This window comes from Proteus hauseri (genome assembly GCF_040139125.1).
Classification (GTDB): Bacteria; Pseudomonadota; Gammaproteobacteria; order Enterobacterales; family Enterobacteriaceae; genus Proteus; species Proteus hauseri_B.
This window is the reverse complement of the sequence record NZ_JBEEUB010000002.1, coordinates 519,044-576,714: the sequence shown is the minus strand read 5'-3', so window position 1 is coordinate 576,714 and position 57,671 is coordinate 519,044. Positions and strand designations below refer to the sequence as shown.

General features: G+C 38.0%; 56 protein-coding genes, 1 tRNA gene and 1 pseudogene (1 of these 58 cut by a window edge). 24 read left to right on the top strand and 34 right to left on the bottom strand.

Features of this window, described 5'->3' with window-relative positions:
* Window positions 1-680: 680 nt before the first annotated feature.
* The 10 genes from recA to gpt all read right to left on the bottom strand — a co-directional run bounded on the left by recA (window position 681) and on the right by gpt (window position 11,435).
* Complete coding sequence (gene recA, locus ABN099_RS05615) at window positions 681-1,751, bottom strand: recombinase RecA (RefSeq protein ID WP_349462694.1); 1,071 nt, start codon at window positions 1,749-1,751, stop codon at window positions 681-683.
* A 109-nt stretch (window positions 1,752-1,860) separates the two neighbouring features.
* Window positions 1,861-2,367: a nicotinamide-nucleotide amidase gene (gene pncC, locus ABN099_RS05610; RefSeq protein ID WP_349462693.1), complete on the bottom strand. Its 507-nt coding sequence runs from the start codon at window positions 2,365-2,367 to the stop codon at window positions 1,861-1,863.
* 36 nt (window positions 2,368-2,403) lie between these two features.
* Window positions 2,404-3,603, bottom strand: a complete 1,200-nt coding sequence (gene lplT, locus ABN099_RS05605) for a lysophospholipid transporter LplT (protein ID WP_349462692.1) — start codon at window positions 3,601-3,603, stop codon at window positions 2,404-2,406.
* Window positions 3,603-5,762, bottom strand: a complete 2,160-nt coding sequence (aas, locus tag ABN099_RS05600) for a bifunctional acyl-ACP--phospholipid O-acyltransferase/long-chain-fatty-acid--ACP ligase (RefSeq protein WP_349462691.1) — start codon at window positions 5,760-5,762, stop codon at window positions 3,603-3,605. The genes lplT and aas overlap by 1 nt, the downstream gene beginning before the upstream one ends.
* 102 nt (window positions 5,763-5,864) lie before the next feature.
* Window positions 5,865-6,377, bottom strand: coding sequence for a shikimate kinase AroL (aroL, locus tag ABN099_RS05595; protein ID WP_349462690.1), 513 nt, complete (start codon window positions 6,375-6,377; stop codon window positions 5,865-5,867).
* A gap of 147 nt (window positions 6,378-6,524) precedes the next feature.
* The gene (proA, locus tag ABN099_RS05590; protein WP_349462689.1) at window positions 6,525-7,778 is read right to left on the bottom strand and encodes a glutamate-5-semialdehyde dehydrogenase; all 1,254 of its coding nucleotides are present in this window, start codon (window positions 7,776-7,778) and stop codon (window positions 6,525-6,527) included.
* Between the two features lie 12 nt (window positions 7,779-7,790).
* A complete protein-coding gene (proB, locus tag ABN099_RS05585; RefSeq protein ID WP_349462688.1) occupies window positions 7,791-8,894 on the bottom strand; it encodes a glutamate 5-kinase in 1,104 nt (367 codons plus the stop codon).
* 111 nt (window positions 8,895-9,005) lie between these two features.
* Complete coding sequence (gene crl, locus ABN099_RS05580) at window positions 9,006-9,407, bottom strand: sigma factor-binding protein Crl (protein WP_349462687.1); 402 nt, start codon at window positions 9,405-9,407, stop codon at window positions 9,006-9,008.
* A 71-nt stretch (window positions 9,408-9,478) separates the two neighbouring features.
* A complete protein-coding gene (gene frsA / locus ABN099_RS05575) occupies window positions 9,479-10,729 on the bottom strand; it encodes an esterase FrsA (protein WP_349462686.1) in 1,251 nt (416 codons plus the stop codon).
* Window positions 10,730-10,973: 244 nt separating this feature from the next.
* The gene (gene gpt, locus ABN099_RS05570) at window positions 10,974-11,435 is read right to left on the bottom strand and encodes a xanthine phosphoribosyltransferase (protein ID WP_349462685.1); all 462 of its coding nucleotides are present in this window, start codon (window positions 11,433-11,435) and stop codon (window positions 10,974-10,976) included.
* A gap of 352 nt (window positions 11,436-11,787) precedes the next feature.
* On the opposite strand from gpt, the gene pepD reads away from it, so the two are divergent.
* Window positions 11,788-13,245: a beta-Ala-His dipeptidase gene (pepD, locus tag ABN099_RS05565; protein ID WP_349462684.1), complete on the top strand. Its 1,458-nt coding sequence runs from the start codon at window positions 11,788-11,790 to the stop codon at window positions 13,243-13,245.
* 98 nt (window positions 13,246-13,343) lie between these two features.
* Here the strand turns inward: pepD and dinB are convergent, their stop codons facing one another.
* Complete coding sequence (gene dinB / locus ABN099_RS05560) at window positions 13,344-14,399, bottom strand: DNA polymerase IV (RefSeq protein WP_349462683.1); 1,056 nt, start codon at window positions 14,397-14,399, stop codon at window positions 13,344-13,346.
* 237 nt (window positions 14,400-14,636) lie between these two features.
* Between dinB and ABN099_RS05555 the strand changes: the two genes are divergently transcribed.
* Window positions 14,637-15,509 carry a glycerophosphodiester phosphodiesterase family protein gene (locus tag ABN099_RS05555; protein ID WP_349462682.1) on the top strand — a complete coding sequence of 291 codons (873 nt, stop codon included), beginning with the start codon at window positions 14,637-14,639 and terminating at the stop codon, window positions 15,507-15,509.
* 137 nt (window positions 15,510-15,646) lie between these two features.
* Here ABN099_RS05555 and nqrM read toward each other — a convergent pair whose 3' ends face one another.
* The 8 genes from nqrM to ABN099_RS05515 form a co-directional block, all read right to left on the bottom strand.
* Window positions 15,647-15,874: a (Na+)-NQR maturation NqrM gene (gene nqrM, locus ABN099_RS05550; RefSeq protein WP_349462681.1), complete on the bottom strand. Its 228-nt coding sequence runs from the start codon at window positions 15,872-15,874 to the stop codon at window positions 15,647-15,649.
* Between the two features lie 19 nt (window positions 15,875-15,893).
* Window positions 15,894-16,916: an FAD:protein FMN transferase gene (locus tag ABN099_RS05545; protein WP_349462680.1), complete on the bottom strand. Its 1,023-nt coding sequence runs from the start codon at window positions 16,914-16,916 to the stop codon at window positions 15,894-15,896.
* A gap of 76 nt (window positions 16,917-16,992) precedes the next feature.
* On the bottom strand, window positions 16,993-18,219 hold the full coding sequence (nqrF, locus tag ABN099_RS05540; RefSeq protein WP_349462679.1) for an NADH:ubiquinone reductase (Na(+)-transporting) subunit F: 1,227 nt from the start codon (window positions 18,217-18,219) through the stop codon (window positions 16,993-16,995).
* A 16-nt stretch (window positions 18,220-18,235) separates the two neighbouring features.
* Window positions 18,236-18,832: an NADH:ubiquinone reductase (Na(+)-transporting) subunit E gene (gene nqrE / locus ABN099_RS05535; protein ID WP_064719228.1), complete on the bottom strand. Its 597-nt coding sequence runs from the start codon at window positions 18,830-18,832 to the stop codon at window positions 18,236-18,238.
* A gap of 5 nt (window positions 18,833-18,837) precedes the next feature.
* Window positions 18,838-19,467 carry an NADH:ubiquinone reductase (Na(+)-transporting) subunit D gene (locus tag ABN099_RS05530; RefSeq protein WP_349462678.1) on the bottom strand — a complete coding sequence of 210 codons (630 nt, stop codon included), beginning with the start codon at window positions 19,465-19,467 and terminating at the stop codon, window positions 18,838-18,840.
* Window positions 19,460-20,245: a Na(+)-translocating NADH-quinone reductase subunit C gene (locus ABN099_RS05525; RefSeq protein ID WP_349462677.1), complete on the bottom strand. Its 786-nt coding sequence runs from the start codon at window positions 20,243-20,245 to the stop codon at window positions 19,460-19,462. Before ABN099_RS05525 ends, ABN099_RS05530 begins: the two co-directional genes overlap by 8 nt.
* Entirely contained in the window at window positions 20,238-21,476 is a 1,239-nt protein-coding gene (locus ABN099_RS05520) for an NADH:ubiquinone reductase (Na(+)-transporting) subunit B (RefSeq protein WP_349462676.1), read from the bottom strand. The genes ABN099_RS05525 and ABN099_RS05520 overlap by 8 nt, the downstream gene beginning before the upstream one ends.
* 3 nt (window positions 21,477-21,479) lie before the next feature.
* Window positions 21,480-22,820, bottom strand: coding sequence for a Na(+)-translocating NADH-quinone reductase subunit A (locus tag ABN099_RS05515; protein ID WP_349462675.1), 1,341 nt, complete (start codon window positions 22,818-22,820; stop codon window positions 21,480-21,482).
* A gap of 415 nt (window positions 22,821-23,235) precedes the next feature.
* On the opposite strand from ABN099_RS05515, the gene ABN099_RS05510 reads away from it, so the two are divergent.
* Window positions 23,236-23,988: a murein L,D-transpeptidase family protein gene (locus ABN099_RS05510; protein WP_349462674.1), complete on the top strand. Its 753-nt coding sequence runs from the start codon at window positions 23,236-23,238 to the stop codon at window positions 23,986-23,988.
* Here ABN099_RS05510 and ABN099_RS05505 read toward each other — a convergent pair.
* Together ABN099_RS05505 and lpcA are read right to left on the bottom strand one after the other, a co-directional pair.
* Complete coding sequence (locus ABN099_RS05505; protein ID WP_349462673.1) at window positions 23,959-24,726, bottom strand: class II glutamine amidotransferase; 768 nt, start codon at window positions 24,724-24,726, stop codon at window positions 23,959-23,961. The two genes, ABN099_RS05510 and ABN099_RS05505, sit on opposite strands and share 30 nt — an antisense overlap.
* Window positions 24,727-24,783: 57 nt before the next feature.
* Entirely contained in the window at window positions 24,784-25,362 is a 579-nt protein-coding gene (lpcA, locus tag ABN099_RS05500) for a D-sedoheptulose 7-phosphate isomerase (RefSeq protein ID WP_349462672.1), read from the bottom strand.
* 239 nt (window positions 25,363-25,601) lie between these two features.
* On the opposite strand from lpcA, the gene fadE reads away from it, so the two are divergent.
* Window positions 25,602-28,049, top strand: coding sequence for an acyl-CoA dehydrogenase FadE (gene fadE / locus ABN099_RS05495; RefSeq protein WP_349462671.1), 2,448 nt, complete (start codon window positions 25,602-25,604; stop codon window positions 28,047-28,049).
* Window positions 28,050-28,181: 132 nt separating this feature from the next.
* Here the strand turns inward: fadE and lysA are convergent, their stop codons facing one another.
* Complete coding sequence (gene lysA / locus ABN099_RS05490; protein WP_349462670.1) at window positions 28,182-29,423, bottom strand: diaminopimelate decarboxylase; 1,242 nt, start codon at window positions 29,421-29,423, stop codon at window positions 28,182-28,184.
* 113 nt (window positions 29,424-29,536) lie between these two features.
* Here lysA and ABN099_RS05485 point away from each other — a divergent pair, with 113 nt between their 5' ends.
* Window positions 29,537-30,463, top strand: a complete 927-nt coding sequence (locus ABN099_RS05485; RefSeq protein ID WP_349462669.1) for a LysR family transcriptional regulator — start codon at window positions 29,537-29,539, stop codon at window positions 30,461-30,463.
* On the opposite strand, the gene ABN099_RS05480 is transcribed toward ABN099_RS05485, so the two are convergent.
* A complete protein-coding gene (locus ABN099_RS05480; protein WP_349462668.1) occupies window positions 30,440-31,360 on the bottom strand; it encodes a LysR family transcriptional regulator in 921 nt (306 codons plus the stop codon). The two genes, ABN099_RS05485 and ABN099_RS05480, sit on opposite strands and share 24 nt — an antisense overlap.
* A 106-nt stretch (window positions 31,361-31,466) precedes the next feature.
* Here ABN099_RS05480 and ABN099_RS05475 point away from each other — a divergent pair, with 106 nt between their 5' ends.
* Both ABN099_RS05475 and ABN099_RS05470 read left to right on the top strand, forming a co-directional pair.
* Complete coding sequence (locus tag ABN099_RS05475) at window positions 31,467-32,339, top strand: MBL fold metallo-hydrolase (protein WP_349462667.1); 873 nt, start codon at window positions 31,467-31,469, stop codon at window positions 32,337-32,339.
* The gene (locus tag ABN099_RS05470; RefSeq protein WP_349462666.1) at window positions 32,327-32,989 is read left to right on the top strand and encodes a DsbA family protein; all 663 of its coding nucleotides are present in this window, start codon (window positions 32,327-32,329) and stop codon (window positions 32,987-32,989) included. Before ABN099_RS05475 ends, ABN099_RS05470 begins: the two co-directional genes overlap by 13 nt.
* Window positions 32,990-33,063: 74 nt before the next feature.
* On the opposite strand, the gene ABN099_RS05465 is transcribed toward ABN099_RS05470, so the two are convergent.
* The gene (locus tag ABN099_RS05465) at window positions 33,064-33,687 is read right to left on the bottom strand and encodes a prepilin peptidase (RefSeq protein WP_349462665.1); all 624 of its coding nucleotides are present in this window, start codon (window positions 33,685-33,687) and stop codon (window positions 33,064-33,066) included.
* A 250-nt stretch (window positions 33,688-33,937) separates the two neighbouring features.
* Between ABN099_RS05465 and rsmE the strand changes: the two genes are divergently transcribed.
* The 4 genes from rsmE (at window position 33,938) to ruvX (ending at window position 36,748) form a co-directional block, all read left to right on the top strand.
* Entirely contained in the window at window positions 33,938-34,669 is a 732-nt protein-coding gene (rsmE, locus tag ABN099_RS05460) for a 16S rRNA (uracil(1498)-N(3))-methyltransferase (RefSeq protein WP_349462664.1), read from the top strand.
* Between the two features lie 10 nt (window positions 34,670-34,679).
* Window positions 34,680-35,636, top strand: a complete 957-nt coding sequence (gene gshB / locus ABN099_RS05455; protein ID WP_349462663.1) for a glutathione synthase — start codon at window positions 34,680-34,682, stop codon at window positions 35,634-35,636.
* A gap of 129 nt (window positions 35,637-35,765) precedes the next feature.
* Window positions 35,766-36,329, top strand: a complete 564-nt coding sequence (locus ABN099_RS05450; RefSeq protein WP_349462662.1) for a YqgE/AlgH family protein — start codon at window positions 35,766-35,768, stop codon at window positions 36,327-36,329.
* Window positions 36,329-36,748: a Holliday junction resolvase RuvX gene (gene ruvX, locus ABN099_RS05445; RefSeq protein WP_349462661.1), complete on the top strand. Its 420-nt coding sequence runs from the start codon at window positions 36,329-36,331 to the stop codon at window positions 36,746-36,748. The genes ABN099_RS05450 and ruvX overlap by 1 nt, the downstream gene beginning before the upstream one ends.
* A 24-nt stretch (window positions 36,749-36,772) precedes the next feature.
* Here the strand turns inward: ruvX and ABN099_RS05440 are convergent, their stop codons facing one another.
* On the bottom strand, window positions 36,773-37,774 hold the full coding sequence (locus ABN099_RS05440; protein ID WP_349462660.1) for a type IV pilus twitching motility protein PilT: 1,002 nt from the start codon (window positions 37,772-37,774) through the stop codon (window positions 36,773-36,775).
* A 21-nt stretch (window positions 37,775-37,795) separates the two neighbouring features.
* Here ABN099_RS05440 and ABN099_RS05435 point away from each other — a divergent pair, with 21 nt between their 5' ends.
* The 5 genes from ABN099_RS05435 to hemW are packed head-to-tail and all read left to right on the top strand — an operon-like array spanning window position 37,796 to window position 41,645.
* Window positions 37,796-38,494: a YggS family pyridoxal phosphate-dependent enzyme gene (locus ABN099_RS05435; protein ID WP_349462659.1), complete on the top strand. Its 699-nt coding sequence runs from the start codon at window positions 37,796-37,798 to the stop codon at window positions 38,492-38,494.
* A 16-nt stretch (window positions 38,495-38,510) separates the two neighbouring features.
* Complete coding sequence (proC, locus tag ABN099_RS05430) at window positions 38,511-39,329, top strand: pyrroline-5-carboxylate reductase (RefSeq protein WP_349462658.1); 819 nt, start codon at window positions 38,511-38,513, stop codon at window positions 39,327-39,329.
* 18 nt (window positions 39,330-39,347) lie between these two features.
* On the top strand, window positions 39,348-39,911 hold the full coding sequence (locus ABN099_RS05425; protein ID WP_349462657.1) for a YggT family protein: 564 nt from the start codon (window positions 39,348-39,350) through the stop codon (window positions 39,909-39,911).
* 17 nt (window positions 39,912-39,928) lie between these two features.
* A complete protein-coding gene (locus tag ABN099_RS05420; protein ID WP_349462656.1) occupies window positions 39,929-40,522 on the top strand; it encodes an XTP/dITP diphosphatase in 594 nt (197 codons plus the stop codon).
* On the top strand, window positions 40,515-41,645 hold the full coding sequence (gene hemW, locus ABN099_RS05415) for a radical SAM family heme chaperone HemW (RefSeq protein ID WP_349462655.1): 1,131 nt from the start codon (window positions 40,515-40,517) through the stop codon (window positions 41,643-41,645). Before ABN099_RS05420 ends, hemW begins: the two co-directional genes overlap by 8 nt.
* 97 nt (window positions 41,646-41,742) lie before the next feature.
* Here the strand turns inward: hemW and ABN099_RS05410 are convergent, their stop codons facing one another.
* The 5 genes from ABN099_RS05410 to trmB form a co-directional block, all read right to left on the bottom strand.
* Window positions 41,743-42,693, bottom strand: coding sequence for a siderophore ABC transporter substrate-binding protein (locus tag ABN099_RS05410; protein ID WP_349462654.1), 951 nt, complete (start codon window positions 42,691-42,693; stop codon window positions 41,743-41,745).
* A 495-nt stretch (window positions 42,694-43,188) separates the two neighbouring features.
* Entirely contained in the window at window positions 43,189-43,926 is a 738-nt protein-coding gene (locus tag ABN099_RS05405; protein WP_349462653.1) for a DUF2884 family protein, read from the bottom strand.
* A 57-nt stretch (window positions 43,927-43,983) separates the two neighbouring features.
* Window positions 43,984-44,910 carry a glutaminase B gene (glsB, locus tag ABN099_RS05400; RefSeq protein ID WP_349462652.1) on the bottom strand — a complete coding sequence of 309 codons (927 nt, stop codon included), beginning with the start codon at window positions 44,908-44,910 and terminating at the stop codon, window positions 43,984-43,986.
* 74 nt (window positions 44,911-44,984) lie between these two features.
* Window positions 44,985-45,311: a YggL family protein gene (locus ABN099_RS05395; RefSeq protein WP_349462651.1), complete on the bottom strand. Its 327-nt coding sequence runs from the start codon at window positions 45,309-45,311 to the stop codon at window positions 44,985-44,987.
* Window positions 45,311-46,030 (bottom strand): tRNA (guanosine(46)-N7)-methyltransferase TrmB, encoded by a 720-nt coding sequence (gene trmB, locus ABN099_RS05390; RefSeq protein ID WP_349462650.1) that lies wholly within the window; start codon window positions 46,028-46,030, stop codon window positions 45,311-45,313. The genes ABN099_RS05395 and trmB overlap by 1 nt, the downstream gene beginning before the upstream one ends.
* A gap of 219 nt (window positions 46,031-46,249) precedes the next feature.
* On the opposite strand from trmB, the gene mutY reads away from it, so the two are divergent.
* From mutY to ABN099_RS05370, 4 genes are all read left to right on the top strand, one after another.
* On the top strand, window positions 46,250-47,290 hold the full coding sequence (gene mutY, locus ABN099_RS05385) for an A/G-specific adenine glycosylase (protein WP_349462649.1): 1,041 nt from the start codon (window positions 46,250-46,252) through the stop codon (window positions 47,288-47,290).
* 29 nt (window positions 47,291-47,319) lie between these two features.
* Window positions 47,320-47,592, top strand: a complete 273-nt coding sequence (locus tag ABN099_RS05380; protein ID WP_349462648.1) for an oxidative damage protection protein — start codon at window positions 47,320-47,322, stop codon at window positions 47,590-47,592.
* Between the two features lie 63 nt (window positions 47,593-47,655).
* Window positions 47,656-48,726, top strand: a complete 1,071-nt coding sequence (gene mltC / locus ABN099_RS05375) for a membrane-bound lytic murein transglycosylase MltC (RefSeq protein ID WP_349462647.1) — start codon at window positions 47,656-47,658, stop codon at window positions 48,724-48,726.
* Window positions 48,727-48,989: 263 nt separating this feature from the next.
* Window positions 48,990-49,065, top strand: a tRNA-Phe gene (locus ABN099_RS05370).
* Window positions 49,066-49,238: 173 nt separating this feature from the next.
* Here the strand turns inward: ABN099_RS05370 and ABN099_RS05365 are convergent.
* Window positions 49,239-49,454, bottom strand: a pseudogene (locus tag ABN099_RS05365) (phage integrase N-terminal domain-containing protein); the annotation flags it as partial.
* A gap of 52 nt (window positions 49,455-49,506) precedes the next feature.
* On the bottom strand, window positions 49,507-50,649 hold the full coding sequence (locus tag ABN099_RS05360; RefSeq protein WP_349462646.1) for a Fic family protein: 1,143 nt from the start codon (window positions 50,647-50,649) through the stop codon (window positions 49,507-49,509).
* A 488-nt stretch (window positions 50,650-51,137) separates the two neighbouring features.
* Here ABN099_RS05360 and ABN099_RS05355 point away from each other — a divergent pair, with 488 nt between their 5' ends.
* Both ABN099_RS05355 and ABN099_RS05350 read left to right on the top strand, forming a co-directional pair.
* Entirely contained in the window at window positions 51,138-51,341 is a 204-nt protein-coding gene (locus ABN099_RS05355) for a hypothetical protein (RefSeq protein WP_349462645.1), read from the top strand.
* A gap of 446 nt (window positions 51,342-51,787) precedes the next feature.
* Window positions 51,788-53,044, top strand: a complete 1,257-nt coding sequence (locus ABN099_RS05350; RefSeq protein WP_349462644.1) for a M20 family metallo-hydrolase — start codon at window positions 51,788-51,790, stop codon at window positions 53,042-53,044.
* Here ABN099_RS05350 and ABN099_RS05345 read toward each other — a convergent pair.
* Both ABN099_RS05345 and ABN099_RS05340 read right to left on the bottom strand, forming a co-directional pair.
* The gene (locus ABN099_RS05345; protein ID WP_349462643.1) at window positions 53,038-53,922 is read right to left on the bottom strand and encodes a helix-turn-helix domain-containing protein; all 885 of its coding nucleotides are present in this window, start codon (window positions 53,920-53,922) and stop codon (window positions 53,038-53,040) included. The genes ABN099_RS05350 and ABN099_RS05345 overlap by 7 nt on opposite strands.
* A 267-nt stretch (window positions 53,923-54,189) precedes the next feature.
* Complete coding sequence (locus ABN099_RS05340; RefSeq protein ID WP_349462642.1) at window positions 54,190-55,386, bottom strand: ROK family protein; 1,197 nt, start codon at window positions 55,384-55,386, stop codon at window positions 54,190-54,192.
* Window positions 55,387-55,593: 207 nt separating this feature from the next.
* Here ABN099_RS05340 and ABN099_RS05335 point away from each other — a divergent pair, with 207 nt between their 5' ends.
* Both ABN099_RS05335 and ABN099_RS05330 read left to right on the top strand, forming a co-directional pair.
* On the top strand, window positions 55,594-56,412 hold the full coding sequence (locus tag ABN099_RS05335) for a purine-nucleoside phosphorylase (protein WP_349462641.1): 819 nt from the start codon (window positions 55,594-55,596) through the stop codon (window positions 56,410-56,412).
* 83 nt (window positions 56,413-56,495) lie between these two features.
* Window positions 56,496-57,671 carry the 5' portion of a nucleoside permease gene (locus tag ABN099_RS05330; protein WP_349462640.1) on the top strand. The gene runs 60 nt beyond the window's last position, so 1,176 of the gene's 1,236 nt are visible here — the first part of the coding sequence; it begins with the start codon at window positions 56,496-56,498; its stop codon lies beyond the right edge, outside the window.

Sequence of the window (57,671 nt, the reverse complement as noted above, 5' to 3'; positions counted from 1 at the left end):
AGAAGAAATGATGCAGAAGTGGAGAGAGAGATAAAAGTATTTTCATTTTGTAATTATTAAAAACTATTTCTTATTAAGATTCATCTAGTTATTAGCTAGATAGATGTCTTTAATTTTCATTAACTATCTTATGTTACTTATCCGAAGAGAAAAATGTTACTTACCATTATTAACAACAAGATAAAATTAAAAATAACAAACTGATTTAAAACGACTTATTATCACTCTATTATTTTTTTAAAAATACCCCCCAAAATATTAACATGAAAAACATTCAAATATCTTGCTGTTATTAATGCTCATTACATCAAAAAATTTACATCTCTTAGTCTCTCAATACAGTAATAATTATTATTTTCAGTAATAAACAGAGATAATATATCACCGTTGCTTCACTATATATTTACTTACATAACTGCACTTAGAGTAACAGAGAAAAATATCGTTATTAACAGAAAATCAGCAACTATATGTGTGAAAATAAAACAAACCAGAATCAAACCCCAACAAAAAACAAATTAATAGTAATGTAGCGATATGCAAAAACAAAAAAAGCGTATTTTCATACGCTTTTTCCTAAAACAGTGAATATTACGTTAATTCACTAATAAAATGCTGTTATTTTTATAACAATACAGCGTTAACACTATTAACGTAACAATATTTGTTTCATTTAAAGATTATTCGTCAGCTTCGTCGGCATCTTTACCAGCGTCTTCATCACCGGCAAAATCAGCAGCACTTGTGAATTCACCTGCGTGATTCAATAGCATTTCACGTAATTTGGTGTTTAATTCATCGCACATTTCAGGATGTTCTTTTAAATAGTTGGTTGAATTAGCTTTACCTTGACCGATTTTCTCACCATTGTAGCTATACCAAGCACCTGCTTTTTCAACCAATTTATGTTTAACACCTAAATCGATTAATTCACCAAATGTGTTAATGCCTTCACCATACATAATTTGGAATTCAGCTTGTTTAAACGGTGCCGCGATTTTGTTTTTAACTACTTTAACGCGTGTTTCACTACCAACAACTTCATCGCCATTTTTAACTGAACCAATACGACGGATATCTAAACGAACTGACGCATAGAATTTTAATGCGTTACCACCCGTGGTGGTTTCTGGGTTACCAAACATTACACCAATTTTCATACGAATTTGGTTAATGAAAATCAGAAGAGTGTTAGAGTTTTTCAGGTTACCCGCTAATTTACGCATAGCTTGGCTCATCATACGAGCAGCTAAACCAACGTGTGAGTCACCAATTTCACCTTCGATTTCAGCTTTCGGTGTTAATGCAGCAACGGAGTCAACAACAATAACATCAACGGCACCTGAGCGAGATAACGCATCACAAATCTCAAGAGCTTGCTCACCCGTATCTGGCTGTGAACACAGCAGATTATCAATATCAACGCCTAGTTTTTTGGCGTAAATTGGGTCTAACGCATGTTCAGCATCGATAAAGGCACAAATTTTACCCTCACGTTGCGCTGAAGCAATCACTTGGAGTGTTAATGTTGTTTTACCTGAAGATTCTGGCCCATAGATTTCAACAATACGACCACGAGGCAAACCACCAGCACCTAATGCAACGTCTAATGATAAAGAACCTGTAGAGATGGTTTCAACGTTCATGGAACGATCTTCACCCAGACGCATGATAGACCCTTTACCAAATTGTTTTTCAATTTGACCAAGTGCTGCGGCCAGTGCTTTTTGTTTGTTTTCATCAATAGCCATGTTATCTCCCTCTGGGCAGTGAAGCATGAAAGATGGGTTCACTACCATTAAAACGTATGTGATTTTGCTTGTTAAAATTCATTATACTGTATAATCATACAGTATCAAGTTAATTATTGATAATTTCTTTAAGTATTGATTTTAAAGAAAAAACAACTGATTCTGCTCTTACTTGCTCACGTGAGCCCGTAAATATACAGTATTTTGCACTAACATGAATACCCTTTGGTGTTCTTGTTGCAAAACCAAACCAAACTAGCCCAACTGGTTTTTCTGGACTTCCACCACCAGGACCAGCAATGCCACTAACAGAGACGGCAAAATCAGCATTGGCGGCTAATAATGCGCCCTTTGCCATTTGGCAAACAACCTCTTCGCTCACAGCACCATGTTCAAGTAACGTTTGTTCACTCACACCAATCATTTCATGTTTGGCTTCATTACTGTAAGTGACAAAGCCACGGTGATAATAGTCAGAACTCCCTGCTATATCTGTGATGACTTTGGCAATCCATCCACCAGTGCAAGATTCTGCTGTTGTTAATGTACTCTGTTTTTCAATTAATGCTTTACCAACCTCAATACTAAGGTGGGTCATTTCATCATAATTTATCATTAAGGTGTTTTTAACCTCTATTCAAAATTCAAATGCTTAAGATTTCTTTCTTGTGCAATCCCATAACCATAAGCCACCGATAGCCAACGCGAAAATCGCACCAAAACCAATACCAACAGTGACAACAGAAATACCAAAACTTGTCACAAGAGAGAACAGTCCTAACATTAATAGCATGGCAGAATTTTCGCCAAGATTTTGCACCGCAATGGCATTACCAGCACCAACACTGTGCTTTCCTTTGTCTTGCAATAAAGCATTCAATGGAACCACAAAGAAACCACCAAAAATACCGATGATAATTAAAATTAAATAAGATGGGATTATTGTGGTCTGTAGGGAAAAATAGACCACACCAAGACCAATTAACACACCAGCTGGCATACAACGGCGCACTGTTTTTAATGTAACAAACTTAGCAGCTAAACCAGCACCAACGACAATACCAATGGCGACCATCGCATTTAAAACTGTCGGTGTTGTGTTATCCGTCATACCCAATGCAATAGGCACCCACTGTACTAGTAAGAAGCGTAAAGTAACGCCCGCACCCCAAAACATACTTGTGCCGACTAAAGAAAAACGACTCTCTTTATCGCCCCATAATGTTTTACAAGCATCAATAAATTGAGTGAACATTTTTTTAATGTTCCAGCCTCTACCTATTTGAGCCGCTGATAATTTTGGAATGCCAAAGTTAAAAAATACAGCCAGTGCATACATAGCAGCACATACACCCAAGGCAAATATAATGCTCCAATCAGATAACAGTCCACCAATGACTGAACCCAATAAAATTGCAGCAATAGTTGATGCTTCCATTAATCCATTAGCTTTAACTAATCTTGCACCATCCGTTAGCTCACCTAAAATGCCATATTTAGCTGGTGAGTAAACCGCGGCACCAATACCAACTAAGGCATATCCCAAGAAAGGATCAGAACCAACACAAATCAGAAATGCACCAACAAATTTTAAAATATTTCCGCTAAGCATCACCCTACCTTTAGGGTGACGGTCAGCAACTTGTCCAACAAAAGGGGCTAATAAAATAAAAGCCAGCACAAAAACCATTTGTAAGACAGGTTGGCTCCATTCAGGATAAAGAGCCGATTTAAACTGTGCTAATATCGCAAAAAGTAAAGCATTATCAGCAAACGCCGAAAGAAATTGCGATAAAAGTACAGCTTTCATTCCCTTACTCATTAAAGGAGGCTGGCTGATCTTTTCTGACATTAGCTATTTTCCTGTTCAGCACGTTTTTTCAATGAAACAAAATCCGTTTTTCCACTTCCTAGCACAGGAATTTCTTTGATAAAACGGATATCTTTCGGAACAGCAATTTCAGCTACGCCTTCTGATTTTGCAATTGTAGATAGTTGGCTTCTATCGAGCTGTTTGTCTGTGGTAAATAGCACTAGCGATTCACCTCTGCGCACATCGCTAATTGTCACAACAGCGTGTTCTCCTGATGAAGCTTTACGAGCAAGTTGCTCGACACCTTCAAGAGAAACCATTTCACCCGCTATTTTTGCAAAACGTTTTACTCTACCTTTAATAGTACAAAAGCCTTCGCTATCAATTGTGACTATATCGCCAGTATCGTACCAACCTTCTTCTTCAATGCCTTCAGCATTTATCGCCACAGGAACTTCTAATTTTTCTGGTGCTTCAACTCTTAAGTAGCCTTTCATCACATTAGGGCCTCGTAATTGCAAACGTCCCCCTTCTGTAATTCCTGATACCGGGATTAAGCGCCATTCCATAGCTGGTAGCAAACGTCCAACGGTGTGTGCTTTTGCACTCATAGGAACATTAATAGAAACGACAGGAGCACACTCAGTTACGCCATATCCTTCTAAAATACGAATACCAAATTTCTCTTGCCATAATAACCGAGTTGCTTCAGAAAGTTTTTCAGCACCAGCAACAACATATCTCACTCGGGTAAAATCATAAGGATGTGCAAACTTACCGTAGTTACCTAAAAATGTTGAAGTACCAAATAACACTGTACAGTTTTGATCATAAACTAACTCAGGAACCACACGATAATGTAACGGGCTTGGATAAAGGAATACTCTCGCCCCCAAACAAATCGGTGTTAATAAACAAGCTGTTAAACCAAATGCATGGAATAACGGCAATGCAGACATAAAACGATCTCGCGGAGAAAAATCAGCAATAGCGCGAATTTGATCAACGTTGGCAAGTAAACTTGAATGACTATGAACAACACCTTTAGGTGTGCCTTCAGAGCCTGAAGTAAACAAGATAACAGCAGCGTCATCGGCGTTTTGCGGCAACATTGCTTTATGCGGCATTAAAAGATGTTTAGCAATCCAGCGTTTATCTTCACTTGTCATACTATCTTTTAAATCTTCAAGATAGATCCAGTTAGCTTCTGGTGTTTGCTCAGGAATATGTAATAAATTCCCTTTTTCTAAAAATTGGCGAGACGTAAAAATAGTTTTAATTGATGCGGCTTTCATCGCATTTTGTACACCTAAACTTCCTGCGGTGTAATTTAACATTGCAACAATACGTTGACGCATAGTAGCACCAAACAGTGCCGCTGCGGTTACCGTTGTATTTGGCAACAACAACCCGATGCGCTCGTTAGGCTCTGTATAACGCTCAATTAGCCGACTCATACCTAATGATTTTTTCAGCAACCCATTGTAACTATCTTCTTTTAGGTTGATATCAGATATTAGCGGACTAAAGCGTCCATATTGAGACATTGCTCGCAAGAAAGCTTCATAAAGTGTTATTTCCGCACGAGTTTGCATGATAGCGTCCATCATAATGTCGCGCAGCATTTCACCCGCTAATCGACGACGTTCTGAGGATTTCTCAGCTTCTGGCATTGGAAGGTCAAGCGCTGGTAATACTTTAATAGTGAATTGAGGAAAAAATTTCCATTTCATATTGAGGCTTTTGCGCACTCGAGAGAAATAGCTAAATTCCGCGCCTTCAATTCTAACAGGAACAACTTTAGCGCCCGATTTTGCAGCGATAAATGCAGCCCCTTCATAAATTTTCATTAATCCATTGGTTACTGTAATTCGCCCCTCAGGGAAAATGACGACAGGTCGACCTTTCTCAACTTCTTTTACAAGTTGGCGTACAGCCATGGGATTAGCAGGATCTAGGGGAACAATATCAGCATAACGACCTAACCATTTAGTCGTTTTAGCTGTTGCAACTGAGGTATAAACAGCAAATACGGGATTAATCGGTAAGAATAAACGTAATAATATGCCGTCAATATAAGAAGTATGATTCGGCGTGATTATACATTTTTCATATTGTGAAAACTGGTTAACAAGTCCTTCAATTCTTACTCTAAATAAGAATTTAAATAGTGTTTTAAAAAACGCTATCAACATCATATCCATATCTCATTTTGCTATAATTAGCCTTACTATAAATAGGATATGATGAAAATAAAATAGATGTGACCTGTTTTCCCCTTGAATCAGACGACTTCCCAGTTATTTTGGTAATTTTGTGAGAATTATCTTAATAATTTCGCTTATTGATAGTCCCGCATCAACAATAATATCAGAACACTGTAAATAGAGAGGCTCACGCTCTGTAAGCACACCTTGCATTTCGTTTAATAATGTTTTCCCAGTTAAACTTGGTCTTTGAGCGGTATTAGGATCATCAGATAAACGAGTGATTAATGTCTCTAGAGATGCCTGTAAATAAATTATGACACCTGATGATTTCATATAAGCACGGTTTTTATCTGCTAATACCATACCTCCACCTGTAGAAATTACGCGATTTGGCTGACTAACTTGGATTAATGCATCAGATTCTATTTGTCGAAAAAAATCCCAGCCTTTTTGCTCTACCATAGATGATATAGTTTGTTGATATTTATTAGTTATCCAATAATCCGTATCAATAAATTCATGATTTAAAGAGAGAGAAAGCGCTTTACCTACTGTTGTTTTTCCTGCACCCCGAGGACCGATCAGGTAAACGATATTTTCCATAAAATGCACTATCTCCATAGTGTGTGCCCCTTAAGGGGTGTAATAAATAATTTACAATATGTAAAGTGTAAATCATCATACCTAACAATAAAAAAAAATAAAGCCACACTTTATAAAAAAGTATGGCTCAATCAAAGATACGTGCTATCAACGACGTAAAGTATTATCGCCGTAACCAATCCACTTATACGTTGTCAGTGCATCTAATCCCATAGGACCTCTTGCATGAAGTTTTTGTGTACTCACAGCAACTTCAGCGCCTAGACCAAATTGACCACCATCAGTAAATCGAGTACTTGCATTAACATAAACAGCCGCAGAGTCTACTTGGCGTACAAATCGATCTGCATTAGCGATAGATTGCGTTAAAATTGCATCAGAGTGTGCCGTACCATAGTGACGAATATGCTTAATAGCAGCCGTTAAGTCGCTAACAACTTCAACATTCAGATCCAGAGATAACCACTCATCGCAGTAATCAGCATCTTTCACATCAACAATGTTTGCATGACCTTTTTTTAGCCCTGCTAATGCTTTTTCGCTAGCGTGTAAAGTGACATATTGAGCTGCCATAGCATCACTTAATTGCGGTAGAAAAGTCTCAGCAATTTTTTCATGGATCAATAAAGTTTCAAGTGAATTACATGCACTTGGACGCTGAACCTTCGCATTAACAATGACAGTTAACGCTTTTTCTAAATCAGCGCTTTCATCAACAAAAGTATGGCAAACACCAATTCCACCTGTAATAACAGGAATGGTAGATTGTTCACGACACAATTTATGTAATCCTGCACCACCACGAGGGATCAGCATATCAATATATTGATCCATTTTTAGCATTTGAGCGACTAATTCGCGGTCGGGTTTATCTATTGCTTGAACTGCTGCACCCGGAATTGCGCACTGCTCTAATGCTTGTTGAATAACAGCAACAACGGCTTGGTTAGTATGGTGTGTCTCTTTACCACCACGGAGGATCGCCGCATTACCTGTTTTTAGGCATAAAGAAGCTACATCAATGGTGACATTTGGGCGAGCTTCATAAATAACACCCACAACACCTAATGGAACACGACGACGTTCTAAACGTAATCCGCTGTCTAGCATACGCCCATCAATAATTTGACCAACCGGATCTTCTAAGCGACAAACTTGGCGCACATCATCAGCGATAGCTTTTAAACGTTCCGTTGTTAGTAATAAGCGATCAAGCATTGCGCTATTAATATTCGTATCGCGGGCGGCTTGCATATCTTTTTCATTTGCGGCAAGAATTTGCGCTTCTTGCTGCTCTAATAAGTCAGCCATGACTAACAATGCCTGATTTTTCTGCTCGGTTGAAAGCTGCGCTAAGTGCCAAGAAGCTTCTCTTGCGGCTTTACCCATTTGTTCTAACATATTGATGAACCCTTAACTGACAATCATATCATCACGATGCACAGCCACACTGCCATACTCGTAGCCTAATATTTGACTGATCTCTTGTGAATGATGCCCTGCAATTAAACGTAATGCATCACTATTGTAATGCGCGACACCATGAGCAAGATCTTTTCCCTGCAAGCTTTGAATACGGATAACAGATCCACGGGAAAAATCACCTTTAATCTCTTTAATACCTTTAGGTAGCAAAGAGCTGCCCTTCTCTTTAATCGCTTTTTCTGCACCTTCATCAACGACAACAACACCCGCTATCGGTGCGCCAAAAATCCATCTTTTGCGTGTTTCAAGAGGACTTTTTAAACCATGAAATAGTGTTCCTACAGGCTCACCATTAATCACTTTTGCAATAACTTCAGGTTGAATACCTGCGGCAATAACAACATCAATTCCCGCACGTCCTGCAACGGTAGCGGCTTGAAGCTTAGTCGCCATTCCACCAGTACCTAAACCTGACACGCTATCACCCGCTACTTGGCGTAATTCATCGTTGATATCAAAGACTTCAGGAATTAATTTAGCATCAGGGTTACTACGAGGATCTGCGGTATAAAGACCTTCTATATCAGTAAGTAACAGCAGTTTATCCGCACCACCTAAAATAGCAGCGAGTGCAGATAAATTATCGTTATCACCTACTTTAATTTCTGCGGTTGCTACTGCATCATTCTCGTTGATAACAGGAATAATACGGTTATCTAATAAGGCATTTAGCGTATCTCGCGCATTTAAAAAACGCTCTCTGTCTTCAATATCAGCGCGTGTTAATAGCATTTGCCCAATATGAATACCATAAATTGCAAATAGCTGTTTCCATACTTGAATTAATGCGCTTTGTCCCACGGCGGCTAATAATTGTTTAGAAGCTATCGTTGCGGGTAAGTCGGGGTAATTCAAATACTCACGTCCGGCAGCAATTGCGCCAGAAGTGACAATTATAATGCGGTGCCCTTGTTCGTGTTGTTTTGCACATTGGCGAACCAACTCAACGATGTGAGATTGATTCAGACGTCGTGAACCACCAGTAAGTACACTTGTCCCTAGTTTAACAACCAGCGTTTGGCTGCTACTCATAACATTTACCATTTTTGTTGATTTAAAAGATCATACACAGTTTTATCAGGAGAGAGGCGTTATGCCAACCGACATAACGCAAAATCTATGAAAAGTTGCCCTAACACAAAATTAGGGCTTAAGGGGAAGAGAAAGTTTGTTCATTTTTTCATCAGGTAATAGTGACATCTCTAATTCGGTTACCGCAGCTTGTAAAAAACCATGAAAGCGAATGAGTGTTTCATTTATTGATTCTGTAACATCATTTTTATTTATTGTCTGATTAATCCAGTCACCATTTTTATCAAATAGGCCAACTTGATAATAATAAACAAGCTGCTCATTGTTGCGTTTTAATTCCATCCACCAGCCCCAAAACTCACGTTTTTCTGGTGCGACTTTCTTATTAACACAAACAGCTAAACAGTCGAAAAAGAACTGGCTATCTTTGCATTGTTGCTCTCGGATATAAGGTCCAATTTTAGCAAAACGCTTTAACAACTTACCTTGGGTAGGGTTCAAAGATGAAGTCATAAATTCAGTCTCCTTAGAGACCCTACTGTTATCTAATCTAATATAATTAGCAAGTTATTGTTTAAAATTAATTATATTAATTTATCATAGATCCAATCTGCGCTCTTTTGTAACGCCAGCTCTAATCCCTCATAAAGAGGCTTTTCATTAATAGCGAGAATATCGCCATCCATTGAAGAACGAGCAATTAACTGAGCATCCTCTTTAGGGCTAATTTCATCCCCTTTCCAATAAACACCCATCATAGGGACAGGAATTCGTCTGCCAATTAATCCTTGGTTTTTTAAAGAATAACTACTTAATGATAAACGTAGATTATTTTCGTCTATATTCCATAGCCCTAATCGACTCGCTAAAACATCAAGATACATCACTGGGATTTTTTTCTGTAACTCAGCCTGAGTAAAGAAAGCATGAATTAACGGTCCTAGCGCCACAACACCTTTGATTAATTTAGGATAAATATATGCCAAGCGAACCGCTATATTGGCACCAAAACGAAACCCCATGACTCCGACTCGAGTATGATCCACCCAAGGTACTTCAGAGAGTTGAGTTAATACTTCACCCTGTAGCTGGCAAGTATCTTCAGTCAGTTTCTGTTTTGATGAATAACCAATTGAAGGCATGTCTACCGTCAGCATTGCGATACCTTTCGGTGAAAGGTAATCCCTAAAAAAGCTAACATAGTCACTTTGAAGACCATCTAATCCACCACAAAAGATAACGGTAGGATAAGGTCCTCGGCAATCTTTAGGCAGATGAAGAAAACCTGTGGTGTTTCCTTTTCCAGCTAATTTAAACGTTAATTTTTTCACTTCAAAAGAAGAGAACTTCATTGAGTTTTCAAATGCTTTCATTGCCAATACAACAGCTTGATCCGCAAGAAAATCACCATTAATGAAAGGATAAGCAGCAATACTATAAAGGTTAGCAGCACGTAACCAGCAATCTGCGGCAGCGTCTCCAGACTCTTCTCGCAACGCTTTTTGTTGCCAAATCATCGCTTGGTGTGACCATTCAAACGACCAGCCACCACGACGATAACCAACAATAGTATCAATAAATTTATCATCACTACGAGGTGCATCAAGAACCGCGATGCGACTAAGCACTTCTTCTATTTCAATCGGAGAAATACCACGCCAAATCCATAGTAATCGCTGAATAGTTCGATACCAATTCTGTTGACTCGTCCCATTTAGTATCGAATGCGTATTGATGTTGGTTTTTGGGTGCGTGTACTGTATTAACGTGGATGTTTCTGCATGCCTTGCACGGGGTTTAAACAGTGTCTCAGAAAGATTGGTATTATTTGCCATATCACTCATCAATCAGTGGGTATCCAATAAAAGGTGGCTAAAAGAGTTTGGTTTCATCATAGCATGAAATCATCTTGTTCAGTGCTAATCGCGCCATTCAATAGCACTCAGAAATAAGATTACTCATGATAAAAATAGGGCTGACAGGATATATAGGCAAAAAAAATCCCCACATTAAAAATGCGAGGATCTTTTTGTATAGCCATCATTAGGTTGTAATTTAAATTAATGACTCACTATAGAATTATTTTTGATCACACACTGGTGGAATAAAAACAACACCCATATCCCAAGGTTGTTCAATCCAAGTGTTTTGAGGAATAGCAACCACAAAGTCGTCAACCAATGGGCTACCTTCTGGTTTAGCGAAAATAGTCACAAAGTGTGCTTTTGGATACATATCACGGATAACTTTAGCAGTACCACCAGTATCGACTAAATCATCAACAACGATAAAGCCTTCACCATCACCTTCTGCTTTTTTTAAGATTTTGAGGTCACGCTGATGATCGTGATCATAGCTAGAAATGCAGACAGTATCCACATGACGGATACCTAATTCACGAGCAAGTAATGCAGCAGGGACTAATCCCCCACGGCTGACAGCAATAATGCCTGTCCATTGTTCGACTGGTAATAAACGTTGCGCCAATTGACGGGCATGTATTTGCAACATATCCCACGTTACAACATATTTTTCGCTCATAGTATTGTGATCCTAGCTACTTGAATTCGAGAGAAGCTTTTTTTGCGGAAAAAAAGGTTGCGCGAGATTATAGTGATTTAAGCGCCTAAAAACCAGAGAAAAGGTGAGATCTGATGAGATTATCCCCTTTTTTTACCAAAGTATCTTTTTTTGACTATAAAATAAGCTATATGAATTTTAATATTACATAAAGATCTAATTTCTTAGATAGAGAGGTGAATAGAATGACGCATTCATCAAAATAAAATGATATTCTCGGTTATATCGGCGTATAGCGCTCAGAATAATAAAGCTAACCCTTAAGAAAGCGGTAGGCTATTCATAACACAGATGCTGTTATAGGAGATTCATCGTGTCTGAACTATCTACTCTATCCCCACAACCACTATGGGATATTTTTGCAAAAATTTGTTCTATTCCACATCCATCACATCATGAAGAAGCTTTAGCCTCCCATATTCTTTCTTGGGCTGCAGAAAAAGGTCTTTTTGCTGAACGTGATGCTGTTGGTAATATTTTAATTCGCAAACCAGCAACCAAAGGTATGGAAGATCGTAAAATCGTTGTTTTGCAAGCACACTTAGATATGGTGCCGCAAAAAAATAACGATACTGATCACGACTTCACTAAAGATCCTATTCAACCTTATGTTGACGGTGAATGGATCAAAGCAAAAGGTACTACACTGGGCGCGGATAACGGCGTAGGTATGGCATCTGCACTCGCAGTACTGGCTGATGACACCGTAAAACACGGTCCATTAGAAGTGCTGTTAACCATGACAGAAGAAACTGGCATGGATGGCGCTTTCGGTTTACAACCTGGTTGGTTACAAGCTGATATTCTGATCAATACTGACTCAGAAGAAGAAGGCGAAATCTATATGGGTTGTGCTGGTGGTATTGATGTTAAAACCACAGTAAGCCTATCTTATGAAGCTATTCCTGCAAACCACGTAGTAAAACAGCTGGTTTTAAAAGGATTAAATGGCGGTCACTCAGGTGGCGATATCCATTTAGGCTTAGGTAATGCCAATAAATTATTAGCACGTTTCCTTGCTGGTCATGCTGACGAGTTATCACTGAAATTAGTTGATTTCCACGGTGGTACACTGCGTAATGCTATTCCTCGTGAAGCGAATATCGTGTTTGCTATCCCAGTTGAAAACGTTGGCAAACTAGAAGCGCTTAAAGCAAAATTTGAAGCTTTATTAAAAAGCGAATTAGCGATTGCTGAAAAAAATCTGAACGTTGAATTAATTGATACAACAACAGATAAACAAGCATTCTCTGCTGATTGCCAATCTCGTTTTATTAACTTACTCAATGCGATGCCAAACGGTGTTATTCGTATGAGTGATGATGTTGAAGGTGTAGTTGAAACTTCATTAAACGTTGGTGTTGTAAGCATTATTGACGATAAAGTTGAAATTCTGTGCTTAATTCGTTCTCTGATTGATAGCGGTAAAACCTATGTTGTTAGCATGCTAACAGCATTAGCAAAACTCGCTAAAGCAGATATCGAAGCTAAAGGTGGTTACCCAGGTTGGAAACCAGATGCTGACTCTCCAGTCATGCACTTAGTGCGCGATACTTATGAACAACTATTCGATAAAGTACCCAACATTATGGTTATCCACGCAGGTCTTGAATGTGGTCTATTCAAAAAACCTTATCCAGATATGGATATGGTTTCTATTGGACCAACCATTCGTGGCGCACACTCACCAGATGAACGTGTACATATTAAGAGCGTAGGTCAATACTGGCAATTACTGACAGCAATTTTAAAATCTATTCCTGCTAAGTAATTTTCACTCTCTTTCTTACTTAAACCCGCTTAATTGGCGGGTTTTTTGTTGCTAAATCCATAGAGAAATATGCGATGCTAACGATGCTCTAATCATCTCTATAACGATAAAAGAAGCTGTCGCTCAATTTGTGGGTCTTGTAATGTTACGTGAAAACCGACCAATCTCACACCTCTGCCATTTCTGCGCTCATGCCATGCTTGATAAGCAATTTTAACCAGATCTTCTTTTTCTAAAATAGGATGAGTATGTTCTTGTGTTGTAAGTTGAAAATCATCAAATTTTAGCTTTACGCCTTGTCTGGCAATTCTCAAATCTGGCTTTACTTTTATAAGTCGTTTTTCTAATTCGTCATAAAGCCCATCTAATAATGTAAGACACTCATCCCACGAGCTAATATCTTCAGCTAACGTTCGTTCAACCCCCACTGATTTTCTTAATCTATCAGGATTGATGAGCCGCTCATCAATACCATGGCTACGCTCCCACAAATTTTGTCCAAATTTTCCGAGAGCCTTAACTAAGGAGATAACGTCAGTACGGCGAATATCGGCACAGGTTTCTAACCCCATCTCTTGCAGTCGTGCAAAGGTGACTTTCCCTACACCAGGAATTTTATTAAGGGGCAGCGTTAAAATAAAATCATCCATTTGCTCAGGAGTGATAACACATTGCCCATTGGGTTTATTGATATCAGAAGCAATTTTGGCTAAAAACTTAATGGGTGCAATGCCCGCTGATGCTGTTAGGTTTAATTCATCAAATATTTGCTGACGGATTTTTTGAGCGATTAAAGTTGCAGATCCATGACAATGCACACTATCAGAAACATCAAGGTAGGCTTCATCAAGAGAAAGAGGTTCAATAAGCTCAGTATAGCGAGCAAAGATTTGGCGAATTTTTACTGAGGTTTCTTTATATAACGCCATTCTACCAGGTAATACCCTTAAATGAGGACAAAGCTTAAGTGCATTAGCGGTAGACATAGCACTGCGTACACCAAAACGGCGCGCAGGATAATTTGCAGTACAAATAACGCCACGGCTAGATGCATTTCCCCCCACAGCGATCGGAATATCTTTTAGTGCTGGGTTATCTCGCATTTCAATCGCAGCATAGAAACAATCCATATCAACATGAATAATTTTACGCATACAATTCACCTTATTAACTTACTGTTTAAATATACAGTAAATTAATATTAACTACAATTCCTATCCCTATTTACACTCCCTCATTTGGGGAGTTTTTCTCATAAAAATCTGAATAAGTTTGTTTAGTTATAGAATTGTCACAAAGAGATGATAGATTGCTTTTTGCTGTCTTCTAGCTCTAAATTTATTTTAGTTATTTGTATAAATAACTATATAAAACAAAGGAAATAACATTCTATGATTAAATTATTCATCGCTACTTCTCTCTTTTTCTATTCGGTATTTCTTATGGCTTCACCCAAAATAATTGCACATAGAGGGGGCACTGGTGATGCGCCTGAAAATACTGAAATCGCTATTAAAACAGCACTTTACAACCAAGCAGATGCAATTTGGATCACACTACAATTATCAAAGGATAATATCCCAGTACTTTATCGTCCTAGTGATTTAAAAAGTCTAACAAATGGGCAAGGCTCTGTTTCTCAATTTACAGCTGAAGAGTTGGCAAAATTAGATGCAGGTTATCAATATGGCGAAAAACAACAATTTCCTTACCGTAGTAAAGGTATCACCATCCCAACGTTGGAATATATCTTAACGCAATTTCCAAATACTCAATTTTACCTTGATTTAAAATCTCCTGATGCTGATCCTGTCGTACAGGGTAATGCATTAGCAACTGTTTTAAATCGTAATAATGCACTACATCGCACCAGAATTTACTCAACTAACACCGTATTTCTTGACGCATTACCAGATAATGTACAGCGCTTTGAAAGCCGAGATGTCACCCGTGATATTCTGGCAAACATCACAATGGGACAAATTTGTTTATTACCTGAAAATCTTGATGTTACTCGCTGGTATGGATTAGAACTACACCGTAAAGTTGAAGTCGTAGAAAAATATACCTTAGGTGAAGCAAAATCAGCATCTGTTCTGAGCTGGAATAAAGATGCAATGTCTTGCTTCCGTGCTGGTGGTAATGCACATATCGTTCTGTTTGGTATTAATACAGAAAAAGATTATGACCAAGCTACTCAATTAGGCGCTGATGCAGTAATGGTCGACTCTCCAGCGAATATAAAATCATTTAAAAAAGAGTAATATCTCACTGAAAATGTTTAAAATTACGGAAAAAAAAGAGTGGCGCTGAATATCAACGTCACTCTTTTCTTTTTTCTACTCAGTCAGTGATAGCGAATATGTTTAGCTATTTATTTAACTATCACCCTCTGTTTAATTTATAAAATACGATTTTTAGTTAATACATCCTGACGAACTGCTTCTTTTGCCATTCGTTTTTTACGTGCATCACAAGGTTCTGGGCAATCACACTCTTTTTCAATACCAATCGTACCTAAGCCACCACAACTACCTTGAATACTTTTTCGTTTAACAATATAGCCTAACGCCATGCCAAAAAATGCCAGCAGGAACAAGATGAAGGCAAAAAGAAATATTTTTAACATAACCTTCTCTCCTTAAATTCTACTTTTTCATGAATGGGGCGAATGCCTTACTATAACGCTCTTCGAATCCCTTTTCAGTTTTAACTATCATAAAGACAGGAATGTTTAGCTCATTAGCAACTTCTAAGCCTTTATCTGGTCCTAAAACATTTAATCCTGTGGATATTCCATCAGCACTCATGCAACTTGGTACAATGACGGTTATTGATGCAAGATTGTGCTTAATTGGACGACCTGTTGTGGGATCAATAGTATGAGAAAAACGCATTCCATCTTCTTCAAAATAGTTACGATAATCACCAGAGGTTGCGATTGAGTTATCACCAGGTTCAATAATTAACTGTGCACTTTGATTAGTTCCATCGTTTGCTGGTTTCTCTATCGCAATACGCCACAGTTTATCGTTGCCATTAACCCCTTGCGTTCTCACTTCCCCACCAATATCAACCATATAGTTAGTGATATTTTGAGAAATTAAATACTCAGCAACCGCATCAACACCATAACCTTTCGCAATAGAAGATAAATCGACATAAAGTTCAGGGATTTTTTTAATTAATGAATTACCTTCAACGGCTAAATAATCAATACCAATCCACTGTTTGCGTTTTTCTAACTCATCTTCTGATGGTTGATGAGTAAAACGTCCTTCAGGACCAAATCCCCATAAATTAACTAAAGGTCCAACAGTGACATCTAATGCCCCTTGAGTCATTTTGTTAATACGGATAGCTTCACTCACCACTTTTGCGGTTGCTGGTGAAACAGGAAATGGCGTATTAATTTCACGACTTTGGTTGAAACGACTTAATTCAGAATGAGGACGATATGTTGACATCTGATCGTTAACTTCTTCTAGAATACGATCAATTTCTGTCTGTAAGACGGTCTGTGGAGGTGAATTACTATCAGGAACATACTTAATCGAGTAATAAGTTCCCATTGTTTCGCCTTCTAATACCTGCTGTTTTTCACCACATGCAGATAATAATACCAGCGCAAATGCCATCACTATCCAATTTATCATCTTTGTTTTTAACATAACTCTCTCTTCTGATCATGAGCGCCCACATCTGTGGGCGCTTGTCATTTCATTTATGCTTTATGGGAAATTTGGATCAACCACCAAAATCATCAAGCATAATATTTTCATCTTCAACGCCTAAATCTTTCAGCATTTTAATAACTGCCGCATTCATCACTGGCGGTCCACACATATAGAACTCACAATCCTCTGGTGCTGGATGATTTTTGAGATAATTTTCAAACAACACATTGTGAATAAAGCCAGTGTAACCCGTCCAATTATCTTCAGGTAATGCATCAGACAGTGCGACATTCCATGTAAAGTTTTCGTTTTCTGCTGCTAGCATATCGAAATCTTCTGTATAGAACATTTCACGTACAGAACGGGCACCATACCAGAAGCTAATTTTACGCTTAGAATGCAGGCGTTTTAACTGATCAAATATATGAGAACGCATTGGTGCCATACCTGCACCACCACCAATAAAGATCATCTCTGCATCTGTCTTTTTAGCAAAGAATTCACCAAATGGTCCTGAAATTGTCACTTTATCACCCGGTTTTAACGACCAAATATAAGATGACATAATTCCTGGTGGCACATCAGGATTTCTCGGCGGCGGTGTTGCAATACGCACGTTTAACATGATAATGCCATGCTCTTCTGGGTAGTTAGCCATAGAATATGCACGAACCGTTGTCTCTTTTACATCAGAAACATAGCGGAATAAGTTAAATTTATCCCAATCTTCACGGTACTCTTCTGGCACATCAAAATCTTCATAACGCACAGTATGAGGTGGACATTCTATTTGAATAAAGCCGCCAGCACGGAAAGGAACAACCTCACCTTCTGGAATTTTGAGTATTAATTCTTTAATAAACGTTGCTTTATTATCATTAGAGACAACTTCACATTCCCATTTTTTAACACCAAAAATCTCTTCGGGTAGCTCTAATTTCAGGTTGTTTTTTACGTTTACCTGACACGCTAAACGACACCCTTCTTTAGCTTCACGCTTGTTAATATGAGAAAGCTCTGTTGGCAGAATATCGCCACCACCATCGAGTACTTTTACTCGGCACTGACCACAAGAGCCACCACCACCACACGCTGATGAGATAAAAATACCTTCGTTTGATAACACGTTTAGTAGTTTATCACCTGCTGGCGCATGGAAACTTTTTTCGGGGTCACCATTGACCTCAACTTCAATATCCCCTGTATTGACCAACTTTGATTTTGCAAACAAAATCAATGCTGTTAGCACCAATACAATCAGGGTAAACATCGCAACACCTAGAATAATTATATCCATGAGTTCTTCTCACCCTTTATAGCTGAACACCAGAGAAGGACATGAAACCTAATGCCATCAACCCTGTGGTGACAAAAGTAACGCCTAATCCCTTCATACCTGCCGGTACATCCGCGTACTTCATTTTCTCACGGATAGAAGCCAGTAATACGATGGCTAACATCCAACCAATTCCAGACCCGAAACCATATACTATAGATTCACTAAAGTTATAGTCACGCTGTGCCATAAATGACACACCACCGAAAATGGCGCAGTTAACGGTAATAAGTGGCAAGAAGATCCCTAATGCGTTATATAGCGAAGGGAAGTAACGGTCTAAAATCATTTCTAGGATTTGCACTAATGCGGCAATAACACCAATAAAAGTGATGAAATTTAAGAAACTTAAATCAACACCTTCCATCAATGCGTTATCACGTAACACATAGTTGTAAACTAGGTTATTCAATGGCACAGAAAGACCTAATACAACGGTTACTGCGACCCCTAACCCAAAGGCTGTTTTTACATTTTTAGATACAGCGATAAAAGTACACATTCCTAAAAAGAATGCGAGTGCCATATTCTCAATAAAAACCGCTCTAACAAATAGGCTTATATAATGTTCCATGGTGATTAGTCCTCTTCAACCTGTGCTGGTTTTAATGTACGTAATCCCCAAATTAGCAAACCGATAATAAAGAATGCACTCGGTGCTAATAAGAACAAGCCGTTAGGTTGATACCAACCGCCATTTTGAACAGATTCCATAACAGTAATGCCGAATAATTTACCAGAACCAAATAGCTCACGTAAAAATCCAACGAGGATCAAGATAACACCGTATCCTAAACCGTTACCGATACCATCCATAAAGCTTTCAATCGGCGGTGCTTTCATTGCATAAGCTTCAGCACGTCCCATTACAATACAGTTAGTAATAATAAGACCAACGAAAACAGAAAGCTGTTTTGAAATCTCATAAGCGTAAGCTTGTAGAATCTGGTCAACTACAATAACTAACGATGCAATAATTGCCATTTGGACAATAATACGCACACTGCTAGGAATGAAATTACGGATCAGTGAAATAAAGAAGTTTGAAAATGCGGTAACTAAGGTTACTGCAATGGTCATTACTAATGCCGTTTCAAGCTTTGTTGTCACCGCTAATGCAGAACAGACACCAAGCACTTGCAAAGCAATTGGGTTGTTATCTAATAACGGTCCAAGTAAAACTCGTTTAATTTCTTTTGTATCAGCCATTTATCTCTCCTTCACGTACTTTTTTCAGGAATGGGCCGAAACCTTTGTCACCTAACCAGAAGTCAAACATATGCTGGATACCATTAGATGTCAGCGTTGCACCAGAAAGACCATCAATTCCGTAAGGGCTGTCAGTTGCACCACCACGAACGATCTTAATTGCAGGCATACCTTCTTCATTAATCAGGCGTTTACCTTTCCATTGTGCTTTCCATTGTGGATTATCGACTTCGCCACCTAAGCCCGGAGTTTCACCATGAGCATAGTAAGTAATACCTTTTGAAGTCACGCCATCAACATCAACAGCAATAAAAGCATACATCACAGACCATAAACCTGAACCATAAACGGGTAGTACTACTTCTGTAGTTTTACCTTGTTCATCTAAAACAAAATAAACTTCAGCGGTATTAGCGCGACGGCGAATTTTAGCAATATCTTCAGCTGGTGATAATGCAATAGAAGTTTCATCACTACGTAATGCACCATTTAAATCAAAGGCACCTTTACTCTCTGTCAGTTCACCTGTTTGAAAGTTAACAATTTTCGCTTGAATACGCGTGTCATAAACTTTCAATACTTCACTTGCACTCATTTTTGGTACAAGTAAGCCTGCAACATCAAGAATATTTCGTTGTTTATCTAATAGCTTTTGCTCTTCTTGTTTGGATTTTAATCCAACAGCAGAACCTGCCACGACAACAGAGCAGACAAGACACAGAATAAATACAACGAGGAACGTTCTTCCGACGCTATCTTTGTTTTTTTCTTTAGCCACGAGCTTTTCTCCGCTTAATATTCGCCTGAACAACCACATAATCGAACAGTGGTGCAAATAAGTTTGCGAATAAGATTGCCAGCATCATACCTTCTGGATAAGCCGGATTGACGACACGAATAAGCACAGCCATTACGCCAATCAGAATGCCGTAAGCCCATTTACCTTTATCAGTAAATGATGCCGATACTGGGTCTGTTGCCATAAACATCATACCAAAAGCAAAACCACCTAATACTAAGTGCCAATGCCAAGGCATAGAGAATAATGGGTTAGAGTCAGAACCAATAAAGTTAAACAAGTATGACATCGCTATCATTCCCACCAGTACGCCAGCGACAATGCGCCATGAAGCAATACGAGCAAAGAGAATGACTGCACCACCAATAAGGATCATCAGTGTGGAGACTTCACCAATAGAACCTGGAATATTGCCTAAAAAAGCATCCATCCAAGAGATAGGTTGTTGTGTAACCACATTCATTAATGCGCTTTCACCAGATACAGACCATTGTGATAACGGTGTTGCACCAGAGAAACCATCAGCCGCAGTCCAGACTAAATCACCTGAGATTTGAGCTGGATACGCAAAGAATAGGAATGCTCGACCGGCTAATGCAGGGTTTAAGAAGTTACGACCTGTACCACCGAAAACTTCTTTCGCAATAACGACACCAAAGGTGATACCTAATGCTGCCTGCCATAACGGTAGTGTTGGTGGCACAATCAATGCAAAAAGGATTGATGTAACGAAAAATCCTTCATTGATTTCATGACCACGAATAAAGGCAAACAGCACTTCCCAGAAACCACCGACAGCAAATACCACAAGATAAATAGGCAAAAAGTAAGTTGCACCTAGCAACATTTTACTTACCCATCCAGCATCTGCATTTAGTGATGCACCAAGAAACTCAGCTAAACGGTAATGCCAATCTGAAGCAATAATTTGCTGTAATTCAACACCACTATATAACTGATTAAGTGCAGGAATTGCTTGATGACCTACGTTATACATTCCCCAGAACATTGCTGGAAAAACAGATAACCAAACAAGGATCATCATACGTTTTAAATCGATAGTATCGCGAACGTGATTACCATTTCGCGTTACTGTACCCGGTGTATAAAACACCGTGGTGACTGCTTCATAAAGCACATACCACTTTGCATATTTGCCGCCGGGCTCAAAATGGTGCTCTACTTTTTCAAATAAATTTTTCAAACCCATGAGTTACCCTTCCTGCTCAATTTTGGTCAATACTTGACGCAGTGCTGGACCATACTCATATTTGCTTGGGCAAACATAAGTGCATAGTCCCAAATCTTCTTCGTCCAATTCCAAGCAACCTAATGCTTGAGAACTATCAGTATCGCCAACCACTAAATCACGTAACAGATGCGTTGCCATAATGTCTAAAGGCATTACACGCTCATAGTTACCAATTGGGACCATTGAACGCTCACCACCATTCATTGTTGTGGTAAATGAAAAGCGTTTATTTTTAAGGAAGTGACCAATTGTGGTGCGGGTAATAGAAAACTTATCAGATCCTGGCATTCCCCAACCAAATAGTTCTTTATCACGGCCTTCACGTAATACAGAAACTTGGTTATGAAAACGACCAAGGTAATGATGAGTCTCATCTGATTTCCATCCCCATAAAACAGAGCCGGAAATAATTCGATTTTCATCATCAGTCAGTTGATCTTTTGTTAACTCATAGAGATCGACACCTAAACGAGTACGCAGTAAACGAGGTGATTTAACTTGCGGACCACCTAATGCAACAACTCGTTCAGTATATAAAGATCCCGTGGTAAACAGATAACCAATCGCGATGACATCTTGGTAATTTAGTTGCCAAACCATTTTCTTAGCACTTACGGGCTCTAAGAAATGAATATGCGTACCCGCAAGTCCCGCAGGATGTGGTCCTACAAATTGGTTATAGCTAATTTGTCCGTCACTTAATTTAGTTGGTGATGACTCACCATGACAAACATAAACTTTGCCTTCAGTTAATTTACTCAAAATAACTAAACCATCATTAAAGGCTTTTTCATTTTCTTGAATAATAATCGAAGGATCTGCTGCTAATGGATTGGTATCCATTGCAGTAACAAAAATAGCGGCAGGTGTACTACCTAAATGCGGTGTTCGGCTATAAGGACGAGTCCTTAGGGCAGTCCACATTCCAGAATTAACGAGATTCTGTTCCACTTGTTCACGCGTGAGCGATGAAAGTGATGCGCTATCATAACGATTGAAAGTGATTTCTTGGTCGCCATCAATTTCAATGACGATAGATTGAAATACACGACGTTCACCACGGTTAATTTCTACAATTTTACCACAAGCAGGACTGGTGAAAATAACACCAGGATTCTTTTTGTCTTCAAAAAGAACCTGCCCTTTCTTAACATGCTCACCTTCCGAAACCATCATAGAAGGACGCATACCTACATATTCTTCGCCTAACAGTGCTACACGTCGAATAGTGGGTCCGTCTTCTATTACTTGGGCAGGCGCTCCTGCAATTGGGAGGTCGAGTCCTTTTTTAATTTTAATCATAAGATTTGCACAAGTTTATCAGTTAAACCCTAAGCTACAAATTCACCCCGAATATGTAGCGACTCTGTAATAAAAGCACCTTAAGACACTTTTAAGCCTTAAGTTATTTATCTCCGATAATTGTTACTATTTTCTCTTATTCTGCCGACCTGAATTTTATCATCTCAGTTTAAAGCTGTCTGACTATTCGAGTGATTTAGCTCAAGCAAATGGGAATATTATTTTAACTGAAACGTTAACAACTCGTATAAACCGAATTTAAATATCACATTTATCGTCATTAGAGCAAAATTCATACAGAAAGATTTGTAAAATAAAAATTTCCATATAAAATTTTAATTTACAATTTTATTGCTTCGTAGCAATCTAACACCTACTTTATCAACAAATATTAAGCTATTTTACTGATAAAACCATGACCAATCACGCAAAACAGTTAATCACTTTTTTAACATTAATGTTAATAAGCACATTTGTTAACGCAGGTAATAATTCAAAGTTTCTTATAATTCCGCTAGAAAAAAGTACTGGCAAACCGATTTATATTCAGATTTTTAAGGAAGAAAGCTTACTTGAACTTTATATTGAAAAAGCGGATGGACAATTAGAAAAAATACGTACTTACCCTATTTGTAGCTATTCTGGTGGATTAGGTCCTAAAAAATTTCAAGGCGATTTAAAAAGCCCTGAAGGATTTTATCAAGTAAATAATAGGCAATTAAATCCAAATAGTCGATTTTACCGATCTATAGATTTGGGATTTCCTAACCGATACGATAAATCCCAAGGATATACAGGTGACTTTTTAATGATCCACGGAGCTTGTAAATCAGTCGGTTGCTATGCAATGACCGATAAAGTTATGGACGAAATTTATCAATATGCAGAGTTAGCATTAAAGAAAGGTCAAAACACGATTAATATCCATATTTTCCCCTTTAAAATGACCGATGAAAATATGAAAAAACATCAATACTCCATTAACGTTGATTTCTGGCAACAGCTAGCGCCTGCTTATCGCTATGTAGAAGAACATCAGAAGATACCCACTATTGATGTCAAAAATGGACGCTACCTTGTTAATAATAGTGATATAGCCTCTACACTTAATTTATCACAAAATACACCGAGTAAATGGCTAGAGAATTCTCACACCACGATCAAATAAAACAAACTCACCGACAGGAATACGTTGCCAAGACTCATTACCAGTAAGAGGTAAAGTTGAAATGACTGAAACCACATCATCAGATTGGGTATGCTGTTGAAAATCGATTTCAACATCTTGATCGAGCAATTTTGCTTTGCCAAAAGGGGCTTTACGCGTTATCCAATGTAAGTTAGTTGAGCAATACGCCATCACAAACCGTCCATCAGACAACAGCATATTAAAAACACCTTTTTGCCTCAGTTGGTCTGCTAACGTTGAAATATAACGAAAAACAGCAGACCAATTAGCGGGAGTTCGTTTATAACGATTTTCAAGTTGATTTAAAATCCAGCAAAATGCCTTTTCACTATCCGTTTGCCCAATAGCTCTAAAACGCCCTGAATCAAGAGATTGATAGCCTTTTAGTTGTCCATTATGTGCATACGTCCAGTTTTTACCCCACAATTCACGAGTAAAAGGATGGGTATTTTCTAACGAGACATTACCACGATTTGCTTGACGAATATGAGCAATCACCGCTTCTGATTTAATAGGATATTCTTGCACAAAGCGAGCGACAGGTGAGACTGCACTGGCTTGAGGATCTTTAAATGTACGACAGCCCAATCCTTCATAGAAAGTCACTCCCCAACCATCTTTATGAGGTCCCGTCTTACCACCTCTAGGGATCAATCCACTCAAACTGAAATTAATGTCTGTTGGTACATTGGCGCTCATGCCTAACAGTTCACACATCGCTCACTCCTTCTTGCTAATACTGAAAACACTCTTTATGACAATATCAACGGCAACTTACTTTTCCATTTCTTTTTCAATTAATTGGATAAGAATATGAATAACTTTTATATGAATTTCTTGAATGCGGTCAGCATAACCAAAATGAGGTACGCGAATTTCGATATCTGCTGTACCCTCCATCTTACCGCCATCTTTACCGGTTAACGTAATAACCTTCATGCCTTTTTCACGAGCAGCACTAATGGCTTTAATGATATTACCTGAGTTACCCGATGTTGAGATCCCCAGTAAAACATCACCTTCTTTGCCTACCGCTTCAACATAACGTGAAAATATATATTCATATCCAAAGTCATTACTTACACATGAAATATGGCTGACATCAGAAATAGCAATTGCAGGATAGCCAGGTCTATTTTCACGATAACGCCCTGTCAGCTCTTCAGCAAAGTGCATAGCATCACAATGAGAGCCACCGTTACCACAAGACAGTACTTTTCCACCAGCCTTGAATGAATCAGCAAGTAATACTGCCGCTTCTTGAATCGCGTCGATATTAGCGTCGTCTTGAAGAAAACGAGAAAGTGTATCTGCTGCTTCTGTTAACTCACCACGAATAAGATCTTGGTACATAGGATTTTTACTCCAGAAAGGGTAATCGAAAATTTCTGTTTCTCAGTGTAACGGATCCAATGCCATGAAAGAAGATACTGCTTATCAGCAAATGCTAACTTATCTCATTTGCGAATAATTTGTGAGCTATATTGTAATTAGAATGTAAAAATATTGATAAAAGTTGGTAACTGCATTAGATCTAAATAACAAACAACAGGTCTGACCTCTGACGTCTTGCGAAATACAGGAGTTTTATTATGACCCTACTCAGTATTGTGCTTTTTTTAGCGCTTATCGGCATACTCAGTTACCGCAAATATAGTCTTGTGGTGAGTAGTATCCTTCTTATTGCTTACACTTTTGTAATGGGACTCACTAATATTTGGAGTTATTGGTTACTGCTTCCTGTAGCTATTGTCCTATTACCTTTAACACTCCCATCAATCAGAAAAGCATATATCTCTGCACCAGCACTTAAGGCATTCCAAAAAGTCATGCCTTCAATGTCTAAAACAGAGCAAGAAGCGATTGATGCAGGAACAACATGGTGGGAAGGTGAACTTTTCCGTGGCGCACCCGATTGGAAACAACTCCACAATTACCCTAAACCTCAATTAACAGCAGAAGAACAAGCATTCCTTGATGGTCCAGTAGAAGAAGTTTGCCGAATGACAAATGACTTTGAAATAACGCATGAGCTTGCTGATTTACCACCTGAGATCTGGCAATACCTAAAAGATCATCGCTTCTTTGCCATGATCATTAAAAAAGAGTATGGCGGATTAGAGTTCTCCGCTTATGCACAATCTCGTGTATTACAAAAACTTGCTGGTGTATCTGGAATTTTAGCCATCACTGTCGGTGTTCCTAACTCATTAGGTCCCGGTGAATTGCTGCAACATTATGGTACTGATGAGCAGAAAAAACGCTATTTACCCGGTTTAGCCAAAGGTGACGAGATCCCTTGCTTTGCGTTAACAAGCCCAGAAGCGGGTTCTGATGCAGGTGCAATTCCTGACAGTGGCGTTGTTTGCATGGGTGAATGGCAAGGCGAACAAGTACTTGGTGTTCGTTTAACGTGGAACAAGCGCTATATCACTCTCGCCCCTATCGCAACCGTATTAGGGCTTGCATTTAAACTACGCGATCCTGAGCACCTATTAAGTAGTGATGAAAATCCGGGTATTACATGCGCATTAATTCCAACCGATGTAGAAGGTGTTGAAATTGGACCTCGACATTTCCCATTAAACGTCCCTTTTATGAATGGTCCAACTCGCGGAAAAGATGTTTTTGTTCCTATCGATTATATTATCGGTGGTCCAAAAATGGCAGGTCAAGGCTGGAGAATGCTGGTTGAGTGTCTGTCTGTTGGTCGTGGAATTACGCTTCCATCTAACTCAACAGGTAGTTTAAAAAGTGCCGCAATGGCAGTAGGTGCATACTCACATATTCGCCGCCAATTCAAAATTTCTATTGGTAAAATGGAAGGGATTGAAGAGCCATTAGCTCGTCTTGCTGGTAATGCTTATCTAATGGATGCTGCATCAACCTTAATTACCACGGGTATTATGTTAGGTGAGAAACCAGCAGTACTCTCTGCTATCGTCAAATACCATTGTACCCATAGGGCACAACGCAGCATTATCGATGCAATGGATATTGTTGGTGGTAAAGGCATTTGCCTTGGTCCTTCAAACTTTGTTGCTCGCTCTTATCAAGGTTCACCGATAGCAATTACTGTTGAAGGTGCCAATATATTAACCCGCAGCATGATAATTTATGGGCAAGGCGCTATCCGCTGTCATCCTTATGTTTTAGATGAAATTGCCGCCGCAAGAGATAGCAATTTACATGATTTTGATCGCGCCTTGTTTGGTCACTTAGGTCATGTAGCAAGTAATACATTACGCAGTATTTGGTTAGGCATTACTAATGGTCGTTTAAGCTCGACCCCAACGCATGATGAAACTCGTCGTTACTATCAGCAAATTAACCGACTCAGTGCAAATATGGCTCTGTTATCTGATGTTTCTATGGGTGTTTTAGGGGGGAGTTTAAAACGCCGTGAACGAATTTCGGCACGTCTAGGTGATATCTTAAGCCATATATTCCTCGCATCCGCAGCATTAAAACGTTATGAAGATGAAGGTCGTAATACGGCTGATTTACCACTGGTACATTGGAGTGCTCAAGAGTGTCTCTATCAAGCTGAAAACGCAATTGATGAGTTACTACGCAACTTCCCTAGCCGCTTTATTGCTGGCGCTATGCGTGCAATTATCTTCCCTGTTGGTAAAGCACAAAGATTACCTTCGGATAAGCTAGACCATAAAGTTGCACAAATTATTCAGCAACCTTCTGAGACCCGTGACCGTATCGGTAGAGGACAATTTCTTACTCCAACAGAACATAATCCTCACGGATTAATGGAAGAAGCGCTTCTCGATATCTTAGCCGCTGAACCTATTTTTGACCGCATATGTCGTCTTTATGAGAAGAAATTTAGCTTCACTCAATTAGATAAATTAGCCGAAAAGGCACTGGCGGATAAACGAATCACATCTGAAGAAGCCGATATTTTACGTAAAGCAGAACAGAGCCGTTTACGTAGTATCAATGTTGATGAGTTTGACTTTGATGCTTTGGCAGTACCCGTAAAAAAGCCTAAAGCTGAAAATATCAAATCTGATAAAGCAGCCTAATTAACATCAGCTTTAGTGTCAAATAAGTGGCATAGATAGAGATAAAACAAACCCCTCATTACCCTTTATATCGTAATGAGGGGTTTAATTTATCTAGTTGTTTACTATCGCGTTTATCATGCCATAACAAGGCTAGATATTTAATTCCAAAGCTAGCAGCTCTTCTATCGTCTGACGACGTCTAATGAGTTGTGGTTTTTCATCAACCACTAACACTTCAGGAATAAGTGGACGACTGTTGTAGTTAGATGACATTGAAGCACCGTAAGCGCCAGTATCATGGATAACCAAATAATCACCGACTTGCGCATCAGGTAATAACCGAGGAGCAACCATTCCTCCGTCCTGCTGCGTAAATACATCGCCAGACTCACAAAGAGGACCTGCAACAATTGTCTCTAATTGACGTTCCGTTGATTTTAATTGACCATATTTATCTAGCACTGAAATTCTGTGATAACTTCCATACATTGCCGGACGCATTAAATCACTAAATCCTGCATCAACAAGAACATAGTGACGAGCTCCCATTGATTTGACCGCTCTTACTTGAGAAATCAATACACCAGACTCCGCCATTAAAAAACGGCCAGGCTCTATTTCAAGCTCAATTTCATGACCGACATGCTGAGCAATTCGTTGGCGTGCATTATCCCATAAAGAGAAATAGTGCGTTAAATCAACGATGGCGTCTCCCTCTTGATAAGGTGTTGATAATCCACCACCCGCTGAAATAGCTTTAATATCAACATTAGAGGTAAGCACTTGATCAACCATCGCATCACATACGGTTGAAAGATGCTGATAATCAACACCTGAACCAATATGCATATGGAAACCAATCAAGGTTAAATTATATTGGCTGATAACCTCTAATGCTTCAGGAACATCTTCATGCCAGATACCGTGTTTACTATTTTCACCACCGGTATTGGTTTTTTGGCTATGACCATGACCAAATCCCGGATTAACTCTGATCCAAACTGCATGCCCCTGATTACGTTCACCTAATTGACGTAGCATATCAATAGAACCCGTATTAACAGGTATATCTAATTCAATAACACGCTCTATTGTTTGTTCATCAAGTAAATCCGCCGTAAATACGATTTCGCTTTTTTCTCTACCACCGTGATAACCCGCGACTAAAGCACGTTCTATCTCACCTAATGAAACCGAATCAACTTTAACACCGTGTTCGCGCATTAAGCGTAAAATATGAATATTAGAACAAGCCTTTTGAGCAAATCGAACAACATCAAAAGAACTCAACTGAGCAATACGTTGAGTAATGGTTTCACCTTGATAGATCCATAACGGAGTTCCATAGGTTTGAGCCAATTGGTATTGCATTAAATTTAAAGGTGTTGTCATGATGTTTACTCATAAAGACCATAGGGGAATAAAATCATTATTTATCAACTTAAACGGGAATAAAAATATCAGATAAGCTATAGTCTATTCATATTTGATATGGGAGTGAAATAATGAATACGGCTTTTAGTTGGCGGCATATCGAGATTTTTCATGCAGTTATGACAACCCAAAATTTAACTGAAGCCGCAGAGCTACTAAAAACCTCGCAACCTACTGTTAGCCGAGAGCTTTCTCGCCTTGAGCATTTATTATCATTTAAATTGTTTGACAGAATAAAAGGTCGACTTCAACCTACTGCTGAAGGTTTGCGTTTTTTTGAAGAGGTGCAGCGTTCTTATTATGGGCTGGATCGTATTATCAATGCTGCGCAAAGTATTCGCCATTTTAAACAGGCAGAGTTAAACATTACCTGTTTACCTGCTTTTGCACAGTCGTTATTGCCCTCAATTTGCCGTCAATTTCTGAATCAATATCCTGATGTCAATTTAACTATTGTGCCTCAAGAATCGCCTCTATTAGAAGAGTGGTTATCAGCACAACACTATGACTTAGGATTAACAGAACACACTCAAGCACCCGCAGGCACATTACAAGAGACATTATTGACCTTAAATGAAGTCGCAATTTTACCTAAATCGCACCCATTAAGCCAAAAAGCATTGCTACATCCTGAAGATTTTCAACATGAACGTTTTATTAGCTTATCGACTAATGATCCTTATCGACAACTTATTGATGCATTATTTATAAAAGAAGGTATCTCTCGACAGTTAATCATGGAAACACAAAGTGCCGCTTCGATTTGTGCGATGGTAAGCGAAGGAATTGGTATCTCTATCGTAAATCCAATAACAGCGCTGGATTACCAAAATAAGTCTCTCTGTTTACGCCCTCTTAGCTTCAAAATTCCTTTTACTGTTAGTCTAATTTTTCCATCTCATCGACCATCATCACAGCTTGTCAGTTATTTTATTCAAGAGATGAAAAACACCATAGAAAATTACCCTCACCGTTTAACGCAAGCTTTTACCCGATAAAGCATGCCAATAAGGCGATAAAGAGAACCACTCAACTAAGAAATCTAATAGTGCACGTACAGCCGCAGGCATATTTTGGCGGCTCGCTAATACCGCATAAATCCCCATTGGCTGAGCTTGATACTCTGATAAAACCTGAATCAACTCACCACTTTCAAGATAAGGCTTAGCCGAATAATAAGGTTGCAATGAAATTCCTGCATTTCTTAGTGTTGCTTGTAAGAGAACGACCGATTCATTCGCACTTAAATTACCTTCAACGGGCACTGAAAAACGTTCATCTCCTTGGCTAAATTCCCATAAACTACGACCAAAAAAGCGATAAGTTAAACATTGATGATGAGCAAGTTCATCTGGTGTTTTAGGGATCCCTTTTTGTGCTAAATACGTATGGCTGGCACAAACTACCGAAATGCAAGTTGCTAATGGGCGAGCAATTAAATTGGGCTCGAGATGATTAGTAATACGCAGAGCAATATCGATACGTTCTTCAACCAAATTGACTGTTTGATTTGTTATCTGTAAATCAACCGCAATAAGTGGATAACGCTGCATAAATTCAGATATTGCAACAGATAAAATACTATTCGCTAATGACTGAGAACTTGTTATTCGCACTAACCCACTAATTTGATGGCTCTCTTGTGCCACATTAGCAGGAATGCGCTCAGCCATTTCTAACAACTGCAAACTTTGCTGATAAACTTGCTCACCAACCGAAGTTAGGCTCTGTTTACGAGTTGTCCGATGCAATAACCTTACACCTGCCCACTGTTCCATTTCATTTAAATAACGCGTCACCATTGCCCTAGACATACCAAGGTAATCCGCCGCTTTTATCATGCTACCTTGTTTGACAATTGTGATGAAAACTTCAGATGCTTTAATTTTGTCCATCTTTATTTGCTCGATTAATGCAACAATGCATTGACTAAAACAGGGTTTTTCTCTCGATTTATGCAATCTATTATAAACAACATCAACATTATGGAGAAAACAAAAGATGAAAAAATTAATTCCTTTAACACTTGCTGCTACAACGCTTTTTGCAACTTCGGCTATGGCAACCGAATTAACTCTCGATATCTATAATCCTGGTGAAGCGAGTGTTTTTCCTGTTTCTTCAGAAATTATTTATGGTGATAAAGATGTTGTACTGATTGATGCTCAATTTCAAAATAATGATGCTCAAGTCTTAGTCGATAAAATCAAAGCATCAGGAAAAAATCTTACTTATATTTATATTAGTCATTCTGATCCTGATTTTTATTTTGGCTTAGATGTTATTACTCAAGCCTTTCCTAATGCCAAAGTAATTGCATCAGCACCCACAATTAAAGCGATTAATGAAACCCAAGCAGGAAAACTTGCCTATTGGGGAGCGGTACTTAAAGACAATGCCCCTAAAAAAATCATCATTCCTGACGTTGTAACAGGAGATAGTTTTTCAATTGAAGGTGAAAAAATCTATATCAAAGGTCTAGATGGTCAGTCACCAGAAAGAACTTATCTGTATGTACCAAAATTAAATGCGGTAATGGGCGGTGTATTACTTTCTGAGAATATTCATGTCTGGTTAGCTGATACTCAATCAAAAGCAGAGCGCCAACATTGGGTAACTGCATTACAACAAATTAAAGCATTATCACCAAAAACGGTTATTCCGGGACATTATTTACCGACAGCAAACTATGATATGCGTGCTATTGATTTCACAATGAATTACCTTAAAGCAGCAGAAGATAAACTCGCAGTGACTAAAAACTCAGGCGAATTTATTGAAGCTATGGATAAAAGCTATCCAAACTTAGCAGATAAATCGAGCTTAGAACTTAGCGCTAAAGTACTTAAAGGGGAAATGCAATGGCCTCAGTAGTCAGTAATACAAACCATCACACCAAAACACTACATTATGTTTATGATCCGCTCTGTGGTTGGTGTTATGGCATTGCGCCACTTATTGATGTAGTCAGTAATGAATTCGCAAACGCCATAAAATTACATGGTGGTGGTTTATTTACACCAGCAAGAGTCGTTACTGGAGGTCAATCATGGAAAGAACATGTAACCCCTATTGATGAGCGTATTAGCCAGTTATCCGGTCAACTGTTTAGCCCGCAATATCGAGATAATCTTGCGAATATACAAATGACATTAAATTCATTACTCCCTATTTCAGCAGTCATAGCGGCTGATAATATGGGAAACCAAGGTGTACGTTTATTAAAAGCCTTACAAAAAGCGTATTACCTTGATGGTCTTAATATTAGTGATAAACCAACCATCTTATTTATTGCACAAAAATTAGGCTTTGATATCGAGTTATTTACATCTTTATTCACTCAAATCAGTGAACACCAAGTAACTCAACATTTACAACAAACTCAGCAATTAATGAGCCAAGTTAATGGACGTGGTTTTCCAACCCTTTTTATTGAAGATAACCAAACCTATCACCTTGTGCCAACAGAGAAATATTTAGGCGATGTATCAGGTTGGCGACAATTTTTGCAAGAAGCATTATAAACAGTGTCATATTAAGCACTACTATATAAAGAGGATGTGTAGATATTTTCTGCACATCTTTTTTATTATGTTGATTATCTCAGTTTAATTAACAAAACTATTAATGTAGAAAATGCAAGGCAAGGGCCAAAAGCAATTTTTGCTACGGGCGCTTTGGTTGTCATAAACAAAACACCATAAACAATCATACCTAATAGAGATGCAACAAAAAGAATGTAAGGCAATAAAGTCAATCCACACCAAGCACCTAGTGCACTAAATAGTTTTACATCACCAAAGCCTAATACCCCATTTTGATAAATAACCCCCCCTAATAAATGAACACTATAAAGAAGTGTAAAACCAACAAGAAAACCATAAAAAGAGGCATCAAATGAAATTAAACCATAACAGGTACTATTAATAAGTAAGCCCCAAAAAAGCAACCAAAAAGTTAAACTGTCAGGTAACAGAAAATAATCAGCATCAAAAAATGATAAAGCTAAAAGATAAAAACTAAGTACAGACAAAATAATAACAAAAGAGAACACGGGGATTTTCAATCCAAAACCAACACAGACAACGAAATAGGCTTGCCACAGCTGATTTTGTCTAGATATTGGTAATAAAGATAATACAGAGTGTGGTAATACGTAATTTATACCCCTGAAAAGGGCAAACAGATTAACTGCGGCTATGATATTTTTAATTAATGGCATCTTTATCTATTCCTTAGATAGGTCATCATCCTTATAAACTGAGCATAAAACAGAACCAAAAAAATGCCGAGATAACCTCTAAATATTACAGTGAAAACATGTTATTTTGCGGCAATTCACACAGAAAACTAGCGTTATAAAAGCAGTGAAAGTAAAGTGATACCTTGCATGCCATAATTGCATGCGTATGATGCATATCACATATTTTTTTTATCACGGTTAACTATCTTTTACGTAAGGGTTTCACGTTATGCGTATTCCTCGCATTTATCATCCAGAACCACTCATTGTAGGCTCTCAGACTTCATTAGATGAAGAAGCTTCAAACCATGTTGGACGCGTATTGAGAATGATCACAGGTCAAAAACTCGCGCTGTTTGATGGCTCTAATAACGTATTTGATGCCGAAATTATTGAAAGCACAAAAAAGACCGTTAATGTGCAAATTAATGAGAGTCAGCTTGATGATAAAGAATCCCCACTCGATCTCCATTTAGGGCAAGTTCTCTCTAGAGGCGAAAAAATGGAGTTTACCATCCAAAAATCGGTTGAATTGGGTGTAAATACCATTACTCCTCTGATCTCAGAGCGCTGTGGTGTTAAACTAGACCCTAGTCGTTTAGAAAAAAAACATCAGCAATGGCAAAAAATTATCATCTCAGCTTGTGAGCAATGTGGACGAAATAAAATTCCACAATTAATGCCAGTTATCACATTAGAAGAGTGGTGTGCACAGGTTGATGATAGTTTAAAACTCAATTTACATCCTAGAGCTAGCCAAAGTATTAATACCTTGCCACTGCCAATCAAGAAAGTACGTTTACTTATTGGTCCTGAAGGAGGACTTTCTCCTGAAGAGATAGCAATGACGGCAGAGCATCATTTTACTGATATTTTATTAGGTCCTCGTGTATTAAGAACTGAAACAACAGCGCTCACCGCAATCACCGCTTTGCAGGTTCGGTTCGGCGATCTGGGATAAAGGAGAAATAATGATTAAATTAGGTATTGTGATGGATCCTATTTCATCCATCAAAATCAAAAAAGACACCAGCTTTGCCATGCTATTAGAAGCACAGCGTCGCGGTTGGGAAATTCACTATATGGAGATGAACGATCTTTACCTACAACAAGGTGAAGCGCGTGCTCGCACTCGTTTACTGAGTGTTGAAGAAAATCCAGAGAAATGGTTTGAATTTGGTCAAGAACAAGATATTGCATTAGGATCTCTTGACACTATTTTAATGCGTAAAGATCCTCCTTTTGATACTGAATTTATCTATGCAACCTATATTCTTGAACGCGCTGAAGATATGGGTACGTTAATAGTGAATAAACCACAAAGTCTGCGCGATTGTAATGAAAAACTCTTTACCGCATGGTTCCCAACATTAACACCCGATACATTAGTCACTCGCGAAGCTAAACATCTGCGCGCGTTCCATCAAAAACATGGTGATGTTATTTTTAAACCATTAGATGGCATGGGTGGTGCTTCTATTTTTCGTTTGAAGAAAGATGATCCTAATGTTGGTGTTATTATTGAAACATTAACAGACCATGGTCATCGTTTCTGTATGGCTCAAAACTTTTTGCCAGAAATTGTTGATGGTGATAAACGTATTTTAGTCGTTGATGGTGAGCCTGTTCCCTATTGCTTGGCTCGAATTCCCGCAAAAGGTGAAACTCGTGGTAATTTAGCCGCTGGTGGTCGTGGAGAAGCTCGTCCATTAACAGAGAGTGATTGGGCTATTGCTCGTCAAGTCGCGCCTATTTTAAAACAAAAAGGTCTTATTTTTGTTGGGTTAGATGTTATTGGCGACAGATTAACCGAAATTAATGTGACTAGCCCAACTTGTGCGCGAGAGATTGAAGCGGCATATCCTGATGTTTCAGTTACAGGTATGTTGATGGATGCCATTGAAGTGCGCCTTAACAAGAAAAACTAGCCTTTAAAAAGTGTTATTTAAGGGTTTAAAAACACTTACCTAGCCCTTCTATATTTAAAATGTATAGTTTGAATGTATAGACAGAGCTAGGTGTTTTAATAAAAATAATCAGGGAACAGTATTACTATTATGAATTTACTTAACCATTTTCTTATTGCTATGCCTTCATTAAGCGATCCGTTATTTCAGCGTTCGGTCGTCTATGTTTGCGAACATAATGAAAACGGTGCAATGGGATTAGTCATTAACAAACCTATCGAAGATATCTCTATTGAGAGTGTATTAGATCAGCTAGAGATCTTTTCTACAGACAGAGATGAAGCCATTAGCCTACAAAGACCTGTTATGTCTGGTGGTCCCGTTGCTGAAGAACACGGTTTTATTTTACACACCCCTGTTTCCGGTTTTAGCTCTAGTATCAAAATTAGTGATAGCACCATGATAACAACCTCAAAAGATGTGCTAGAAACATTAGGAACAGCAAGACAACCTGAAAAAACCTTAGTCTCTTTAGGTTATTCAAATTGGGAAAAAGGCCAATTAGAACAAGAAATTTTAGAAAATAGCTGGCTAACCGTTGAAGCCTCACCACAAATTATTTTCGATACCCCTGTTGCTGAACGTTGGCAAAAAGCAGCGGAATTAATCGGAATTAATATCCATACCATTTCACCTACGGCTGGACACGCATAATGTCTAACAGAACCGTTATTGCTTTTGATTTTGGTACTAAAAGTATTGGTGCCGCAATTGGTCAAGAAGTCACTGGTACAGCTAGAGCTTTAGCTTCATTTAAAGCAAAAGATGGTATTCCTGATTGGACCCAAATTGAAAAGATTATTAAAGAGTGGCAACCTGATTTAGTGGTTGTTGGTCTTCCACTAAATATGGATGGCACTGAACAACTAGTAACAACACAAGCTAAAAAGTTTGCCAATCGGCTCCATGGACGCTTTGGTGTGCAAATTGCCTTACATGATGAGCGCCTTAGTACTGTTGAAGCTCGTGCTCATCTATTTGAACGTGGTGGTTATCGTTCGTTAGATAAAGGCAGCGTTGATGCTACATCTGCCGTTATTATTCTTGAAAGTTGGTTTGAGCAACAATATTAAATTCATTTATTGTTAATAAATTGGCTATTCCTTGATTAATCCTTCATGTTGGCGTCTCTGGCGGCTTAATGTGAAGGTTTGCATGCCATATTCGCTTCCTGTTTGCATTAGTGTTGTTACTTGATGATATTTCCCTTCTCTAATAAGGTGAGAGATCCCCTGTGTTACTTGCATTATTTCAAAAAGAGCGACACGTCCCCCCTCTGTTGCAGGAACTAACTGTTGAGAAATTATCGCTTTTAAACAACAGGCTAGTTGAGATGAAATCCATTGCCGTTCCGTTGCACTAAATACATTAGTTACACGTTCAAGTGTTTGTGCAGCGCCTTGTGTGTGCAGTGTTGCTAAAACCAAATGCCCTGTTTCTGCTGCCATCAATGCCATTTTAATACTCTGAGCATCCCTTAATTCACCTAACATAATGACATCAGGATCTTGACGTAATGCAGCTTTAATTGCGCTAAAGACATTGTTAACATCCCGTCCGACTTCACGTTGCTGAATAACACTCTGTTTATTACTATGGAGAAACTCTATGGGATCTTCTAATGTTAAAATATGCTGGCGCTTATATTGATTAATATAATTGATCATCGCAGCAAGTGTTGATGACTTACCACTCCCCGTAGCACCTGTAACAAGAATAAGCCCATGAGAGCAGTTGTCTAACAGCGTTAAAACCGGATCTGGAACACGAAGTGAACTTAATGTTGGTATCTGCTGATTAATAATTCTTAACACCGCAGAAACCCCTTGTTGCTGGCGAAACAAATTAACGCGAAGTCGTTGCCCATCAGACAACATAATGCCAATATCTATTTGACCTTCATCATCAAAGCTCTGTTTTTGAGAAGAATTAAGATACGGCATTATCCATGCTAACAGGATCTCTGATGTGATAGGTTTGCATTGATTTTGTTGATAAAGTATCCCATTGATACGTAATCGCGGAACATCACCACAACAAAGATGCAGATCGGAAGCGTTATGCTTTACACTATAGGTTATTAAATTTTCCATATTCATCTTATTATCTCCTGAGTTGCCATGAATACTATTAAACAGAATCTCGTCAATGTCAGGTCTCACATTGACGCTGCTATCCAAAAATGCGGCCGTTCTCCAAAAGAAGTCACTCTACTTGCAGTAAGCAAAACTAAACCTACGAGCGCCATAGAAGAAGCCATTGCCTGTGGACAAACTGAGTTTGGTGAAAACTACGTTCAAGAAGGTGTTGATAAAATCAATTATTTTGCCAATAACAACACGCTTGTTTGGCACTTTATTGGTCCTTTACAGTCAAATAAAACACGACTTGTCGCTGAACATTTTCACTGGTGTCACACCATTGACAGATTAAAAATCGCACAGCGATTAAGTGACCAACGCCCAAATTCGCTACCGCCATTAAATGTATTAATTCAAATTAATATCAGCGATGAAAACAGCAAATCAGGTATTACATTGACTGAACTTGATGGGCTAGCGGCACAAATTTCTATACTGCCAGGCATAAAATTGCGAGGCTTAATGGCGATACCTGCACCAGAAAGTGATTACAACAAGCAAGTTGCTGTATTAGAACAAATGAATATTGCTTTCAAACAGTTACAAATGCAGTATCCAAATATTGATACATTATCTATGGGTATGACTGATGATATGGAAGCCGCTATTGCTTGTGGCTCAACATTAGTTCGTATTGGAACTGCTATATTTGGCGCAAGAGATTACGCCACCAAGTAAAAAAACAGAGGTTAATATGGAACATCGTAGCATCGCCTTTATTGGTGCTGGAAATATGGCTCACGCCATTATCGCAGGACTGGTTAATGGTGGATATCCTGCAAAAAAAATTACCGTTACAGCGCCCTCTGCGACTAGACGAGAACCGTTAGAAAAAGAATTTGGCATTCATAGCACTAATGACAATATTAAAGCAGTTCAAGAGGCTGATGTTGTAGTTCTAGCAGTAAAACCACAGATGATGTCAGAAGTCTGTAAGCCGTTACAAAATATCGACTTTAACCAAAAACTAGTGCTAACTATTGCAGCCGGAATACCCGCTGCTCGCTACAACGATTACTTGGCAACAACATTACAATTAATCCGTATTATGCCAAATACACCTGCATTAGTGGGTAAAGGCTTAAGCGGTATGTTTGCACAAGAGACTATTTCATCTCAAGATAAACAGTTTGCTGATGAGCTAATGAAAAGTGTTGGTTCAACCGTTTGGGTAGAGAAAGAATCAGCTATCAATGATATTATCGCCGTTGCTGGTAGTGCACCGGCTTATTTCTTCTTGTTTATGGAGTCGATGCAAAAAGAAGCTGAACGTCTTGGCTTTGCTCCTGAAGTTGCAAGAGCGATAGTGCAACAAGCCGCGAGTGGTTCAACGGCGTTAGCTGAAAAACAAAGTACATTACCTTTTTCAACGCTACGCGAACAAGTTACCTCAAAGGGTGGAACAACCGCTGCTGCACTAGCAAAATTTTATGAAGGTAAATTGCCCGAAAATGTCGCATCTGCTATGCAGGCTGCGATAGAACGAGCGCAAGAAATGGAAAAACAGTTTTAATTTCATCAGGGCTAACTAATGAATTTTTTAAATTTTGTCATTCTGACTATTATTCAACTCTATACTGCCGTACTGCTATTACGTGTTTGGATGCAGTGTGTTAGAGCTGATTTTTATAACCCTTTTTCACAATTTGTCGTTAAAATCACACAGCCAGTTATTCGCCCATTAAGAAAAGTTATCCCTTCTATAGGACCTATTGATACAGCATCAGTCGTATTGGCGTATATCTTAATTATTTTAGAAGTGATCCTTCCTTCTTATTTATCTGGCACTGGTGGAGCAATTCCTTTCACTTTAGTCTTACCTTTTGCATTTATCGAATTATTAACAGCCGCGGGTAAAATCCTATTTTGGTTGATTATTGTGCGCGCTATTCTTAGCTGGGTAAGCCAAGGTCGCAATCCTGTCGATCATCTGTTATTTCAATTAACAGAGCCATTAATGGCACCTATTCGCCGTGTTATTCCTGCAATGGGTGGATTAGATTTTTCAGCAATGATAGTCATTCTTATTCTTTATGCCCTGAACTATTTACGTGTAGATGTTTTACAGTGGCTACTTAATGTCACCCTTTACTAAGCACTAAGGAAAAACAGATGCAAAAAGTTGTTCTTGCCACGGGTAATCCCGGAAAAGTAAAAGAATTAGCCTCTTTACTTGCTGATTTTGGCTTAGATATCGTTGCTCAGACTGATCTTGGTGTTGATTCTGTTGAAGAAACTGGCTTAACTTTTGTTGAAAACGCGCTAATTAAAGCGCGTCATGCGGCGAAAGTTACTGGATTACCCGCAATTGCTGATGATTCAGGAATTTCGGTAGATGCTCTTGGTGGTGCTCCGGGGATTTATTCAGCACGTTATTCTGGTGTTGATGCTACTGACCAACAAAACCTCGATAAATTGCTTGAAGCAATGAAAAATATTCCTGCGGAAAAGCGCCAAGCACAATTTAACTGTGTTTTAGTTTATATGCGCCATGAGAATGACCCTACTCCATTGATTTTTCATGGTATTTGGCATGGTGTACTAACCACAGAAATGCATGGAGAAGGTGGATTTGGTTATGATCCTATTTTCTTTGTGCCTGAATTAAATTGTACAGCGGCACAACTTACACGAGAGCAGAAAAATCAATTTTCACATCGTGGAAAAGCACTAAAATTACTATTGGATGCCCTTAAGAATGCTTAAGTTGCCACCACTCAGTTTGTATATTCATATTCCTTGGTGTGTACAAAAATGCCCTTATTGTGATTTCAATTCACACACATTAAAAGGCGAAGTACCACATCAAGAATATGTGCAACATTTACTAAACGATTTAGATGCTGACCTTATTTATGCTGGCTCTCGTGAAGTACAAACTATCTTTATTGGTGGCGGCACCCCTAGTTTATTAAGTGCCGAATCAATGGCTGACCTACTCTATGGTGTAAAACAGCGCATTGCCGTTCATCCTGATGCTGAAATTACGATGGAAGCTAATCCGGGGACGGTAGAAGCAGAGCGCTTTGCGGGGTTCCAACGAGCTGGTGTTAACCGTATTTCTATTGGTGTCCAAAGCTTTGGTGATGACAAACTTATTCGCTTGGGTCGTATTCATGGCGCAGAAGAAGCTAAAAATGCAGCACGGTTGGCAAAGCAACTAGGGCTTCGTAGCTTTAATCTCGACTTAATGCATGGATTGCCAGACCAATCATTATCTCAAGCACTTTCAGACTTACAGCAAGCTATTGAGTTATCACCGCCTCATCTTTCTTGGTATCAATTAACCATTGAACCTAATACCCAATTTGGATCTCGTCCGCCTAAATTACCTGACGACGATATGCTGTGGGATATCTTCTCTGAAGGCGATAAATTACTGACCGCAGCAGGATATCAGCAATACGAAACATCAGCTTATTGTAAACCTGGTTTTCAATGTCAGCACAACCTTAATTACTGGCGCTTTGGTGACTATTTAGGAATTGGTTGCGGTGCTCACGGTAAAATCAGTTTTGAAGATGGTCGCATTATGCGAACAGTAAAAACTAAGCATCCTAAAGGTTTTATGGAAGGTCGTTATCTCCACCAGCAAAACTTTGTTGATAATGATGACCGTCCATTTGAATTTTTTATGAACCGTTTTAGGTTATTAGAAGCATTTCCAAGACAAGATTTTAGCGATTATACCGGACTTGCAGAAAGTACTATTCGCCATCAAATTGATGAAGCTTTAGCCCTTGGATATATCAGCGAAAGTGAAACACATTGGCAAATTACACCGCATGGCAAATTGTTTCTTAATTCATTACTTGAGCTATTTTTATAGCAATTTCTGTAACCTTAATTGACTGATTAACTAATAAATAAAAACACCCATACTGTGGTAAACAATATGGGTGTTTTTTAAATTGATAATATAAATCTTAAAGTGCGCTTTCTACTGCTTCGATTTGCTTGGTTAAGCTATCTAATCCGCCACCAGAGAGATACCAAAGATCCGCTTGTAGATAAACAATAGCGCCATTTTTATAAGCTGATGTTGATTTAATAACATCATTTTCAAAGGCTGCTTTTTCTAATTTATCTGCGCCAATCGCTTCACTACGATCAACAATTAAAATAACATCAGGATCCGCTTTAGCAATCATTTCTGATGTCACAACGCGGCGTTTGCCTTTTTCCTCTTCAGAAGCAAGTGGTAATTCAGCTCTTTTTACTTTAACTACATTATAAACAACGCTTTGATTATTTGGCATTAAATTACCTGCGTTATGCAGTAAAACTAATACTTTCTTATCAGACTCTGCGGCTTTCTTTTGCGCTTGCTCGATAACTGCATTAAGTTTTGTAATTTGCTCTTTAGTGGCTTGTTGTTTATTAAATAACTCACCCATTAACTTAATATTTGCCTCTACAGAATTAAGATAATTATCACTATTAGTCCCTAAATTAACTGTAGGTGCAATTTTAGCTAACGCTTCATAAGAAGCACCTTGGCGTCCTGTAATAATAATCAAATCAGGTTTAATTTCAGCCAACTTTTCTAAATCTGGCGCTTTCATACCCCCCACATTGGTTACATTACTGGCGATACTTCCTTTAATATAAGCAGGTGCATTACCTAATGGTAATCCTATAACTTTATCGGCTAAACCAAGTTGAACTAAAGTGTCATACAAACCAAAATCAAATAATACGACTTTAGATGGATTTTTATTTACTGCAGTTTCACCTAACAAATGTTTGATAACGACTTTATCACTTTGTTGATTAACAATTTGATTAGGTTGGTATTCAACTGGCGTTTTGCTGAATGCAGAAAAACTGGTTACTGAAAGAATAGATGCGATAACTAAAGGAAGGATTTTTTTCATTAACGTAGCCCTGTTTAAGTGAAATACTCAAACAGGGCATTCTAAACAGCTCCCCCCACAAGTCAATTGAATAAGAATGATTTTCATTATTATTTTCAATTAATGTGAGTTAACAGTTTATACACTCGATAAATAATTCAAGATGCAGCTAGGAGCATACATAAGTATGTGACTAGTGCGAGTGAACGTAGTCAACAACGCTGCAACTTGAAGCATAAAACGAGTAGGATACTCTAAATAATTCAAGGTGCAGCTAGGCGACAAGTAAATCTATTCCTTAAAAAAAGCTAGGAGCATACATAAGTATGTGACTAGTGCGAGTGAACGTAGTCAACAATGCTGCAACTTGAAGCATAAAACGAGTAGGATACTCTAAATAATTCAAGGTGCAGCTAGGCGACAAGTAAAAGAGTCACTAGGAGCATACATAAGTATGTGACTAGTGCGAGTGAACGTAGTCAACAACGCTGCAACTTGAAGTATGACGAGTATAAGCTATTTTTTTAACGCATTGACTAACTCAACACGCTGATTCTCCATTTGCGTTATTTTACTACACGCTTGCTGACCAAATTGAGAAAATGCGGCTTCTTGCTGTTTCCACTCTTTATCTATAATTTTTTGAAAGCCTTCAAGATTACCTAATAATCCGCCAAGCGCTTTTTTACTATCACCACTTGCTGCGGCTAAAAGTTGCTTTTTCCCAAGTTCATTAATGCTATCTTGTAGCATGCCACCAAGGCTACTTTCAATAATTTCGCGACCTTTGAGTTCAACTTGTTTAATCGATTGAGAATGGAAAGTGATATTATTTGGTTCTATTGTTATGACTGTATCCATTTGTTGATTAAGGTTTTTTTCTAGTGTCTTTAATCGGTTAAGAATATTGCTCTCTTTACCAAAGGCTTCGATAACGACTTGATCTAGCACTTTACGAGACTCTTGCAATTTAGCGCCAGTTTCTGTTCTTAACCAAGGAATATCTTGTCTCACTGTTGCTTGGAATTTTTTTGCTAATGCTTGCTGTTGTGCTGTTAGGGTTTTGCTTTTTTCATCTTGAAGCAGTGTTCCATCAGGATAAATCACTAATAATCCACTAGAACCAGCAACCTCAACAAACTCAGGGGTAATGCGTAAATCATCTTTTGGCGTAACGGCACAATCAAAACTTGGTGCTGCTGTTGCTGACGTTGCAACAAAAGCTAGAGCAACGACTAATTTTTTAAAACCCATAACAACTCTCCTGAAAAGCGTGTATAAAAACGTTTTATTTATAGCTGTAAATAACGGTTAAAATATAGAGCGCCCTATTTTGTTGGCTAATAGCTCAAGAGCAGCACATCCTGCTAATGAGTTACCTGACTTATCAAGTTCTGGTGACCACACTGCAACCGTGAAAGCATCAGGCACTACAGCGATAATTCCACCACCGACGCCTGATTTACCGGGAATTCCAATACGAAAAGCAAATTCACCAGCGCCATCATACATTCCACAAGTCAACATTAATGCATTTATTTGGCGGGTTTGTCTTGGCGTAATAATCTGATTTTTATTGACCACACTAACCCCTTGATTTGCCAAATAGCTAAAACAACGCGCTAATTCAACACAACTCATATCAATAGAACAATAATGGAAGTAAGTTTCTAATACAGTAATGACATCGTTATCAAAATTATCAAAAGATTTCATTAAATAAGCAATAGCAGCATTACGGCTAAGATGCTCCATCTCAGATTTAGCCACAACCGTGTTATAGCAAATATCAGGTGTCCCCGTAAGAAAACGAATAACCTCGAGCATTCTCTGTTTAGGTGCACTTAAACGTGATTGCAGCATATCTGTAATAATAATTGCACCAGCATTAATAAAGGGATTTCTAGGAATGCCTTTTTCCATTTCTAACTGTATTAATGAGTTAAAGGGTAAACCAGATGGCTCTTTGCCAACACGCTGCCAGATTTCATTCTCGTCATAACGCGTTAATGCCAATGTTAGACTTAATACTTTAGAAATGGATTGAATAGAAAAACGCTTATCAGCGATACCTGATTGATAAAGCTCACCATCAACGGTATATACCGCCATTGCTAACTGTTCGGGGGAAACTTGGGCAAGTGCAGGAATATAATTCGCGACATCTCCTTGCCCTATTAACGGTCGAATTTGTTGTAATATATCTGATAGCAATGCGTTAGATAACGTCGTAATCACAGTCCCTTCCCTATACAGACAAGGGCACCCAATTGGATGCCCTTGTTATTATTTGCTAGATTTATAAAATCAAATCAATCCCACCAAACATCAAATAATTCAGATGTCTGTACATCTTGCATATTTTTCTCTTTTAGGAATTTTTCAACTAATTGGCGGTGCTCTTCTGTACATTTACCAATTTGCTGTAAACAAATTAAACCTTCCCAACTCAGGTAGCCACTTGCATCAAATGCAAGCCCGTTAGGCTCAATGACTTTGAGGATTAGCTCATCAACAAAGCTATCAACTTCGTCAATTGGAGTATTTTCTGGGAAATTCCATTTAACTGAAAAACCTAACTCCTGAAATTCATCGATACGCAACTTTTTGCGTAAACGGCGACTACGTTGTTTAGCCATTACTTTACCCTCTTAAACATAAGATCCCATACCCCATGTCCTAATCTATGACCACGTTTTTCAAACTTGGTTACAGGACGGGTTTCTGGACGTGGTACATAATCCTGAGTTTCTGACAAATTCTGATAACCATCAACACTTATCATCACTTCAAGCATGTGTTTTGCATACGGCTGCCAATCTGTCGCCATATGAAAAACACCTTCTGACGTTAATTTTCTTAAAATTAACTCTGCAAATGGCACTTGAACAATACGGCGTTTATTATGGCGGGCTTTATGCCATGGATCAGGGAAAAATAACTGAACCATTTTTAAGCTATTATCTGGGATCATGTTATTGAGCACTTCAATAGCATCATGACACATAACTCGCAGATTGCTTATTTGTTCCTCTTGCGCAGTTGCAAGACAAGCGCCCACACCGGGTGCATGAACTTCAATGCCAAGATAATTATTTTCAGGCGAATTTTTTGCCATTGTCACGAGCGAAGCGCCCATGCCGAAGCCAATTTCTAATATAACGGGAGCTTCACGTCCGAAAACCTGACTGAAGTCGATGGGCTCCGGTTGATATTCAATTCCCCAAATAGGTAATTGGGTATCTAAAGCCTGCTGTTGACGAGGTGTTAATCGCCCTTGGCGACGAACAAAGCTACGTACACGCCGCAAAGCACGGCCATCTTCATTGAATTCCGGAGAAATTACATTATTAATCATGTCTAATACTGTCAGTCGTTAGGCCAATTATTTACTTAATATCGTTATAATGTCGTTGCACTATAATCTAAACCGACATTATCCAAAGATCACCAAGTTTAGCAAGAGTCACCTTTATAAGCATCACTCTATAAGATAAATATTAAGGGTGTTTACAGTTTATTCTCTCTGTGGTGCAATCTTATCCTTAAATTAGAATATGAGTTAATAAAATAAAACATGATGGAAGCTCTGCAATTTTCGCAAGTCGTACTGAATTGGTATCATAAATATGGTCGTAAAACGCTACCATGGCAGCAAGATAAAACACCTTACCACGTCTGGTTATCAGAGGTAATGTTGCAACAAACACAAGTGACAACTGTTATTCCTTATTTTAAGCGTTTTATTTCACGTTTTCCTGATATTCAGGCATTAGCACAAGCTCCCCTTGATGAAGTGTTACATCTATGGACTGGTCTTGGCTATTACGCTAGAGCGAGGAACCTACATAAAGCAGCACAACACATTGTAGATAAACACCAAGGGCTGTTTCCTGATACCTTTGAGGACGTTTGTGCATTACCGGGAGTTGGTCGTTCTACAGCGGGCGCAATTTTATCGTTATCACTAAACAAGCACTATCCTATTCTTGATGGTAATGTTAAAAGAGTTTTAGCTCGATGCTATGCCATAGAAGGCTGGCCGGGTAAGAAAGACGTGGAAAATCAGTTATGGAAAATTAGTGAACAAGTCACGCCAGCTGAAGGTGTACAATATTTTAATCAAGCGATGATGGATTTAGGGGCAATGGTCTGCTCTCGTAGCAAACCTAAATGTGAATTATGCCCATTAAATACAGGTTGCATCGCTTATGCTCAAAGTAATTGGGCTGATTTTCCAGGGAAAAAACCGAAAAAGACTATCCCTGAGAAAACAACTTATTTTCTTATTTTACAATATGATAATCTTGTTTGGTTGGATAAAAGACCACCAGTTGGTATATGGGGAGGGCTTTTTGCATTTCCTCAGTTTGAAACAAAAATGCTTTTAGAACAGTGGCTAGCTGAATATGGACTCGATAATAATGAAACAGAGCAACTGACTTCATTTCGACATACCTTTAGCCACTTTCATTTAGATATTGTGCCAATTTGCGTAAAACTCTCAACGTTTACCTCTGTGATGGAGGCGCAAAAAGGACTTTGGTATAACTTACAGACACCTGCAACCATAGGGCTTGCAGCACCTGTAGAGAATTTACTTAGACAATTAGCCTAAGCTAATACCTGCGATATTGAGGATTTATTATGAGCAGAACTATTTTTTGTACTTTCCTAAATAAAGAAGCTGATGGGCTTGATTTTCAGTTGTACCCAGGAGAAATTGGAAAGCGCATTTTCAATGAAATCTCAAAAGAAGCATGGGGTCAGTGGATGACAAAACAGACCATGCTTATTAATGAGAAAAAATTAAACACCATGAACCCGGAAGATCGCAAATTATTAGAACAAGAAATGGTCAGATTTTTATTTGAAGGCCATGATATTCAGATTGACGGCTACACCCCTCCTGAAAAATAATAATCACTTTTCCAGAGCCTATAAGGCTCTGGTCTTTTATTCACCAAAGCGATGCAATTGACTATGAAAAAAATCCTTCTATTGCTCATTATCGCCCCTCTACTCATTTCATGTAGTAGTAAGCAGCCAAAAACATTTGAGCCAGATTACACCAAAGACACCAACGCTTTTGATATTCTAATGGGGCAATTTGCCAATAATATCGAAATGATTTGGGGAATGAAGGAAGTTTTAATCGCAGGACCTAAAGACTACGTAAAATATACTGACGCTTATAAAACCCGTAGCCACATTAATTTTGAAGCAGGAACCATTACCATTGAGACATTGGGTAATGATGCGCCTCAATACCAATTACATAAAGCTATTGTTACGACTCTACTTATGGGCGAAGATCCTGGCTCTATCGATCTCTACTCTGATGTTAACAATATTCCTCATAGTACAGAGCCTTTTTTATTAGGTCAGGTACTTGATAATTCAGGGCAATCTATACGTTGGGAATGGCGAGCCAGTAAATTTGCAGATTATCTGATTGCTAATAAGTTACAAAAACGTCAATCAGGCGGTAATACTATTTGGTTTGTTACCCTTAATCTGGTGCCAAATCACCTTGATCAACGTGCTCATAAATATTTGCCACTCGTTCAACAAGCTGCTGCAAAATATGGTGTAGAACCCTCCCTTATTCTTGCGATTATGCAAATTGAATCTAGTTTCAACCCTTATGCTGTAAGTAGCTCTGACGCGTTGGGTCTAATGCAGATTATGCCAGCCACTGCGGGACGTGATGTTTTCCGTATGCAAGGTAAATCAGGGCAACCAAGTCGTAATTACTTATTTGATCCCGCAAATAATATCGATGCAGGTACTGCCTATATTTCGATATTACAAAATAGTTACCTTGGCGATATCAAAGACCCTGTATCCCGTCGTTATGCCGTAATACAGGCTTATAATGGTGGTGCTGGAAGTGTATTACGTGTATTCCATAGTGATAAAAAACAAGCAGCAGTAATGATTAATAAACTAGAACCTGCTGAGGTTTATACCACATTGCGTAATAAACACCCTGCGGATCAATCTCGTCGTTATCTAGAAAAAGTCAGTACAGCACAACGAAATTACCGTTAATTACTGTTCAATAACGACCTATAACGCTTACTCAAAGAAATTTGGGTAAGCTTTTTTTATAGTTAGTAGACCGTTATTTTCTTACTCAAATCTTTATTGCGCCATTTTTCTTCTGACACAAAAATATTTTTAGCCCTATTTTTGGCTTTTTCTGGTAAAACAAGCGCTTTATTAATCGATAAGTTTAAAAAAGCAGCAATCGAACAGTTTTGTGATAAATAACGTTGACGAGCAAGCTGTTATCGGGTTTAATACGCCCCGTTGCCCGGATAGCTCAGTCGGTAGAGCAGGGGATTGAAAATCCCCGTGTCCTTGGTTCGATTCCGAGTCCGGGCACCACTATTTTATTTGTTCGTCAGTGAGTTAAATCACTGAGAGGGCAAACAAGAGTTAAAAAATACAATTTGACACTGTCACTTTATGTTGAAACTCTTAAACTAAACAGTCTTGTTCATACCAAGGCTGTTTTTTTATTTGTAACTTTTACTTTCTTTCCTAATCACTGTCAATTTTTGAAGTGTTCTTTTTGATATGCCTTCTTCTTGACGGCTTTTGATATAAAGTTCGATATGGTTTGTTTTGATATGTCTTACATCACGAATTTGAATATTCAGTTTTCCCATTCTATCCGCAATGCGAGAGGCTATTTTCAAACGATCTGCAACGGTTTTAAAGCTCCCTCCACCTTGTTTCGCTAATGTAGTTAATTGTTTGCTTAATTTTGACAAAGTTATTCCTCATCAGAAACTAAAACTTATCTGATAAAAATATTATTAATAATTATAAATTATGAATAAACCCTTCTTCTTTTAAAATTTTAATAACACCTCGAATCAAATAAGAATTTGAAAATTTTGCAATATAAATTCGAGATCCTTCTTCTATGGGTTGCAACAACCCTCTTTCAATTAATTTATTAAGCTGATACGTTATTTGGGATGGTTTTAAATTAGGTAAAATCTTACGAATATCTCCAGATTTTATTGTTCCTAACTCTACTGTTTGCTTTAATACTTTAGATTCAAAAGTATTTATAAGTTCTCTTTCTAACGAAAAATCAATCGCTGGGTATAGTATTTTTCTACTTAAAAAAGCATGATTAGTTAATTGATCTAGTTTTTTAAGTTCTACTGAGATCCCAGAAAGAACATATATACACCACTCTTCTAACGCTTGTTCGGTTCCCTTATCAGCTTCAGAAAGCATTGCATAATAACGTTCTCTATCATTACAGAAGACTGCTGTTGGATTAAGAACTCTCCCTCCTGCTTGTACATTAAACCCATATTTAATTAATAATGCATATGTTAACAGTCGTACTGTACGCCCATTACCATTGCCAAAAGGATGGATCCATCCAAATCGATGATGTACTAATGCAATTTTCATCAAATCATATTTAGGTTTATCTAACTGATTTATAAATGTCGTCAGTTCTTTCATATAATCAGAAACATGAATATAATCTGGTGGTAAATGTTCTGACAAAGCAATACTCACATTATGCTGGCGATAAGCACCCGGTGTTTTATCACCTTCTCGTTGTAAACCAATCACAGCTAAACTATGTAATTCTCGAATAAAATACTCGGTTATACCATCCCCATTTTTTAAGTATTCATCGATAAATTCTATTGCTGTTTCAATATTATTAATTTCTTTAAGCTGATCTGTAGAATTTTGTGTTCCTTCTACTTTACTTTCAACATAATCAGCAAGTGTAATATGGTTGCCCTCTATTCTTGCAGAGCCAAGACTCTCCAACATGTGAAAAATATCTTTCAATTGAGCAAATAAAAGTGGATGGACATCTGTTTCTAATCGTAAATGTCGGAGTAACTCTAACTCTGTTAAAGCATCAACTAAAGGAGAGTCAAAACTTGGATTTAAGAGTCCAAGTGCGAAATGATTAAATTGTGCCATTATGTTTAATTATCTCAACCGATCTAAAAAATTATCTCAAAAATCAATAGAAAAAACACATATAATCAATTACTTAAAAGAGTGCAATGAAGAAATTATCTCAAACCTGTCAAATAATTATATCAAATTTTTACTTAATAGAATGATGAATATCCCAATAATTACAAATCTATAAAATTTACATAACGTAACTAATTTTCTCCTTTAATTTATTATTGAGTGAGTTGTCCTTAATATTGTCACTACGAGTGTGTCAGACTGTAGTTATTGTTGAAAAGGTAGATACCATAAGCTAAAGCGTGCTGTTTGCGCGTAGCGTCACTTGGTATCGCTTACGCTTTTACACAAGTGACGCTACATCGTTTTATCGCGCAATAGGCTTCTTGCAGAGTGCCTCAAATAGCTCAAGTGGCATTTCATTATTTGTATTATCTTGCTGTTATCACCCGAAAGTATCATCTCTCAAATAATGATGATATTAGCTTGCAATGGCCCTAAGGCGCTTCTTTCAAATCGCAAGTGCCATCCACGAAGATGGCAGAGAAAGCTTTTTACCTGAAACAAATGAGTATGATAAGAAATATGAGTACTATGATATGTTCTATATTAGTGATGAACCATTTGATGGAAAATATAATATTTCAACAAAACATAAAAAATGGTGGAGTACTACTTTGCAATATTATCACTAAAATATATACCGATATAATTATATTACTCAATTAAATCCATCTTCAAATAATAGCTCTCATTTTTCACCATAAAAACAATTTTTAATAAGACCATTATAAATTAGTAATTTATATTATTTAACTTAAAATGTAAAAATCAATTGTTTTTATTTTTACATTTTTTAAACACTATCTAAAATAGAATGGTGATATTTTAAATAACATAATTAAAACAATCCTTACCCATTTGAGAAATAATCCGGTCATATATCCCTTATTAATTAATACCTACCTCACATAATATAAAATTCACCTTATTTATCATTGACGAAATAAAGGCTAATCAGTAAATATAATAGGCATTGATTATAGAAATAGTTGACCATCTCTAAAGATGGCTTTTTTAATCTCAACACTGTCTCATTTTTTAGACAAAAATTTAAAAGAAACCACGGGAAAATTCGATTATGACTCAACAAAATAGAGAAACCAGCTACTCCATTGATGATATGAAGGCGTTAATTGAGTCAATGCAGATCTATAAAAAAGATAACAGCGGCAAAGGGATAACTCGAATTGCTTATGGTGAAGAGGATGAAGCGGCACACCTCTATCTTGCAAGCTTAATGAAAGAAGCTGGACTTGAAGTTTATCGTGATGGTATTGGTACACTTTATGCGCGTTTACCAGGAAAAGATCGCTCTCTTCCTGCTGTAGGTACAGGTTCACACCTTGATACCGTGCCACAAGGCGGTGCTTACGATGGCGCATTAGGTGTTATTGCTGGATTTTATGCTTTAATGCAGTACCAACCTCAACAACTTAATCGTGATCTGGAATTAGTCGTCTTTCGTGCTGAAGAATCGAGCCGTTTTGGTTTCTCCTGTATCGGCAGTAAAGTACTAACAGGTAAAATTGACCGTACTCGTTGGGAAAACAACAAAGATGACGACGGTAATAACTTCTTTGATGTCTTAAAATCATTAGGTTATCAGCATGATGATTTAACAAGCTGTTTAGTAGAACCAGATCGTTATAGTGCTTTTGTTGAGCTTCATATCGAACAAGGTAAACGCCTAGAAAACGATAAAAAAACCGTCGGTATCGTCAACGGTATTGCAGCCCCTACTCGTTTTTCAGTAACCGTAAATGGTCATGCTGACCACTCTGGTGCAACACCAATGTATCAGCGTCAAGATGCTTTAGTAGCAAGTGCTGGCATTATCACTGACCTCAATCGCGCAGCTTGTACTGAAGCAGTATACGGCACTGTGGGAACGGTAGGTAAACTCAACGTTGTCCCTAACTCCATGAACGTTATTCCAGGACAAGTTAAGTTCTCTGTTGATATTCGTGGTATTGATACAGAAAGTATTCAACGAGTTGTAGAACGCTTAAATAATAGTGTAGAAAAAGCAGCAAAAGACTTTGGTGTTGTTATTGATGTTCAAGCTATTTCTGCAGAATCACCTGTTAAGTTAGATGATTCTATTTGCCAAGTTATTGAAAACTTGTGCCAAAAAAATGAAATCAGCTATATGACCATGCTAAGTGGAGCGGGTCACGATTCAATGAATATGGCATCACTTTATCCAACAGCGATGATCTTTACACCATCTGTAGCGGGTATTAGCCACCACCCAGATGAGTTTACTGAATTTAAAGATATCGCTGTAGCCGCTGATTTATTAGCTGAAACATTAGGTACTTTGGCTAATCAGTAACCTTTTACAATCTCTTTTAATAAGTTAATTGCATCATTTCCCTTTGTTGCCTTTAACCATAATTTATCAAACAGAGATTGATATTGAGATATGGCTTCGGTCGATGAAGTTACCGTCGCAATGCCCGTACTGACATTAGGAAACTCACCTAAACGGAACGGGCTAACGGCTAACGAAAGTGGCGATTTATCTTGGTAAAAAAGTTGGAATGTAAGTGACGGCATCGTATCTGAAATTATTGCAATATTAAGATAGCTATTTTTTTGCTCTAATTTTTCAATTAAATGGATAATTTCATTTTTTGCTCGTTGCTTTCTTTCATGCTGAACAGTTTTCGTTAAATTAACCGAACCTAACATGCCGACATAAAGAAATTTTTCAATTTGCTGCTGGCTAATTAAGTTATAAATATGTGGCGAATGTAACGACTGATGTTTTTTACGTTCTTTTAAAATGGATAAAACTTCTTCTTGTTTTTCTGACAATAAATTTAAAGGCGAAGCTTCTATCAGCATTTCAACCAATGTTTTGTCATAAGTATCTGATGTTAGCAAATAAGAAAAAGGCTCAAAGTGGGTATAAATATGGGAAGATTGTGTCTCTAATTGACGCATTCGTTCAAAGAAGCCATTAGCACTAGAGTAATACTCTGTATTGATCCCTAATAAACTACTTAAAGAAGTATTTAGTAGCCGAGCAAGATTATCAAGGGTTTCAATTTTAACAATTTCGCCTTTTTCTAACCGATAAACAGCAGCGCGAGAAATACCTAAATTTTCTGCGACATCTTCAGCTTTTAGTGAAGAAGCAATGCGATAAGCGCGAAGTCGATAACCAATAGCTTGGTAATCAATTTTTTCTCTGGGTATATAAGGCATGTTTTCATCTGCTCCAAAATGCTCAGAGGCATCAGGGTAAAGGAACGAACATAACAGTATGTTGATTGGAGTAGTTTAAATTAAACAAAAAATAAAAAGAATCATCTTCTTCACAATGAGAAAAATAAAAGGAGTTTTCATCCCCAATATCATCAATACAACAGAAAATGCCTCTTTATAGGCAACACCACCAGGGTTTATGCTGTAAAAAATACCATAATAAAAAACCAAAAAGGCGTTGTAATTTAATTACAACGCCTTTTAAAATTAATTTATTAAATGCTCTAACACCATAGCTCCAGCCCCTTGAGATACAATTTCATAGGCATGACTTGCAGGATATATTTGCGTTTTAATCTCTGGAAATAACGTTAATTTATTTTCAATTGTTTTTTTAACGGTGGCAAAAAAATTGTATTTAGGGATCAACGTTCCCCCACAAACAACAATATCAGGCTGAAGCATTAAAATTGAATTTGCGATAGCAAGTCCATAAAAATAAGCCGCCTCTTCTAACACATCAATACAAAGAGGATCGCGCATTTCTATCGCTTGAAATATTGCGTGATAAGTTATTTCTTCATTTTTATCAGTTAATGATGTAAGAACTGAATCTTTGCCTCGACGTATTTGATGTATGACATTGTCTTTTATTGCATCTAAAGAACAGAGTGTATTTAAGCAGCCATATGAGCCACATTCACAAAGTGGACCTTTTACATCAATAGTCATATGCCCAAAACAATTCATTGCACGAGAAGTATCCGTTAAAAACTGATTACCAATAATAGCGCACCCTCTTACTTCGGTGTCACAAGAGGTAAATAAAAAGCGCTGTGTTTTATGGCGATAATATAAACGATATTCAGCTAATGCCGCAAAATTAACACCACTGCCAACAGTTATATAAGTCGGAATTTGTTTACGTAATAGAACTTCAAGCTCACGAAATTCTTCATCTAATGATTTACATGCTAGTTGATGTTCAACAACATGCTCTATTGAAATACCCAACCCTAATACTTGATGATAATTCGTTTTATTTTTCAGCAATAATGCCTCTATTTTAGGTAGAAGCTGCTGGGTCATTTCTGATGCAGATAAATAAGGCTCTGGTGCCAGCTTTATTTTATCTAACATATTCAGTTTCAGATCCATCAACACAATAGTTGAATAAACTTTGCTTAACTCGATGCCAATTAAAAACACCCCCTCAGTATTAATATTATACAAAATAGGCTTTCTTCCACCAGTAGACTCACCTAATTCTGCAGTCGTAATTAATCCTAAATGACAAAGTTCATCAAGCAATCGAGCACATGTTGCTGGTTTCATTTGTGCTAATTCGGTCAGTGTTTCTGTTTTGATTGGGCCATTTTCGGCAATAAATTTATAAAGAATTTTCAGCTTTAATGCTTTTGACTGCGTTGAAGATTGCAGTTCCTTTAAACTTTTCAATAGCATAGCTATTTCCCATTATAAATTATCAAAGAGAATACTGGAGAGATGTCGCTATCTTACTGTAAAAAAAGCAATAGTTCTTTAATCTGAACCAGCAATATGATCTTAATCTCAAAATGAGAAAAAGAAAGTTGTCCATTTCTATTTATCAGGCAAAGTATCGTTAATCACTATTTAACGGTTAATGACTATTTACCCTGAGGAAATACCATGCATCAGATTACAGATATCAATGAAGCTAAAGCCTATGTTCAATCCCACACTTCACATAAACCAACTGTTGGGATAATTTTAGGATCAGGTCTAGGTCCATTTGCTGACACATTAGAAGATGCAGTGCATATTCCTTATAACACCATTCCACACTTTGCAGCCTCTGGTGCTGTTGGTCATGCTAATGAGTTAGTGATAGGAAAAATTGCAGGTAAAACGGTTGTAGCGATGAAAGGACGTTTTCATTACTACGAAGGCGTATCGCTAGATGACGTTACTTTTCCTGTGCGTGTAATGAAAGCACTTGGTGTAGAAAAATTGATTATTACCAATGCTTGTGGCGCAGTAAATACTGATTTCAATCCTGGTGATCTGATGTTAATTACTGATCATCTTAATCTCACCGCTAACAATCCATTAATGGGACCTAATAACCCAGAATTGGGCGTTCGTTTTCTTGATGTAAGTGAAGTTTATAACAAGGCGATGAGACAAATTGTTATTGATATTGCTAAAGAACAAAAGATCACATTACGTCAAGGTGTTTACGCATGGTGGACAGGTCCTACTTACGAAACACCCGCTGAAATTCGCATGATCAGAACATTAGGTGCAGATGCTGTTGGCATGTCTACCGTACCAGAAGCGTTGATTGCTCGCCATTCTGGCATTGATACCATTGGTATTTCATGCTTAACCAATATGGCATGTGGCATCTTAGAGCAACCACTTAGTCATGATGAAGTTATCGAAACTGCAGAACGTGTAAAATCAACATTCTTAAAATTAATCACAGAGGTAATTACTCGCCTATAACTTTATATCAATAAAAGAAAAAGATGATCTCAGATAGCTGCCTGAGATCATTTTAAATAAAAATCCCAACAGTGGAGATTGTTATGGGAATAAAATCACAGCTTAAAGGCATGATGTTTATGCAATATTTTATCTGGGGAAGTTGGTTAATTACCCTAGGTGCATACATGATGCAAACGTTAAAATTTACTGGGGTTGAAGTCGGATTAGTTTATGGCTCTAAAGGTATTGCTGCCCTTATTATGCCCGGTTTATTAGGTATAATTGCCGATAAGTTTATTCCTGCTAACCGATTATATATTATTTGTCATCTTATCTGTGCAGTGGCTTTATTCTATGCAGCATCGGTTACAGACCCTTCCATTATGTTTTGGGTCATGTTAATTAATGCAATGGCATTTATGCCTACTATTGCGTTATCTAACTCGATTGGTTATTTCTGCTTAAACAAACATAACCTTGACTCTATTGCTAATTTTCCACCTATTCGCGTTTTTGGTACTATTGGTTTTATTATTGCGATGTGGTGTGTCAGTTTATTTAAACTTGAGTTGAGTAATACACAATTATATATCGCTGCATTTGCTTCATTGTGCTTAGCCCTATACTCTTTTTGTTTACCTAAAATTCCTACCGCACAACATAAACAATCCACATCTTGGGCTTCTCGCTTAGGATTAGATGCATTTATTTTATTTAAAAAGCCAGTCATGGCAGTATTTTTCTTATTTGCCATGTTATTAGGTGCCGTTCTTCAAATTACCAATACCTTTGGTAGCCCGTTTATTCATGACTTTGCCAAAAATCCTGAATTTGCCGACAGTTTAATCGTTCAATATCCTTCTATCTTACTCTCAGTTTCACAAATGGCGGAAGTTGCTTTTATTCTTGCAATACCTTTCTTTCTTAAACGCTTTGGTATTAAAAAGGTCATGCTAATTAGCATGATTGCATGGACTCTACGCTTTGGTTTCTTTGCTTATGGCGATCCTTCACCTTGGGGCTTTGTTTTACTGATGCTCTCAATGATAGTTTATGGATGTGCCTTCGACTTCTTTAATATTTCAGGCTCTATTTATATTGAGAATGAAGTAAAACCAGAAATAAGAGCCAGTGCTCAAGGGCTATTTATGACAATGGTAAATGGTGTGGGTGCTTATGCTGGTGCGATTATCAGTGGCATGATTATTGACCACTTCACTATAAATGGTGTAAAAGATTGGCAATCAATCTGGTTAATATTTGCTTCATACACATTA

Bases quoted from the DNA above. Each gene is read 5' to 3' on its own strand.
- recA (WP_349462694.1), bottom strand. From the start codon at position 1,751: ATGGCTATTGATGAAAACAAACAAAAAGCACTGGCCGCAGCACTTGGT.
- pncC (WP_349462693.1), bottom strand. From the start codon at position 2,367: ATGATAAATTATGATGAAATGACCCACCTTAGTATTGAGGTTGGTAAA.
- lplT (WP_349462692.1), bottom strand. From the start codon at position 3,603: ATGTCAGAAAAGATCAGCCAGCCTCCTTTAATGAGTAAGGGAATGAAA.
- aas (WP_349462691.1), bottom strand. From the start codon at position 5,762: ATGATGTTGATAGCGTTTTTTAAAACACTATTTAAATTCTTATTTAGA.
- aroL (WP_349462690.1), bottom strand. From the start codon at position 6,377: ATGGAAAATATCGTTTACCTGATCGGTCCTCGGGGTGCAGGAAAAACA.
- proA (WP_349462689.1), bottom strand. From the start codon at position 7,778: ATGTTAGAACAAATGGGTAAAGCCGCAAGAGAAGCTTCTTGGCACTTA.
- proB (WP_349462688.1), bottom strand. From the start codon at position 8,894: ATGAGTAGCAGCCAAACGCTGGTTGTTAAACTAGGGACAAGTGTACTT.
- crl (WP_349462687.1), bottom strand. From the start codon at position 9,407: ATGACTTCATCTTTGAACCCTACCCAAGGTAAGTTGTTAAAGCGTTTT.
- frsA (WP_349462686.1), bottom strand. From the start codon at position 10,729: ATGGCAAATAATACCAATCTTTCTGAGACACTGTTTAAACCCCGTGCA.
- gpt (WP_349462685.1), bottom strand. From the start codon at position 11,435: ATGAGCGAAAAATATGTTGTAACGTGGGATATGTTGCAAATACATGCC.
- dinB (WP_349462683.1), bottom strand. From the start codon at position 14,399: ATGCGTAAAATTATTCATGTTGATATGGATTGTTTCTATGCTGCGATT.
- ABN099_RS05555 (WP_349462682.1), top strand. From the start codon at position 14,637: ATGATTAAATTATTCATCGCTACTTCTCTCTTTTTCTATTCGGTATTT.
- nqrM (WP_349462681.1), bottom strand. From the start codon at position 15,874: ATGTTAAAAATATTTCTTTTTGCCTTCATCTTGTTCCTGCTGGCATTT.
- ABN099_RS05545 (WP_349462680.1), bottom strand. From the start codon at position 16,916: ATGTTAAAAACAAAGATGATAAATTGGATAGTGATGGCATTTGCGCTG.
- nqrF (WP_349462679.1), bottom strand. From the start codon at position 18,219: ATGGATATAATTATTCTAGGTGTTGCGATGTTTACCCTGATTGTATTG.
- nqrE (WP_064719228.1), bottom strand. From the start codon at position 18,832: ATGGAACATTATATAAGCCTATTTGTTAGAGCGGTTTTTATTGAGAAT.
- ABN099_RS05530 (WP_349462678.1), bottom strand. From the start codon at position 19,467: ATGGCTGATACAAAAGAAATTAAACGAGTTTTACTTGGACCGTTATTA.
- ABN099_RS05520 (WP_349462676.1), bottom strand. From the start codon at position 21,476: ATGGGTTTGAAAAATTTATTTGAAAAAGTAGAGCACCATTTTGAGCCC.
- ABN099_RS05515 (WP_349462675.1), bottom strand. From the start codon at position 22,820: ATGATTAAAATTAAAAAAGGACTCGACCTCCCAATTGCAGGAGCGCCT.
- ABN099_RS05510 (WP_349462674.1), top strand. From the start codon at position 23,236: ATGACCAATCACGCAAAACAGTTAATCACTTTTTTAACATTAATGTTA.
- ABN099_RS05505 (WP_349462673.1), bottom strand. From the start codon at position 24,726: ATGTGTGAACTGTTAGGCATGAGCGCCAATGTACCAACAGACATTAAT.
- lpcA (WP_349462672.1), bottom strand. From the start codon at position 25,362: ATGTACCAAGATCTTATTCGTGGTGAGTTAACAGAAGCAGCAGATACA.
- fadE (WP_349462671.1), top strand. From the start codon at position 25,602: ATGACCCTACTCAGTATTGTGCTTTTTTTAGCGCTTATCGGCATACTC.
- lysA (WP_349462670.1), bottom strand. From the start codon at position 29,423: ATGACAACACCTTTAAATTTAATGCAATACCAATTGGCTCAAACCTAT.
- ABN099_RS05485 (WP_349462669.1), top strand. From the start codon at position 29,537: ATGAATACGGCTTTTAGTTGGCGGCATATCGAGATTTTTCATGCAGTT.
- ABN099_RS05480 (WP_349462668.1), bottom strand. From the start codon at position 31,360: ATGGACAAAATTAAAGCATCTGAAGTTTTCATCACAATTGTCAAACAA.
- ABN099_RS05475 (WP_349462667.1), top strand. From the start codon at position 31,467: ATGAAAAAATTAATTCCTTTAACACTTGCTGCTACAACGCTTTTTGCA.
- ABN099_RS05470 (WP_349462666.1), top strand. From the start codon at position 32,327: ATGGCCTCAGTAGTCAGTAATACAAACCATCACACCAAAACACTACAT.
- ABN099_RS05465 (WP_349462665.1), bottom strand. From the start codon at position 33,687: ATGCCATTAATTAAAAATATCATAGCCGCAGTTAATCTGTTTGCCCTT.
- rsmE (WP_349462664.1), top strand. From the start codon at position 33,938: ATGCGTATTCCTCGCATTTATCATCCAGAACCACTCATTGTAGGCTCT.
- gshB (WP_349462663.1), top strand. From the start codon at position 34,680: ATGATTAAATTAGGTATTGTGATGGATCCTATTTCATCCATCAAAATC.
- ABN099_RS05450 (WP_349462662.1), top strand. From the start codon at position 35,766: ATGAATTTACTTAACCATTTTCTTATTGCTATGCCTTCATTAAGCGAT.
- ruvX (WP_349462661.1), top strand. From the start codon at position 36,329: ATGTCTAACAGAACCGTTATTGCTTTTGATTTTGGTACTAAAAGTATT.
- ABN099_RS05440 (WP_349462660.1), bottom strand. From the start codon at position 37,774: ATGAATATGGAAAATTTAATAACCTATAGTGTAAAGCATAACGCTTCC.
- ABN099_RS05435 (WP_349462659.1), top strand. From the start codon at position 37,796: ATGAATACTATTAAACAGAATCTCGTCAATGTCAGGTCTCACATTGAC.
- proC (WP_349462658.1), top strand. From the start codon at position 38,511: ATGGAACATCGTAGCATCGCCTTTATTGGTGCTGGAAATATGGCTCAC.
- ABN099_RS05425 (WP_349462657.1), top strand. From the start codon at position 39,348: ATGAATTTTTTAAATTTTGTCATTCTGACTATTATTCAACTCTATACT.
- ABN099_RS05420 (WP_349462656.1), top strand. From the start codon at position 39,929: ATGCAAAAAGTTGTTCTTGCCACGGGTAATCCCGGAAAAGTAAAAGAA.
- hemW (WP_349462655.1), top strand. From the start codon at position 40,515: ATGCTTAAGTTGCCACCACTCAGTTTGTATATTCATATTCCTTGGTGT.
- ABN099_RS05410 (WP_349462654.1), bottom strand. From the start codon at position 42,693: ATGAAAAAAATCCTTCCTTTAGTTATCGCATCTATTCTTTCAGTAACC.
- ABN099_RS05405 (WP_349462653.1), bottom strand. From the start codon at position 43,926: ATGGGTTTTAAAAAATTAGTCGTTGCTCTAGCTTTTGTTGCAACGTCA.
- ABN099_RS05395 (WP_349462651.1), bottom strand. From the start codon at position 45,311: ATGGCTAAACAACGTAGTCGCCGTTTACGCAAAAAGTTGCGTATCGAT.
- trmB (WP_349462650.1), bottom strand. From the start codon at position 46,030: ATGATTAATAATGTAATTTCTCCGGAATTCAATGAAGATGGCCGTGCT.
- mutY (WP_349462649.1), top strand. From the start codon at position 46,250: ATGATGGAAGCTCTGCAATTTTCGCAAGTCGTACTGAATTGGTATCAT.
- ABN099_RS05380 (WP_349462648.1), top strand. From the start codon at position 47,320: ATGAGCAGAACTATTTTTTGTACTTTCCTAAATAAAGAAGCTGATGGG.
- mltC (WP_349462647.1), top strand. From the start codon at position 47,656: ATGAAAAAAATCCTTCTATTGCTCATTATCGCCCCTCTACTCATTTCA.
- ABN099_RS05360 (WP_349462646.1), bottom strand. From the start codon at position 50,649: ATGGCACAATTTAATCATTTCGCACTTGGACTCTTAAATCCAAGTTTT.
- ABN099_RS05355 (WP_349462645.1), top strand. From the start codon at position 51,138: ATGGCCCTAAGGCGCTTCTTTCAAATCGCAAGTGCCATCCACGAAGAT.
- ABN099_RS05350 (WP_349462644.1), top strand. From the start codon at position 51,788: ATGACTCAACAAAATAGAGAAACCAGCTACTCCATTGATGATATGAAG.
- ABN099_RS05345 (WP_349462643.1), bottom strand. From the start codon at position 53,922: ATGCCTTATATACCCAGAGAAAAAATTGATTACCAAGCTATTGGTTAT.
- ABN099_RS05340 (WP_349462642.1), bottom strand. From the start codon at position 55,386: ATGCTATTGAAAAGTTTAAAGGAACTGCAATCTTCAACGCAGTCAAAA.
- ABN099_RS05335 (WP_349462641.1), top strand. From the start codon at position 55,594: ATGCATCAGATTACAGATATCAATGAAGCTAAAGCCTATGTTCAATCC.